53 protein-coding genes, 2 tRNA genes and 1 pseudogene (1 of these 56 running past the window's edge) are annotated in these 57,671 nt (G+C 51.6%); 37 read left to right on the top strand and 19 right to left on the bottom strand.

The annotated features are described in order from the left end of the window. Both phrB and FDX14_RS06510 read left to right on the top strand, forming a co-directional pair. Window positions 1-998, top strand: partial view of a deoxyribodipyrimidine photo-lyase gene (gene phrB, locus FDX14_RS06515; protein WP_137349224.1) — the 3' portion only. 421 nt of this gene lie to the left of the window's left edge; only the last 998 of its 1,419 coding nucleotides appear in the window; its start codon lies off the left edge, out of view; it ends in the stop codon at window positions 996-998. A 160-nt stretch (window positions 999-1,158) separates the two neighbouring features. Further along, window positions 1,159-2,061, top strand: coding sequence for an Rpn family recombination-promoting nuclease/putative transposase (locus FDX14_RS06510; RefSeq protein ID WP_137349223.1), 903 nt, complete (start codon window positions 1,159-1,161; stop codon window positions 2,059-2,061). Window positions 2,062-2,111: 50 nt separating this feature from the next. Here FDX14_RS06510 and dtpD read toward each other — a convergent pair whose 3' ends face one another. Next, window positions 2,112-3,593: a dipeptide permease DtpD gene (dtpD, locus tag FDX14_RS06505; RefSeq protein WP_137349222.1), complete on the bottom strand. Its 1,482-nt coding sequence runs from the start codon at window positions 3,591-3,593 to the stop codon at window positions 2,112-2,114. Window positions 3,594-3,882: 289 nt separating this feature from the next. Here dtpD and ybgI point away from each other — a divergent pair, with 289 nt between their 5' ends. Genes ybgI through nei form a run of 8 tightly spaced genes read left to right on the top strand, consistent with a single transcriptional unit; the run spans window position 3,883 to window position 10,179 of the window. Next, the gene (gene ybgI / locus FDX14_RS06500; protein WP_016152273.1) at window positions 3,883-4,626 is read left to right on the top strand and encodes a radiation resistance protein YbgI; all 744 of its coding nucleotides are present in this window, start codon (window positions 3,883-3,885) and stop codon (window positions 4,624-4,626) included. Between the two features lie 19 nt (window positions 4,627-4,645). Beyond that, a complete protein-coding gene (pxpB, locus tag FDX14_RS06495; RefSeq protein ID WP_061381675.1) occupies window positions 4,646-5,302 on the top strand; it encodes a 5-oxoprolinase subunit PxpB in 657 nt (218 codons plus the stop codon). Further along, window positions 5,296-6,228 carry a 5-oxoprolinase subunit PxpC gene (pxpC, locus tag FDX14_RS06490; protein WP_038638865.1) on the top strand — a complete coding sequence of 311 codons (933 nt, stop codon included), beginning with the start codon at window positions 5,296-5,298 and terminating at the stop codon, window positions 6,226-6,228. The genes pxpB and pxpC overlap by 7 nt, the downstream gene beginning before the upstream one ends. Then, on the top strand, window positions 6,218-6,952 hold the full coding sequence (gene pxpA, locus FDX14_RS06485) for a 5-oxoprolinase subunit PxpA (protein WP_042309735.1): 735 nt from the start codon (window positions 6,218-6,220) through the stop codon (window positions 6,950-6,952). The genes pxpC and pxpA overlap by 11 nt, the downstream gene beginning before the upstream one ends. 52 nt (window positions 6,953-7,004) lie before the next feature. Then, window positions 7,005-7,727 (top strand): DUF969 domain-containing protein, encoded by a 723-nt coding sequence (locus tag FDX14_RS06480; protein ID WP_061381677.1) that lies wholly within the window; start codon window positions 7,005-7,007, stop codon window positions 7,725-7,727. Further along, on the top strand, window positions 7,724-8,719 hold the full coding sequence (locus tag FDX14_RS06475) for a DUF979 domain-containing protein (RefSeq protein WP_042309733.1): 996 nt from the start codon (window positions 7,724-7,726) through the stop codon (window positions 8,717-8,719). The genes FDX14_RS06480 and FDX14_RS06475 overlap by 4 nt, the downstream gene beginning before the upstream one ends. A gap of 9 nt (window positions 8,720-8,728) precedes the next feature. Then, the gene (gene pcp, locus FDX14_RS06470; RefSeq protein WP_042309730.1) at window positions 8,729-9,373 is read left to right on the top strand and encodes a pyroglutamyl-peptidase I; all 645 of its coding nucleotides are present in this window, start codon (window positions 8,729-8,731) and stop codon (window positions 9,371-9,373) included. A 14-nt stretch (window positions 9,374-9,387) separates the two neighbouring features. Further along, on the top strand, window positions 9,388-10,179 hold the full coding sequence (nei, locus tag FDX14_RS06465) for an endonuclease VIII (RefSeq protein ID WP_061381678.1): 792 nt from the start codon (window positions 9,388-9,390) through the stop codon (window positions 10,177-10,179). 2 nt (window positions 10,180-10,181) lie between these two features. On the opposite strand, the gene FDX14_RS06460 is transcribed toward nei, so the two are convergent. Then, window positions 10,182-11,030, bottom strand: coding sequence for an AraC family transcriptional regulator (locus FDX14_RS06460; protein WP_061381679.1), 849 nt, complete (start codon window positions 11,028-11,030; stop codon window positions 10,182-10,184). A 191-nt stretch (window positions 11,031-11,221) separates the two neighbouring features. On the opposite strand from FDX14_RS06460, the gene FDX14_RS06455 reads away from it, so the two are divergent. The 4 genes from FDX14_RS06455 (at window position 11,222) to FDX14_RS06440 (ending at window position 16,374) form a co-directional block, all read left to right on the top strand. Continuing rightward, complete coding sequence (locus tag FDX14_RS06455; protein WP_170973578.1) at window positions 11,222-13,003, top strand: DUF2264 domain-containing protein; 1,782 nt, start codon at window positions 11,222-11,224, stop codon at window positions 13,001-13,003. A 24-nt stretch (window positions 13,004-13,027) separates the two neighbouring features. Continuing rightward, on the top strand, window positions 13,028-14,293 hold the full coding sequence (locus FDX14_RS06450; protein WP_137349220.1) for an oligosaccharide MFS transporter: 1,266 nt from the start codon (window positions 13,028-13,030) through the stop codon (window positions 14,291-14,293). Window positions 14,294-14,314: 21 nt separating this feature from the next. After that, the gene (locus FDX14_RS06445) at window positions 14,315-15,505 is read left to right on the top strand and encodes a glycoside hydrolase family 88 protein (RefSeq protein ID WP_061381682.1); all 1,191 of its coding nucleotides are present in this window, start codon (window positions 14,315-14,317) and stop codon (window positions 15,503-15,505) included. An 80-nt stretch (window positions 15,506-15,585) separates the two neighbouring features. Beyond that, window positions 15,586-16,374 (top strand): oligogalacturonate-specific porin KdgM family protein, encoded by a 789-nt coding sequence (locus FDX14_RS06440; protein WP_042309719.1) that lies wholly within the window; start codon window positions 15,586-15,588, stop codon window positions 16,372-16,374. Window positions 16,375-16,381: 7 nt separating this feature from the next. On the opposite strand, the gene FDX14_RS06435 is transcribed toward FDX14_RS06440, so the two are convergent. The 6 genes and pseudogenes from FDX14_RS06435 to FDX14_RS25285 all read right to left on the bottom strand — a co-directional run bounded on the left by FDX14_RS06435 (window position 16,382) and on the right by FDX14_RS25285 (window position 21,893). Beyond that, complete coding sequence (locus FDX14_RS06435) at window positions 16,382-17,431, bottom strand: AbrB family transcriptional regulator (protein ID WP_042309717.1); 1,050 nt, start codon at window positions 17,429-17,431, stop codon at window positions 16,382-16,384. Between the two features lie 131 nt (window positions 17,432-17,562). Next, window positions 17,563-17,967, bottom strand: a complete 405-nt coding sequence (locus FDX14_RS06430) for a DUF2251 domain-containing protein (RefSeq protein ID WP_137349219.1) — start codon at window positions 17,965-17,967, stop codon at window positions 17,563-17,565. Between the two features lie 76 nt (window positions 17,968-18,043). Then, window positions 18,044-18,322 (bottom strand): bacteriocin immunity protein, encoded by a 279-nt coding sequence (locus FDX14_RS06425; RefSeq protein ID WP_137349218.1) that lies wholly within the window; start codon window positions 18,320-18,322, stop codon window positions 18,044-18,046. A gap of 11 nt (window positions 18,323-18,333) precedes the next feature. Continuing rightward, window positions 18,334-20,067 (bottom strand): type VI secretion system tube protein TssD, encoded by a 1,734-nt coding sequence (tssD, locus tag FDX14_RS06420; protein WP_137349217.1) that lies wholly within the window; start codon window positions 20,065-20,067, stop codon window positions 18,334-18,336. Between the two features lie 228 nt (window positions 20,068-20,295). After that, window positions 20,296-21,579 carry a citrate synthase gene (locus FDX14_RS06415; protein ID WP_006685463.1) on the bottom strand — a complete coding sequence of 428 codons (1,284 nt, stop codon included), beginning with the start codon at window positions 21,577-21,579 and terminating at the stop codon, window positions 20,296-20,298. Between the two features lie 203 nt (window positions 21,580-21,782). After that, window positions 21,783-21,893, bottom strand: a pseudogene (locus tag FDX14_RS25285) (hypothetical protein). A 383-nt stretch (window positions 21,894-22,276) separates the two neighbouring features. On the opposite strand from FDX14_RS25285, the gene sdhC reads away from it, so the two are divergent. From sdhC to FDX14_RS06370, 9 genes are all read left to right on the top strand, one after another. Further along, window positions 22,277-22,681 carry a succinate dehydrogenase cytochrome b556 subunit gene (gene sdhC, locus FDX14_RS06410; protein ID WP_042309715.1) on the top strand — a complete coding sequence of 135 codons (405 nt, stop codon included), beginning with the start codon at window positions 22,277-22,279 and terminating at the stop codon, window positions 22,679-22,681. Next, entirely contained in the window at window positions 22,675-23,022 is a 348-nt protein-coding gene (gene sdhD, locus FDX14_RS06405) for a succinate dehydrogenase membrane anchor subunit (RefSeq protein WP_005122550.1), read from the top strand. Before sdhC ends, sdhD begins: the two co-directional genes overlap by 7 nt. Continuing rightward, a complete protein-coding gene (gene sdhA / locus FDX14_RS06400; RefSeq protein WP_038638885.1) occupies window positions 23,022-24,788 on the top strand; it encodes a succinate dehydrogenase flavoprotein subunit in 1,767 nt (588 codons plus the stop codon). Before sdhD ends, sdhA begins: the two co-directional genes overlap by 1 nt. A gap of 15 nt (window positions 24,789-24,803) precedes the next feature. After that, window positions 24,804-25,520 carry a succinate dehydrogenase iron-sulfur subunit SdhB gene (gene sdhB / locus FDX14_RS06395; protein WP_038638888.1) on the top strand — a complete coding sequence of 239 codons (717 nt, stop codon included), beginning with the start codon at window positions 24,804-24,806 and terminating at the stop codon, window positions 25,518-25,520. A gap of 260 nt (window positions 25,521-25,780) precedes the next feature. Continuing rightward, window positions 25,781-28,582, top strand: a complete 2,802-nt coding sequence (gene sucA / locus FDX14_RS06390) for a 2-oxoglutarate dehydrogenase E1 component (protein ID WP_038638891.1) — start codon at window positions 25,781-25,783, stop codon at window positions 28,580-28,582. A 14-nt stretch (window positions 28,583-28,596) separates the two neighbouring features. After that, window positions 28,597-29,820: a 2-oxoglutarate dehydrogenase complex dihydrolipoyllysine-residue succinyltransferase gene (gene odhB / locus FDX14_RS06385; RefSeq protein ID WP_137349216.1), complete on the top strand. Its 1,224-nt coding sequence runs from the start codon at window positions 28,597-28,599 to the stop codon at window positions 29,818-29,820. A gap of 91 nt (window positions 29,821-29,911) precedes the next feature. Continuing rightward, window positions 29,912-31,078, top strand: a complete 1,167-nt coding sequence (sucC, locus tag FDX14_RS06380) for an ADP-forming succinate--CoA ligase subunit beta (RefSeq protein WP_038638897.1) — start codon at window positions 29,912-29,914, stop codon at window positions 31,076-31,078. After that, complete coding sequence (gene sucD, locus FDX14_RS06375; protein WP_003022929.1) at window positions 31,078-31,947, top strand: succinate--CoA ligase subunit alpha; 870 nt, start codon at window positions 31,078-31,080, stop codon at window positions 31,945-31,947. The genes sucC and sucD overlap by 1 nt, the downstream gene beginning before the upstream one ends. Window positions 31,948-32,172: 225 nt before the next feature. Beyond that, window positions 32,173-33,063, top strand: a complete 891-nt coding sequence (locus tag FDX14_RS06370; protein WP_137349215.1) for a PocR ligand-binding domain-containing protein — start codon at window positions 32,173-32,175, stop codon at window positions 33,061-33,063. On the opposite strand, the gene cobA is transcribed toward FDX14_RS06370, so the two are convergent. Beyond that, window positions 33,042-33,830 carry a uroporphyrinogen-III C-methyltransferase gene (cobA, locus tag FDX14_RS06365; RefSeq protein ID WP_137349214.1) on the bottom strand — a complete coding sequence of 263 codons (789 nt, stop codon included), beginning with the start codon at window positions 33,828-33,830 and terminating at the stop codon, window positions 33,042-33,044. The genes FDX14_RS06370 and cobA overlap by 22 nt on opposite strands. A 405-nt stretch (window positions 33,831-34,235) precedes the next feature. Between cobA and FDX14_RS06360 the strand changes: the two genes are divergently transcribed. Then, window positions 34,236-35,138 carry a LysR family transcriptional regulator gene (locus tag FDX14_RS06360; protein ID WP_042309703.1) on the top strand — a complete coding sequence of 301 codons (903 nt, stop codon included), beginning with the start codon at window positions 34,236-34,238 and terminating at the stop codon, window positions 35,136-35,138. Between the two features lie 82 nt (window positions 35,139-35,220). Here FDX14_RS06360 and cobO read toward each other — a convergent pair whose 3' ends face one another. From cobO to glmS, 10 genes are all read right to left on the bottom strand, one after another. After that, window positions 35,221-35,823: a cob(I)yrinic acid a,c-diamide adenosyltransferase gene (gene cobO, locus FDX14_RS06355; RefSeq protein WP_137349213.1), complete on the bottom strand. Its 603-nt coding sequence runs from the start codon at window positions 35,821-35,823 to the stop codon at window positions 35,221-35,223. A gap of 9 nt (window positions 35,824-35,832) precedes the next feature. Beyond that, window positions 35,833-37,485, bottom strand: coding sequence for a class I fumarate hydratase (locus FDX14_RS06350; RefSeq protein ID WP_137349212.1), 1,653 nt, complete (start codon window positions 37,483-37,485; stop codon window positions 35,833-35,835). Between the two features lie 60 nt (window positions 37,486-37,545). After that, window positions 37,546-38,547 (bottom strand): glutaminase A, encoded by a 1,002-nt coding sequence (gene glsA / locus FDX14_RS06345; RefSeq protein WP_137349211.1) that lies wholly within the window; start codon window positions 38,545-38,547, stop codon window positions 37,546-37,548. A gap of 103 nt (window positions 38,548-38,650) precedes the next feature. Further along, complete coding sequence (locus tag FDX14_RS06340) at window positions 38,651-39,958, bottom strand: dicarboxylate/amino acid:cation symporter (RefSeq protein WP_061381690.1); 1,308 nt, start codon at window positions 39,956-39,958, stop codon at window positions 38,651-38,653. Window positions 39,959-40,127: 169 nt separating this feature from the next. Beyond that, the gene (locus tag FDX14_RS06335; protein ID WP_008320068.1) at window positions 40,128-40,445 is read right to left on the bottom strand and encodes a DUF4387 domain-containing protein; all 318 of its coding nucleotides are present in this window, start codon (window positions 40,443-40,445) and stop codon (window positions 40,128-40,130) included. Next, the gene (locus FDX14_RS06330; RefSeq protein WP_061381691.1) at window positions 40,442-41,812 is read right to left on the bottom strand and encodes an acyclic terpene utilization AtuA family protein; all 1,371 of its coding nucleotides are present in this window, start codon (window positions 41,810-41,812) and stop codon (window positions 40,442-40,444) included. The genes FDX14_RS06335 and FDX14_RS06330 overlap by 4 nt, the downstream gene beginning before the upstream one ends. Window positions 41,813-41,815: 3 nt before the next feature. Beyond that, window positions 41,816-43,057 carry a methylaspartate ammonia-lyase gene (locus FDX14_RS06325; protein ID WP_042309690.1) on the bottom strand — a complete coding sequence of 414 codons (1,242 nt, stop codon included), beginning with the start codon at window positions 43,055-43,057 and terminating at the stop codon, window positions 41,816-41,818. Then, window positions 43,057-44,502 (bottom strand): methylaspartate mutase subunit E, encoded by a 1,446-nt coding sequence (locus FDX14_RS06320; RefSeq protein WP_042309688.1) that lies wholly within the window; start codon window positions 44,500-44,502, stop codon window positions 43,057-43,059. Before FDX14_RS06320 ends, FDX14_RS06325 begins: the two co-directional genes overlap by 1 nt. 12 nt (window positions 44,503-44,514) lie before the next feature. After that, the gene (glmL, locus tag FDX14_RS06315; protein ID WP_042309686.1) at window positions 44,515-45,909 is read right to left on the bottom strand and encodes a methylaspartate mutase accessory protein GlmL; all 1,395 of its coding nucleotides are present in this window, start codon (window positions 45,907-45,909) and stop codon (window positions 44,515-44,517) included. Beyond that, window positions 45,909-46,358, bottom strand: coding sequence for a methylaspartate mutase subunit S (glmS, locus tag FDX14_RS06310; RefSeq protein WP_137349210.1), 450 nt, complete (start codon window positions 46,356-46,358; stop codon window positions 45,909-45,911). The genes glmL and glmS overlap by 1 nt, the downstream gene beginning before the upstream one ends. Before the next feature lie 1,219 nt (window positions 46,359-47,577). On the opposite strand from glmS, the gene cydA reads away from it, so the two are divergent. The 13 genes from cydA (at window position 47,578) to FDX14_RS06245 (ending at window position 57,579) form a co-directional block, all read left to right on the top strand. Further along, entirely contained in the window at window positions 47,578-49,146 is a 1,569-nt protein-coding gene (cydA, locus tag FDX14_RS06305; protein ID WP_038638936.1) for a cytochrome ubiquinol oxidase subunit I, read from the top strand. A gap of 15 nt (window positions 49,147-49,161) precedes the next feature. Further along, entirely contained in the window at window positions 49,162-50,301 is a 1,140-nt protein-coding gene (gene cydB / locus FDX14_RS06300) for a cytochrome d ubiquinol oxidase subunit II (protein WP_042309685.1), read from the top strand. A gap of 14 nt (window positions 50,302-50,315) precedes the next feature. Continuing rightward, window positions 50,316-50,429 (top strand): cytochrome bd-I oxidase subunit CydX, encoded by a 114-nt coding sequence (gene cydX, locus FDX14_RS06295; RefSeq protein ID WP_061381940.1) that lies wholly within the window; start codon window positions 50,316-50,318, stop codon window positions 50,427-50,429. Further along, window positions 50,429-50,722 carry a cyd operon protein YbgE gene (ybgE, locus tag FDX14_RS06290; RefSeq protein WP_042309684.1) on the top strand — a complete coding sequence of 98 codons (294 nt, stop codon included), beginning with the start codon at window positions 50,429-50,431 and terminating at the stop codon, window positions 50,720-50,722. Before cydX ends, ybgE begins: the two co-directional genes overlap by 1 nt. A 275-nt stretch (window positions 50,723-50,997) precedes the next feature. Continuing rightward, window positions 50,998-51,402, top strand: a complete 405-nt coding sequence (gene ybgC / locus FDX14_RS06285) for a tol-pal system-associated acyl-CoA thioesterase (protein ID WP_061381938.1) — start codon at window positions 50,998-51,000, stop codon at window positions 51,400-51,402. After that, the gene (gene tolQ, locus FDX14_RS06280; protein ID WP_003022976.1) at window positions 51,399-52,091 is read left to right on the top strand and encodes a Tol-Pal system protein TolQ; all 693 of its coding nucleotides are present in this window, start codon (window positions 51,399-51,401) and stop codon (window positions 52,089-52,091) included. The genes ybgC and tolQ overlap by 4 nt, the downstream gene beginning before the upstream one ends. Before the next feature lie 3 nt (window positions 52,092-52,094). After that, window positions 52,095-52,523, top strand: coding sequence for a colicin uptake protein TolR (gene tolR / locus FDX14_RS06275; protein ID WP_003022978.1), 429 nt, complete (start codon window positions 52,095-52,097; stop codon window positions 52,521-52,523). A gap of 64 nt (window positions 52,524-52,587) precedes the next feature. Then, window positions 52,588-53,844: a cell envelope integrity protein TolA gene (gene tolA, locus FDX14_RS06270; protein WP_042309680.1), complete on the top strand. Its 1,257-nt coding sequence runs from the start codon at window positions 52,588-52,590 to the stop codon at window positions 53,842-53,844. A 128-nt stretch (window positions 53,845-53,972) separates the two neighbouring features. Further along, on the top strand, window positions 53,973-55,265 hold the full coding sequence (gene tolB, locus FDX14_RS06265; RefSeq protein ID WP_038638949.1) for a Tol-Pal system beta propeller repeat protein TolB: 1,293 nt from the start codon (window positions 53,973-53,975) through the stop codon (window positions 55,263-55,265). A 34-nt stretch (window positions 55,266-55,299) separates the two neighbouring features. Next, on the top strand, window positions 55,300-55,818 hold the full coding sequence (pal, locus tag FDX14_RS06260; RefSeq protein ID WP_006685431.1) for a peptidoglycan-associated lipoprotein Pal: 519 nt from the start codon (window positions 55,300-55,302) through the stop codon (window positions 55,816-55,818). Between the two features lie 9 nt (window positions 55,819-55,827). Beyond that, complete coding sequence (gene cpoB / locus FDX14_RS06255; protein WP_061381936.1) at window positions 55,828-56,616, top strand: cell division protein CpoB; 789 nt, start codon at window positions 55,828-55,830, stop codon at window positions 56,614-56,616. A gap of 165 nt (window positions 56,617-56,781) precedes the next feature. Then, window positions 56,782-56,857: transfer RNA gene (locus FDX14_RS06250), tRNA-Lys, on the top strand. Between the two features lie 646 nt (window positions 56,858-57,503). Then, window positions 57,504-57,579: transfer RNA gene (locus FDX14_RS06245), tRNA-Lys, on the top strand. The last annotated feature ends 92 nt before the right edge of the window (window positions 57,580-57,671 follow it).

Here is a 57,671-nt window from a genome sequence, read left to right as displayed (position 1 = left end):
TGACCGGCAATCATGAGATGTATAAAGTGTTCACGCCGTTTAAAAATGCCTGGCTGAAGCGGATTAAAGACGGTATTCCAGAATGTGTGAGCGCGCCGAAAGTGAGAGAAAGTGGCGCTCTTGACGCACCGTTAACACCAATTAAGCTGAGCTATCCACAGCAAGATTTTGATGCGCAGAGGTTTGTGGCAGATGAAAAATTGGCCATCGCGCAATTACGCCAGTTTTGCCAGCAGGCTGCGGGAGAATACGAACAACAGCGTGATTTTCCAGCGATTGACGGGACCAGTCGATTATCCGCAAGTCTGGCGACAGGCGGGTTATCGCCGCGCCAATGCCTGAATCGACTGCTCGCGGAGCAGCCGCAGGCGCTTGAGGGCGGGTCAGGTAGCGTCTGGCTGAACGAGCTTATCTGGCGTGAGTTTTATCGCCACCTGATGACGTATCATCCGGCGCTGTGTCGGTATCACCCCTTTATCCGCTGGACCGATCGCGTGCAATGGCAGAATAACCCGGCGCATTTGCAGGCCTGGCAAATGGGTCAAACGGGTTACCCGATTGTAGACGCGGCGATGCGTCAGCTCAACGCCACGGGCTGGATGCATAATCGTTTACGCATGATTACGGCCAGTTTTTTAGTGAAAGACCTGCTGATCGACTGGCGCAAAGGCGAGCAGTATTTCATGTCGCAACTGATCGATGGCGACCTGGCGGCCAACAACGGCGGCTGGCAGTGGGCCGCGTCTACCGGGACCGATGCCGCACCGTATTTCCGCATATTTAACCCCACGACGCAGGGCGAAAAATTTGACCGTGACGGTGAGTTTATCCGCCAGTGGCTGCCGGAACTGCGCGATGTGCCGGGTAAAGCGATTCATGACCCGTGGTCGTGGGCGGAAAAAGCGCAGGTGACGCTCAACTATCCTCGCCCGATTGTCGATCATAAGCAGGCAAGACTGGCGACGCTGGCGGCATATGAGGCGGCGCGTAAAGAGTAAAGGCATGGTGGATTTTGCGTAATGCCTTCCAGCAGAATGAAAGTGTTGCGGTCTGGGGCTTTTAGCGCTGAAGCGTGCGCGCAAGGTTGTTAATGCCCTGATGCAGATGCTTTTATCTGGCAGTAAAGTTCCGTCATCTTCATTCAGGTGATGGAACTTGATGACAATGCCAACAACCTCCACACCGCATGATGCGGTGTTTAAAACGTTTTTACATCATCCCGAAACCGCGCGGGATTTTCTCGACATTCACCTGCCAGCTGAACTGCGGACGCTTTGCGATTTGAATTCGCTGAAGCTGGAGTCAGAAAGCTTTATTGAAGCGGATTTACGTTCGCGCTACTCCGACGTGCTCTGGTCTTTGCACACACGCAACGGTGACGGTTATGTCTATGTGGTGATAGAGCATCAAAGTTCAGCCGAGCCGCATATGGCTTTTCGTCTGTTGCGTTATGCGATGGCGGCGATGCAGCGCCATCTGGACGCAGGGCATAAGGAACTGCCACTAGTGATACCGATGCTCTTTTATCATGGCTGCCGAAGCCCCTATCCGTACTCATTGTGCTGGCTGGATGCCTTTGCCGACCCCGTGGCGGCAAGACAGCTTTATTCCAGCGCATTTCCGTTGGTAGACATAACGGTGGTACCCGATGATGAGATCATGGCTCACAGACGAATGGCGCTGCTGGAATTAATGCAAAAACATATCCGTCAGCGGGATTTGCTGGGGCTGGTAGAGCAACTGGCCACGCTGCTACTTACTGGATGCGCTAATGACACGCAATTACAGGCGATGTTTAATTACATCCTACAATCTGGCGACGAATCTCGTTTTAATGAATTTATGCAGGAGATAGCGCAACGGATCCCCCAACATAAGGAGAGGCTGATGACTATTGCAGAGCGGTTACGGTTAGATGGATTACAGGAAGGGTTACAGCAGGGTAAACAAGAAGCCGCATTACGTATAGCGCAAACCATGCTGGAACAAGGTATAGATCGCACAATGGTGCTACTGGTTACAGGTCTTACTGAAGAGGAACTCGCAACAATTCATGCATAATTACCTGAAAAAACAGGCCCGAATCTTATCACATCATCGGGCCTGTACACTCAGGACTCTACCGCTAACGCACGGTTTCTGAATTTCAGCGACTGGTACAGCCAAATCAGCAGCACCAGTACCACACAGGCCAGTGCGCCCCAGGTAATTTCGCTAAAGACGTCGATGTAGGCATTGATGGAATAGTTGATGGCTCCGGCAGCGTCAAACGACCCTTGCGACGTCTGGTCGGCGATCACCCCAGCCAGGTAGTTGGCGATTGCGCCGGAAAGCAGCATATAAATGCCGGTTAATACACCGGTTACACCGGGGATCTCGATGCGCGTAATTTGTGACATTGCCACCGGGTCGATAAACAGTTCGGCAAAACCCATGACCGCCAGCCCCAATACCATCAGCGGCATGGAAGAGTGGCCGTAAGCGGCGGACCAGCGGGCGCTTAAGGTCAGAATACAAAAACCGGCGCTCATTAAACCGAGACCAAGGGCGAATTTACCCCAGATGCGTACGGTGCGATTACCGCTTACGCTCTCTTTGACCACCCAGGCCAGCACGATACCGCACAGCATAACCGCAAAGGCGTTAACCGACTGGAACATCGCGGTGGGTACGGAATACCCCAGAATGTCGCGATTAACAAAGCGGTCGATATACAGGCTGATTGAGCTGCCGCCCTGTTGAGCAAAGGCCCAGAACAGCATGCTAAAGAAGGTCAGCGTTACGATAAGCCCCAGTTCTTTGCGCTGTTTCTGCGTTTGCGCCTGGCGATAAATCTTCGCCAGAACCGCCAGACCAATGACAGTGGCAACGATCAGGGCGTACACGGACCACTCTTTCCAGAACAAGACAGTAATCAGCAGTGGGGCGGCAACCAGCAGGACTAACAGCCAGGCCCAGTTTGGCAGCATATATTTTTTCGCACACAGGACGGCCTTGTTGACGCCGGTGGTATGGGCGAAATGGCGATTGCCACATAAGAAAATCACCAGCCCCGCCAGCATGCCGATAGCGGCCAGCGCAAAGCCCATCGCCCAGCTGTACTCTTCCTGCACATAGCCGCAGGCTATCGGGGCAATGATTGAACCAATATTTCCGGCAGCATAGAGCAGAGAGAACCCACCGTCGCGACGCGGATCTTCAGGCTGGTACAGCTCACCCAGCAGACAACTGACGTTGGATTTAAACAGACCGTAGCCACAGACGATAATCGCCAGCGATAAATAAAGGAATGCCGGGGCCATTTCGCTGGCGCCCAACACCAGATGCCCCACCGCCATCAAAAATGCGCCGATCATCACCGCCATCCGGTTGCCGAGCACTTTATCCGCCAGATACCCACCGAGAATGGGGGTGACATAGACCAGCGAGCAGTAGGCGCTGAACAGTTCATAGGCGTGATTATCGTCGTACTTAAGCTGGCTAGTGAGATACAGAATCAGCAGCGCACGCATACCGTAAAAACTGAAATATTCCCAAATTTGTAGCGCGACAACGTAATAAATCGCCCGCGGTTGAGATGCTTGTTTATTCATTGTTTTCTCGAAGTAAATGTCTCACAACAGGCTGGATGTGCTGTGCGAGCGTGTTTCCTTAAAGTTGTAACTTTGATACAGATCTGATTATTTTTGCAATATGCTGTCTGATTGCATAAATATACATGAATTAGATCGCGTGGTGGTATGCAAATTGCGTTCTACAGCGGTGTGATTGTTTCTTAATGTGTCAGTGAAATGACTATCGACGAACGCAGGCGAGGACGCTATTTTAACCTAAGCTGTGTTGCTGATTGGGCAGGCAGAATTTATGACAACGAGGACGATGATGAAAAACACCGAACTGGAACAACTGATCAATGACAAACTGAACAGCGCCGCCATTAGCGACTATGCGCCGAACGGTTTGCAGGTTGAGGGCAAAGAGACGGTGCATAAAATCGTGACAGGCGTGACCGCAAGCCAGGCGCTGCTGGACGAGGCGGTGCGCCTGCAGGCGGATGCGGTCATCGTTCATCACGGTTATTTCTGGAAAGGCGAATCTCCGGTGATTCGCGGCATGAAGCGCCATCGTCTGAAAACGCTGTTGGAAAATGATATCAACCTGTATGGCTGGCATCTGCCGCTGGATGCCCACCCGGAACTAGGTAATAACGCGCAGCTTGCCGCGCTGTTGGGTATTACCGTGATGGGGGAAATTGAGCCGCTGGTGCCGTGGGGTGAACTCTCTATGCCGGTTCCGGGGCTGGAGCTGGCGTCGTGGATTGAGGCGCGTCTGGGCCGTAAACCTTTATGGTGCGGTGATACCGGGCCGGAAAAGGTGCAACGCGTCGCGTGGTGTACGGGGGGCGGTCAAAGCTTCATTGATAGCGCAGCCCGGTTTGGCGTCGATGCCTTTATTACCGGGGAAGTCTCAGAGCAAACCATTCACTCAGCCCGCGAACAAGGGCTGCATTTTTATGCTGCCGGTCACCATGCAACCGAACGCGGCGGGATTCGCGCATTAAGTGAATGGCTGAATGAAAACACCGATCTGGATGTCACGTTTATCGATATTCCTAACCCAGCGTAATTAATAAAGAGGGACGAAAGTGCAGCGAGCGCGTTGTTATCTGTTAGGTGAGACTGCGGTAGTGCTTGAACTGGAGCCGCCCATTACGCTGGCGTCTCAGAAACGTATCTGGCGTCTGGCCCAGCGTTTGGCTGATGCCCCGAATGTGCGTGAAGCTATTCCGGGAATGAACAATATCACGGTGATCTTGCGCGACCCGCAAACGCTGGCGCTGGATGCGATTGAACGCCTGCAGCGCTGGTGGGAAGAGAGCGAAGCGCTGGAACCGGATTCGCGTTTTATTGAAATCCCCGTCACTTATGGCGGTGAGTTTGGTCCGGATCTGGCAGCGGTCGCCCGGCACAGTGGATTAAGCGACAAGCAGGTCGTCGAACTTCATGCGTCAGTCGACTATGTGGTGTGGTTTATTGGTTTTCAGCCAGGGTTCCCCTATCTCGGGAGCTTACCTGAACAACTGCATACCCCAAGACGGGCAGAGCCGCGTCTGCTTGTTCCGGCAGGTTCTGTAGGTATCGGTGGATCGCAAACGGGGGTCTATCCGCTTGCCACGCCCGGCGGATGGCAATTGATTGGGCGTACCTCGGTGTCGCTATTTGATCCAAAACGAGAAGAGCCGATCCTGTTACGCGCTGGGGATACCGTGCGTTTTGTTCCGCAGAAGGAGGGGGTATGTTAAACATCATTCGCGCGGGCATGTATACCTCGGTCCAGGACGGCGGACGCCACAATTTTCGTCAATCCGGCATCAGTCACTGCGGTGCGCTGGATAAACCAGCGCTGAACGTTGCTAACCTGCTGGTGGGAAATGATGCGAATGCCGCTGCGCTGGAAATCACGCTGGGGCAACTGGTCGTGGAATTTGAAGCCGATGGTTGGTTTGCGCTGACCGGCGCTGGATGCGAAGCGCATCTGGATCGTGCTCCTGTGTGGAGCGGGTGGCGGCTGCCGGTGAAAGCAGGACAGCGCTTGACGCTAAAACGTCCACATCATGGTATGCGTAGTTATCTGGCTGTAGCGGGCGGATTTGATGTGCCTGAAGTGATGGGGTCGCGTAGCACCGATCTTAAAGTTGGCATTGGCGGGCTGGAAGGGCGTCTGCTGCGCGATGGCGATCGGCTGGCGATTGGAGCATCTACCCGGCAATTTAGTGGGCCGCAGGGGGTAAAACAGCTGATGTGGGGAAACCACATTCGTGCGCTGCCCGGGCCTGAGTATCAGGAATTTGACGAGGTCTCGCAGGCGTCTTTCTGGCGTTCGCCGTGGCAACTTAGTCCGCAAAGTAACCGGATGGGGTATCGCCTGCAGGGGCAGCCGTTGACGCGTATGACCGATCGCGAGTTGCTGTCGCATGGCTTACTCCCCGGCGTGGTGCAGGTTCCGCATAATGGTCAACCGATCGTGCTGATGAATGATGCCCAGACGACGGGCGGCTATCCGCGCATCGCCTGCATCATCGAGGCGGATATGTATCATCTGGCGCAGATCCCGCTCGGCCAGCCGATTCATTTTGTGCAGTGTTCGCTGGAGGAAGCGCTTAAGGCGCGCCATGATCAGCAGCGTTATCTGCAACAGTTAACATGGCGACTTAACAATGAAAATTGATCTCAACGCAGACCTCGGCGAGGGCTGTGCTAACGATGCAGCGCTGCTGCAACTGGTTTCGTCAGCTAATATCGCCTGTGGGTTTCATGCTGGTGATGCGCAAACCATGCTTTCAAGCGTGCGTGAAGCGCTAAAAAATGGTGTGGCGGTAGGTGCACATCCGAGCTTTCCGGATCGGGAGAATTTTGGCCGTAGCGCCATGACTCTGCCAGTGGAAACGGTGTATGCGCAAACGCTGTATCAAATTGGCGCGCTGGCAGCCATTACGCATGCGCAGGGTGGCGTGATGCGCCATGTGAAACCCCACGGCATGCTTTATAACCAGGCGGCAAAAGATCCACAGTTGGCGGATGCGATTGCGAAAGCGGTGCATGCCTGCGATCCCTCGCTGGTTCTGGTGGGGCTGGCGGGAAGCGAACTGATTCGCGCCGGGGAACATTATGGCCTGGTGACGCGTCAGGAGGTTTTTGCCGATCGGGGTTATCAGGCTGACGGCAGTCTGGTTCCGCGTAGCCAGCCTGGCGCATTGATAGAGGATGAAGAGCAGGCGCTGGCGCAAACGCTAGAAATGGTGCAATCCGGTAGAGTAAAAAGTCAGAGCGGAACATGGGCGAACGTGACGGCCCAGACGGTATGCATTCATGGGGATGGCGAGCACGCACTCGCTTTTGCCCGTCGCTTGCGCAGTGCATTCGAAGCATGCAATATTCAAATTAGCGCATAAATTTTTCATACAAAACAATAATATATCACACAACAACATAAGGGACTGAATTATGGGAGAGGCTGTTTCTCTCTGGCCATTGACGGGGATCGCCGTCATTGTGGTCGGATTTCTTTTACGTTTTAACCCGGTATTGGTGGTCATTATTGCCGGGATCGTCACCGGACTGGCGGCGCATATGCCAATCGCTACCATTCTGGAAAAGCTGGGTGAGGGATTTCTCAACACCCGCAACCTGCCGTTTATCCTGCTGATCCCACTGGCGGTTATTGGCCTGTTGGAGCGTCACGGACTCAAAGAGCGCGCTCAGGCGTGGATTGCCAAAATCCGCAGTGCCACCAGCGGCCGTCTGCTTATTGTCTATCTGTTTATTCGTGAGGCTACCGCGGCTTTAGGGCTGACCAGCCTGGGGGGACATCCGCAGATGGTGCGTCCGCTGCTGGCGCCAATGGCAGAAGGGGCCGCCGAGAAAAACCACGGTGAGATACCGGGGGCGGTTCGTTATCGTCTGCGCGCCATGTCTGCCGCGACCGATAACGTTGGGCTGTTTTTCGGTGAAGATATCTTTGTTGCCTTCGGTGCGATCATATTCATGCACAACTTTATGCTGGAGTCTGGCGGGATCCAGACCGAACCGCTGCATATTGCCCTGTGGGGGATCCCGACGGCAATATGCGCCTTCCTGATCCACGGCACGCGTCTGTGGCGGCTGGACAGCTATTTGCAGCGTGAAGTGGCGAAAGCGAATGCCGCAGCACAGGGAGAAGCAAAATGAATTTTCAGCAAAGCTATCTCTACTGGCTGGCAGGTGCGGTTTTACTGATTGTGGCGCTGATGTCCTGGCGGGATAAAGCTAACCCGCGTCGCTTAACCACCGGTCTGTTTTGGGGCCTGTACGGCGTTCTCTTTCTGCTTGGCGACTGGACATACTCGCTGTTTGGCGATAAACGCGCGGTGCATATTGCCGTCGGCGTCGCGGTGGTCATACTGGCCCTGATCGCCGGTTTCGGCGGCGTAAAGCTGGGAAGCTACCATCAGCGAACGCCGCAACAGCGTGAAGAAAGCGCCAGTAGGTTGGGTAACCGCTTGTTTTTCCCGGCGCTGGCGATCCCGGTGGTGACCGTTATCGGTGTACTCATGTTCAACCATATTCCGGGCTTACAGGATGCGCTGTTTGGACCGGGTAATCACGCCACATTGGTGACGCTTTTCTCTATGACCGCAGGCTCGTTGATTGGTCTGGCGATGGCGATAAAAATGACCCATGAGCGGGTGCATCAGCCGATTCAGGAAGCACGCCGACTGCTGGACTCCATCGGGTGGGCATTCATCCTGCCGCAGATTCTGGCTACTCTTGGACTGTTGTTCACTGCGGCGGGTGTCGGCAGCGGTATATCCTGGCTGACGCAAGAATACCTGGCGGTGGATAGCCGCTTTATCGCGGTGGCGGTGTACACCATTGGTATGGCCTTGTTGACGATGGTGATGGGCAATGCGTTTGCCGCTTTCCCGATTGTGACCGCTGGGATTGGTATTCCGATCCTCGTATTGCAACACGGTGGTAACCCAGCGGTGATGGCGGCGATTGGTATGTTCTCGGGGTATTGCGGAACGTTGATGACGCCAATGGCGGCGAACTTCAATATTGTGCCTGCGGCGCTGCTGGAGCTACCAGACAAAAACGCGGTGATTAAAGCGCAGGTGCCGACGGGCATACTGCTACTGTTGGTTAACGTTTTTCTGATGTATTTCCTGATGTTCCTGTAAGGAGGAAGGATGAAAACAGTACTCATCACGGGATTTGAACCCTTTGGCGGCGAGTCAGTTAACCCTTCCTGGGAAGTGGTCTCGGGCCTCGACAATGCTATCATCGATGGATGCCGCGTCGTTGCCCGCCAGTTGCCGTGCGTCTTTGGCGAGTCTCTCGCCGTACTCAATGCTGCAATTGACGCATTGTCGCCATCGCTGGTGCTGGCAGTAGGGCAAGCGGGTGGTCGATCGGATATCACCGTGGAACGCGTGGCGATCAACGTTGACGATGCGCGTATTGCGGATAATCAGGGGCAACAGCCGATTGATGTACCGATTGTGGCCGATGGCCCTGCGGCGTGGTTTAGCACATTGCCGATCAAAGCGATGGTTGTCTCCATGCGCAACGCGGGAATTCCGGCCTCGGTTTCTCAGACGGCGGGCACCTTCGTGTGTAACCACGTGATGTATGGCCTGCTGCATAAATTACGCGACGTGCCGGCAGTGAAGGGCGGTTTTATTCATATTCCTTATCTGCCACAACAGGCCGCGCAGCACCCCGGAGCGCCAAGTATGGCGGCGGAAACAGTACGTCGGGCGCTGGAGGTCGCGATTGCCACCGCATTGCAGGTGGATAGCGATATCGCCATGACGGGCGGTGCAACACATTAACAAAGGACAGTATTATGCCTGAAGGCCCGGAGATCCGCCGTGCGGCGGATACCCTGGAGGCGGCAGTCAAAGGCAAACCCCTGACGGATGTCTGGTTTGCCTTTGAGCAGTTAAAACCGTATCAATCCCAACTCATCGGGCAGAGTGTTACCCAGCTTGAAACGCGGGGTAAAGCCTTGCTGACCCATTTTTCCAATGGTCTGACGCTGTATAGCCACAATCAGCTTTACGGCGTGTGGCGAGTGGTCGATACCGGCAACATGCCGCAAACCACGCGGGTGCTGCGCGTCAGGATGCAAACCGAGGATAAAACTATCCTGCTGTATAGCGCGTCTGACATCGAAATGCTGACACCAGAGCAGCTCACCACCCATCCATTTCTGCAACGGGTGGGACCGGACGTGCTGGATTTGCGTTTAACGCCCGCAGAGGTAAAAACGCGTCTGCTGTCACCCCGTTTTCGCAATCGCCAGTTTTCCGGTCTGTTGTTAGATCAAGCGTTTTTGGCGGGATTAGGTAACTATCTGCGGGTAGAAATTCTCTGGCAGGTGGGGTTGACCGGTCAGCATAAAGCGTCACAGCTTAGCGATGAACAGTTGGATGCGCTGGCGCAAGCGCTGCTTGATATTCCTCGCCTGTCGTATAACACTCGCGGCCAGGTCGATGACAATAAGCACCACGGCGCGCTGTTTCGCTTTAAGGTCTTTCACCGGGACGGCGAAGCCTGTGAGCGCTGTGGCGGCATCATCGAGAAAACGACACTTTCCTCGAGACCCTTTTACTGGTGTCCCGGATGTCAGACGTAGATCTATACCGAAGCATATGTTTTACGATATTGCAGCGGCGTTTTGCCCATGTTTTTGCGAAAGCAGGTAATAAACCAGGCATATTCGGAGAAACCAACCTGTGCGGCAATATCGCGTACCGAGCCGTTGGTATGTAACAGCAGTTCGCAGGCCTGACGGATACGGCGCATCATCAGGTATTCCTGAATGGTACCGCCGGTCTCTTCGTGAAAACGGCGGGAGGCATGGCCCCGCGAGCAACCCATCTCGCTGGCGATATCTTCCAGCGAGCAGCGCTGGTGAAAGTGAGTTTCAATCCAGCGGATAATGCTGACCGAAAATGTATTTTGTCCCGTGGCCTGCGCCTGATGTGGCAGCAGGCTAATGAGCTGCATCACCAGAAATGCGCTGTCACTGATGCTAAAAGTCTGGTCTTTGCTTTGCTCTTCAAAACGGCTCAGCAAGGTTTCAATGACTGGCTGAACATCGCCTACGTCAAATACTCGCGCTTTCTCTCCCCTGCCGCACAGTTGGCGCAGCAGCATCTGCTGGCGAGGAAAATCCCGCAGGTACTGCTCAATCTGTGGGCCGTTAAAGTGCAGCGTAGTACGATGATAAATATTACGATCATCCTGTTCGACAAACACTTTATGCAGCTTACCCGGCGGGAAAATAAAAATACGCCCGGGTTTGACGGTGTATTGTTGGTGCTCCATAAGCGCGATGCCTACTCCCTGAGAAACCGATAATATCTCCACGCACTGGTGCCAGTGATAGTAGTTGGCTGGCATATCCTTCATCCGATTAAAGTAAATCGACTTGTCGTTGAGGCTTATGTGCTCAAGATAGCTACTGTCTTCAGTCCGCTGCATTTATGTCTCGCCTGGTAATGTGAATAAACTTAAGTTTTTATCACTGTAATCGAATTTTCTCCGCAAAATGCAGGTGAATGTTGTTCTTCATCACTAGCGTTGTGTGGAAATACGACAATTATCACATTTGTATGTCAGCCCAAATCCTTATTATGCGCCCAATACTTCATCAAATGAAACGAGGTTTCATTATGCGAGCAAGGCAAGAGTATGCAGAAAAGGCGCGGCAATGGTTGGCATCAGCCATTCCTCATCTCTACCGTGATAACACGCGTTTGGACGTGGGCGAAACGTCTGCACAATATCCAATGGATATTGCCGGCATGGAGGGGTTTGCGCGTCTATTGTGGATCCTTTCACCGTTGTTAAGTGGGGGAGATGCGAGTGAGTATCGTGAGGCTTTTATTTGCGGTATTCGTCATGGCTGTGACCCCGAACATCCAAATTATTGGGGCAATCTGGTTGATAACGATCAGCGCTGCGTGGAAATGGCCGCCTTCGGCGTTGCATTGGCTCTGCCGAATACCGGGTTATGGGACGCCTTAACAACCGATGAGCAGGACAATCTGGAGCGCTGGTTACGGCAAAGTGCTGATATCCAAATCCCGGATAATAACTGGCACTTCTTCCCGGTATTGGTGCAGGTCGGTCTTAAATGTGTCGGACGCCACTACGACATGATGGTTATTGATAAGCATCTGAATGCGATTGAACCTTTCTGGTTGGGTAATGGCTGGTACTCAGATGGTGCAGGCAAACCGCGCGATTACTATATCTCCAGCGGGTTTCATTTTTATAGTTTGCTGTATAGCCATCTTATGCAGGACGCCGACCCTGAACGGTGCCTGCGCTACCGTCAGCGGGCGCGTCAGTTTGCCAAAGATTACATCTACTACTTTACCTGTGAGGGCGATGCGATTCCGTTTGGCCGCAGTCTGACCTATCGCTTTGTTCAGGTTGCGTTCTGGAGCGCCGTCGTCTGGACGGAACTGGATGTTTTTACGATCCCTATCGTCAAAGGCGTGATTTTGCGCCACCTCGACTGGTGGTTCGCGCAGCCTTTCATTGGCCCGGATGGTTTATTTACGCTGGGATATACCTACCCGAACCTGGTGATGACCGAAGATTACAACAGTCCATGTTCGCCCTGGTGGGCATGTAAGGCGTTGCTGATTTTAGCACTGCCGGAACAGAGCGCGTTCTGGCAGGCCGAGTCGGCCCCGTTGCCTGAACCTGAGCCGATTCATCCGATAAAGGAAGCGGGACAATTTATCGTTCATGATGATGAAAACCGACACGCCTGGATGCTGATGTCGGGCCAGTATGACCGCAATAACTTTGTCAATTTCGATGCCAAATACGGCAAATTTGCTTACTCCAGCCACTTTGGTTTTACCCTGGAGCGCGGTCATTATGGTCTGAACCATGCTGCCTGTGATTCGATGCTGATGTTCAGCGAACAGGATAACTACTGGCGTGGACGCCGTGAGTGCGATTCTGTTGAAATGACGGATGCGTTGATCCGAAGCCGATGGCTCCCGTGGTCAAACGTCGTCGTCACGACCTGGCTCGTCCCGTTTCAACAGGGACATATTCGCATCCATCGCGTTGAAACCACGCGCCTGCTTGACTGTGTCGAGGGGGGATTCGCGCTTAACCGCCATCAACTCATCGATACCCAAACTGCATCGCATGGGGTCACGCTTCGTGCCAGCTCCGGCATATGCCAGATAACCGATCTGTTGGCTGAGCGTCAACCGGAGGTCGTCACAACGCCACCCAACAGCAACATTCTGTATGCCTCACCGGGGGAGATCCCCTGTCTTCGTAGCACGCTTACGCCGGGTACACACTGGCTGGCCTGCGCTGTCAACGCCACATCGCTTTTATCGCTGCCGTTTGCGGCGGCAATGGCGTTCGACCGTGAAAATCAGGTGCTGACGCTGGGTGTGAAAACGCTGGAAATCATATAACTGACGCATGTGCGGAGAAAAATAATGACTAACCCTGTTCAGTCGACGCGCTCGGCTTACATCAAACTGAGCCTGTTCGTATTCCTGTTTACCTTTACCTGGGCGGCCAGTTTTGGCCTGTACGCTATCTGGCTGGGAGATAAAGCCGGGTTGGATGGTGTGGAGATCGGCACGGTGTTTGCCGTAAACGGTGTTTTTGCGGTAGTTATCAAACCTGTTTACGGTTACATCATGGATAAAATGGGCATGAAAAAACATTTGCTCTATTTTGTCTGTCTTGTTTCGGCCCTGATGGCGCCATTTTTTATCTGGTGTTATTTGCCGCTATTACAAACGCATTTTATCAGCGGGATGATCGTCGGTGCGCTATTTTTCAGCCTTGGCTGGTATGCGGGCGTGGCGGCGGAAGAGTCCTATGTTGACCGTTTCAGTCGTCTGTACGCGATGGAATTTGGCCGGATCCGCATGTGGGCGGCGCTGGGGTGGGCAACGGCGTCTTCATTCTCTGGGTATCTCTACAATATCTCGCCCAAAATCAACTTTGTTATCAGTAGCGTTTCCGCGCTGTGCATGTTTGCGGTTCTGCTGACGCTGAAAGTTGATCACTTTGGCCTGGAAGAGAATGACGTTCTGTCGAAAGAGAAGATTGTCATTGGCGATGTTTTCGAGCTGCTGCGCAATAAAAAATTCTGGACCTTTGCGCTGTATATCGCCGGAGTGGCATGGATGATGTTTATTGCCGAACAGCAGTTCTCTCGCTATTTCGTCACCTTCTTTAGCACGAAAGAAGAAGGCAACGCCATGTTTGGCTACATGAGTACCGCGCAGTCAGCCGCAGAGTTTTTCGGCATGATGCTGGTACCCGCCATTATTAACCGCATTGGCGCTAAGCAGGGGATGATCCTGACCGGTCTTGTGATTAGCCTGCGTTTGATTATCTCCGGATTAACTAACGATCCGTTGATTATCTGTCTGGTGAAGCCGTTGTATGGGATTGAAATCGCCCTGATTCTGGTGTCGGTCTTCAAATACATTGCCGAGCATTTCGATAAACGCGTTAACGCCACGATGTACCTACTGGGCTATCAGGCCATGATTTATGTCGGTTCTATTGTCGTGGCACCACCTGCCGGCTACGCCTACCAAAAAATTGGTTTTGAGCATACCTATCTGATTATGGGCGTGATAGCTCTGGTATTTACCGGGATCTCCGCCATCACGCTTTCTACTTGCTATCAACACAAAAAAACCATTACAGCCCCTGTCCATGGGCAAGAAGCCACCCATTAAAATGAAGAAAACGAGAGAATTATGTCTGTAACTATCCGTAAAGAACCGATCGTTCCTGTTGTCCTGCGAAGCGGCGAACGCGCTGCTATTGCGCAGAAGATTCGCCGCGCTTTACCGGTAATTTTATCTGCTGTCGATCGTAACCGCGATTATTTTGACCTGCGTTATCCCGATGCGGCATGTGAAAACGGTCGCTACCCAATTATTGATAATCAGGAATGGACTACCAGTTTCTGGACTGGTCAGCTGTGGCTGGCATGGGAATGGACGCGTAATGATGCGTATCGCACGTTGGCTGAACAACATGTCCGTTCTTTTGGTGAGCGTATTGCCCGACGGGACCATACCAATCACCACGATCTGGGTTTTCTGTACAGCCTATCCTGTATAGCGGCTAATAAACTGACCGGCAATCGCGAGGCGATTTATATCGCGCAGCAGGCGGCAGAAGTGCTGATGGAGCGCTATCACGAGAAATGCGGCATTATTCAGGCGTGGGGCGAACTGGATAATCCGGAGCAGCAGGGCAGGATGATTATAGACTGCAATATGAATTTGCCGTTGTTGTATCAGGCAAGCGCCAGCACTGGCGATCCTCGTTATGCAGAGGCGGCGAAAAATCATATTGAGCAGGCGCGACGTTATATTGTGCGCGAGGACGGTTCGACGTTCCATACATATTATATGGATGTTCACACCGGTGAACCGCGGTTTGGCAATACGCATCAGGGTTTTTCCGATGACTCCTGCTGGTCGCGAGGGCAGGCATGGGGTGTTTATGGCTTTTTGCTGAATTATCTCTATACCGGAGATGAGCGACTACTGGAACTGAGCCAGACGCTGGCAAACTACTTTATTAATCGTCTGCCGGAAGATCTTGTCTGCTATTGGGATCTTGCGCTTACCGATCCCAATAGTAAAAGGGATAGTTCCGCCAGCGCGATTCTCGCCTGCGCGTTGCTGGAGCTGGTAAAACAGTTACCGGCAACCCACCCGGATCGTGAAAGCTATGAAGTGCTGGCATTACGGATGATTGCGCGAATGCTTGATGATTATCTGAATACGTCGCATAAAGCCGGCGAAGGATTATTAAAACACTCTGTTTATTATTTTAAAGGTAACGTCGGTGTGGATGAGTGCTGCACGTGGGGGGATTATTTCCTGATGGAGGCGATGACCCGCGCAATATCCTGCTGGAATAGTTACTGGTAATATTCTGCTCCCCCAGTTAAATAATCAGGCTATTGATTTAGCAGGGGGGGACTTTATCTCTGTACGGCGAGGAAAATATAATGAAAAGTAATAATATTAATACAGCCATATTAATGGCTACACTGGTCATGCCTGCAACTGGCGTTATGGCCGCGGAAAATAATGCAACTCCTGTCTCTCTGGTAAAATCAACGCCATTTACTACTGTATATTTTGCGCCACGTACGCAGTATCGAACTGCCAGCAAAGGCTTTTTACAGCGATTGATGTTAACCGGTGTAGTACAGGATTCAGACAGTATTTTTAAAAGTATGTACTGGAGTTTTGAAACTGATGCCGATCTTGGTAAAAATATGGATCAGTGGAAAAGTAGCTATCAGGAAGCTGAATTTAACAAGCCTTTTGTATTGGGCGATAGTGACTTCTGGCTTGAACCCGGCGTAGTCTTTCACTGGGAGTCCGCGGGCTCACGCGTCGATCCTTATATAGGCATTGGCTATCATTTTGACCCAACGCTGGGCGCCGTATTACGCTACCGTTATAACCATCAAAATCATGACAGCGAAACACTGCAAGGTGACTGGGATGACTCTTCAGAACATCGCGTCGATATTTATTTAACCAAGTATTTTACGCCAAACTTCTGGGTTCAATATAATCCAACGTATTATAGCAAAACGCATGGCGACAAGTTTGAATATGCCAATGGCAAGAATCATACCCTGCAGCATAACTTTGTCTTTAACTTTCATACTACGCCGCGGTTTTATCCATTTTTTGAATTAGGTTATCTTGATAAATATCAAGATGGCGATGATACAAAAAATGAATATCAAATAAGGGTAGGGTTTAAATATAATTTAAACTAATCCCGGCTTACGATGATGAGTTTTTTGGCGCATGCGCTGAAATAAAACGCGCCACCGCCGGACCGGTCAATAAAATACTGAACAGCCGCAGGGTTTGCATCGCCATGATCAGCGCCATATCGGCGTGGCTGCCTGCGGCAATTACCGCGACGGAATCCACTCCGCCAGGGCTGGTCGCCAGATAGGCGGTGAGAAAGTCGATTTGCATGTAATGCGCCAGACCCCAGGCCATAGCGGCACAAATCGCCATCAGTGAAAAAATGGACATCAATATTTGCGGCAGGGGGCGCAGCGCCATAAAAAAGATCTGTTTGTCAAAGCCAAGACCGATTTGCCAGCCAATCGCCATATACGCTATCGCCAGTAACCATTCCGGTAGTTCAATGACCATCATGCCGCCCGCGTTCAGCAATGCACCCGCCAGCATGGGCAGCAACATCACGCCAGAGGGGATACGCAGTAAGCGCCCGGCTGTACCGGCAACAGCGGCCAGCAGTATGGTGCTCAACAGATTAACACTCAGCGGCGGAAACCAGACGATTTGCTGATTGACCGTTTGCGCCTGATCGCCCATTACAAGTCGGGTCACTAAAGCGGCAGCGCCAACTACCAGCAGTACGCGCAAGTACTGCATAAACGCTACCAGGCGGATATCAGCGCCATAATCCTGCGCCATAGCAACCATCGCGGCTGCCCCTCCCGGTGATGAGCCCCACGCGCCTGTGTTACCCGGTAGATTGCTGTAGCGAACCAGTAACCAGCCGATTACCGCGCTGCTAATAAGGGTTGTCAGCAGGATGACAATCACCATCGGCCAGTGTGCCGCAAGTGTCGTTAAAATGGATCCTGTGAGGTTTTGTGCAATCATGCAGCCGAGAATGGCCTGAGCGGCAAGAAATGTGCAGCGGGGAGGGTGCAGAGAGATCCCGCGCATACTGAAAATGATACCGACAATCATCGAGCCGAGCAGCAATGCGCCTGGAAGATGGATCAACAGAAAGAACAGGGAAAGAAGGAGTGATAGCAGAAATAGCAGGCTCCACTGCAAAACAGGCATCCCATGCTCCTGAGTTATATGCTGCGTTTAACGTATTGATACAGCATAGAGAAAAAGTCCGCTGAAAAAAATATCAGGTATCAATAAAAACGGGCTAAACCGGTGTTCCAGTAAATAACGCTTTATGCCTGTTATCTGAAAAAATCGTCGACAGCATCATTCCAGGCATGTCCGAAGACAGACCATTCCTTACTGATTGTAGGTGGAAAACCGCTCCGGCAGTATCCATTTTTAGATTCAAAATCAAAGACACCGTGTGGGTAACCATTTATCAGCAACACACATTTCTTATTGTCTTCTGACCAACCGATCTTCACATCCGATGGGATATGTCCATCTGACACGTCTTCTGCGTTGTAAATGTGTAGTACATCTTTGATAGGATTTCCGTCAGTAGATTCATCAAGTGCATAGAAATATCCGGTTTGACCATCATCTTCAAATACAGCCATGTATGAACCTTCTGGGGCCAAACTTTCTATTACCTGCGCTTCACCGACAATAAGTCGAGCTTGAACCGTAACCGTGATCGTCATTTTAATTTTCCGCATGTATAAACATTCGTTGTTATATGAATTACACTGATAATTCGAGTGTTTGATTTGAAAATTTTTAGGTTGATTCTTTAAATGATGGACGTCCCTGGGACTTACGCCATCTTTTGATTTCATCAATGACGCCTTGTGGGCTGTCTTCCCTGTCATCCGGGGGATAAAAAATCAATCCATTGCCTTCTGGATGGTCCACGATTTTATCGAAATGATCGACTAATGAGTCGATGTAAGATTCACGATCCATTTTTCCCTGGTAGCGCGGGTTTGCAGAGAATTCATTTAGGAAGTCTAAGAATTCGGATTCGGTGTAGTCTTCAAGACGTTGTTTTAGTTGCATGTGTAACCTCTTTACTTATTAGAGTGATTTTTAATATGATTTTTCACAGTATTAATTCTCATGTTATCCATATCAAAGACTTCGCCACCATTAATGATAAAATCAAGATGGTGAATTTCGAATCTTTTTCTCCTTCCAACATGTTCAGTAGGAATGCTAAATGGAGCATTTCCGAGACGAATTTCTATTTGATTTCGTTCTTTAAACTGTGAGATTAGCTCAGGGCATTCTGCCACCGCAAGCCAGAATTCTTCTCTGAAATGGTCAAAGTTGCGAAACGTTCTTCCTCGCAGCTTATCTGCGACCTGTGCCGGTATCGGCGCTCCCAGCCCCGAACTGGCGGCCTCAAGCCAACGATTATTTCCGGATAAAATTTCACCGTGGCCGGTTGCTGTACCGGGTTCGTCTCGGGCTGTTTTCAGGTATACATATATCGGCTGAATACCTGAATCGGCCGGAAAGACCAGAATATAATCGTTAAAATCGGCGACATCCGGCACAAGGAACGGTGGCGTGGTGTACTCATTTTTGCCATCCGGGATGGGTGTTACCAGAATGGTTGGCTGATCCAGCGGTGGAACATCGCTTCCAGTATGTTTAGGGACATCACCCGTCGCAGGATTTTCTGGCGTCCATGTGATTAACGGTCCGTCTACATCGTGGGCAGGCGTAAATTCATAGCGATGGTGTTCATCATTCCATAGCATATTCGCGACGCGCACGTTTTCATACGGAGTACCTTCGCCGGTATGCACGCCGTAGACTTGCGACTTACCGTGAATGTCGGTTCCCCAGAAAAAACGAACCCGGGTTGTGGCTGTGCCACCTACCAGCGCCTTTTTCCGCAGTTCTTCCTCATACCAGAACTCATCACGTCCGGGAACGCGTGCGCTGCCCGTACCCGCAGACGGAATATACAGCGCGGAAGCCAACGCTCCGATATAAGGAACGCCGCGTGCGGCGCTGAGCATGCCACCGAGTGACCACTCGCCCCACACCTGCGTCAGCCCACCTAAGATCGGCAGTGCGGCCGAGGCTTCTGCGGGTTGTGTATATCCGCAACAATCATCAACGGAAGATTGTGCGAAAACCGCCATCTGACCGAAGTTTTCAGCCGATTCTTCACGGCTCCCGGCGTCTGTACAGCCTTTCTCTTTCAGACAAGATTTGGCATAGACCGGTGTGACTGCAGGAATGAGTGGTGCTGGGGGGGAAGGGCGGTTCGCAACGGGTATTATCGAACTAACCGGCTGATTGCGGGGTGGTATAAACAAACGATTGTACTCGGCAGGTAACGCCAGGTAGTCAAACTCCGTATTGGCAATCAGATGCTTGCAAAGAATATAGTCATACGACACCGCAATTTCTTCGGTATCCAGCGCGTTTAGGGCCACATAGGTTTGTATGCTTTTTACCGAAGCATTTCTTAATTGAATATAATAGTAGCGTTCCCATCTGCCGAATCTGTTTATTCGCCATAAATCAATTTCAATAAACAGATGTTCATTATTATTGATGGCGTTAATAAATAGTGGTGTGCTTTTATCAATTAATTTTTCAAATCTTAGTGTCCGGGTATTAATACCAGAACCCGTATTAACTAATCCGTTAGAGAGAGAAAAAGCAAAAATCTCATCAGGATGGTTTTCCTGCCGGCGATTTCCTGTCGATGCGTCTGTACCACAACCAGAAGAGATATTGCCTTGTCGCTCACCTGTTATCTTCAGATAAATAAGGTCGCCCATACCATTTAATCCAGCGCTGTGTTTTATGACGCTGGATTAAATAGTTAATGAGTTTAAAAATCAAATAATGTATTGGCAATTAATGCTGTATTAAATAGGGTAGAGATTACGCTCGATTAAATATATTAAAGGGCGAGTAAGCGAGAGAAAGTAATATTGAAGAGGTGAATGCAATGAACAGGACGGGAACTGAAAAAAGCCACCGGAATTGCCCGGTGGCCTGAACAATTAACGCTTAATATCAGACTTAAAATCGCGCTTGTCGTAGCCGGTATACAGCTGACGAGGACGGGCGATTTTCATGCCGTCAGTGTGCATTTCATTCCAGTGTGCAATCCAGCCAACGGTACGCGCCATGGCGAAGATCACGGTGAACATGGAGGACGGAATGCCCATCGCTTTCAGAATGATGCCAGAGTAGAAGTCTACGTTCGGGTAGAGTTTCTTCTCGATGAAGTACGGGTCGTTGAGCGCAATGTGCTCAAGCTCCATTGCCACTTCCAGCAGATCATCTTTGGTGCCCAGCTCTTTCAGCACTTCATGGCAGGTTTCACGCATCACGGTGGCGCGCGGGTCATAGTTTTTGTAAACACGGTGACCAAAGCCCATCAGGCGGAAAGAATCATTCTTGTCTTTCGCGCGGCGAACAAATTCCGGAATGTGTTTAACCGAGCTGATTTCTTCCAGCATTTTCAGCGCAGCTTCGTTGGCGCCGCCGTGTGCCGGTCCCCACAGGGAAGCAATACCTGCCGCGATGCAGGCAAACGGGTTAGCACCTGAAGAGCCTGCGGTACGCACGGTAGAAGTTGAGGCGTTCTGTTCGTGGTCAGCGTGCAGGATCAGGATACGGTCCATGGCGCGTTCCAGGATTGGATTGACTTCGTATTTTTCGCACGGCGTGGAGAACATCATGTTCAGGAAGTTACCGGCGTAGGAGAGATCATTGCGCGGGTAAACGAACGGCTGGCCGATGGAGTATTTGTAGCACATCGCTGCCATGGTCGGCATTTTGGACAGCAGGCGGAAGGCGGCGATTTCACGGTGACGCGCATTATTTACGTCCAGAGAATCGTGATAGAACGCAGCCAGCGCCCCGGTGACACCGCACATAACGGCCATCGGGTGAGAGTCGCGGCGGAAACCGTGGAACAGACGCGTGATCTGCTCGTGAATCATGGTATGGCGAGTGACCGTGGTTTTGAACTCGTCGTACTCCTCCTGCGTCGGTTTTTCGCCGTACAGCAGGATATAACACACTTCCAGATAGTTGGACTCGGTCGCCAACTGGTCAATCGGGAAGCCGCGATGCAGCAAAATGCCTTCATCACCATCGATGAACGTAATTTTGGATTCGCAGGATGCGGTAGAGGTGAAACCTGGGTCAAAAGTAAACATCCCCTTTGAGCCAAGGCTACGAATATCAATAACATCTTGACCGAGCGTACCTTTCAGCACATCCAGTTCAATAGCAGCGTCACCATTTAGAGTGATTTTTGCTTTAGTATCAGCCATTTACGGTCTCCTTAGCGCCTTATTACTTAAGACTGCGGAAGTCAGACTTGTTTTCGATACATCAATCAACCGTTACCAGTTTTTTATTCGGCTCGCCGCTCTGCGATAGAGGCGAAAACCAGGGTACAGAGCAATGGGCGCTTGCAGGTAAATCAGTTAACTCATGGTGAAATAGTAACAAATCAACAACTTAGCAATCCGAATTATTTAACCTGTCTATCACTAATAACTGTCCTGAAGGTATTGGTCAATACTTCCACACTGTTACATAACTAAATCTCCGGTGAAAGAGTGACCCCATAACTTTTACGCATTATATGCTTTTTCTGGTGTCGTTTGTAACAACTTTGTTTAATGATTGTCAAATCAGATGATTAAAAATTAAAATAATGTTGTTATCGTGACCTATGTCACTGTTCGGGATAAAACCCGACAAACTATATGTAGGTTAATTGTAATGATTTTGTGAACGTCCTATACTGCCGCCAGGTCTCCGGAATACCCTGCAATCCCGAGCCAACCAGCGTTGTAACGTGTCGTTTTAGCAACTGGAAGCAGTGTTTTATATGACGCGTAGTTATAGTAAGGACGCTGTCTGACCCGCAAGCAGACCGGAGGAAGGAAATCCCGGCGTCTTTCAGACTACAGAAGTCTGCATCTTCTGTGCCCGAAGTCCAAAGGGAATAATAAGAACAGCATGTGGGCGTTATTCATGATAAGAAATGTGAAAAAACAAAGACCTGTCAATCTGGATCTGCAAACGATCCGGTTCCCAATCACGGCGATAGCGTCCATTCTCCATCGCGTATCCGGAGTGATCACCTTCGTGGCGGTCGGGATTCTGTTGTGGTTATTGGGTACCAGCCTCTCCTCCCCTGAAGGTTTCCTCACGGCGTCATCCATTATGAATAACTTCTTCGTGGAGTTAATCATGTGGGGGATCCTGATTGCGCTGGCCTATCACGCCGTAATGGGCATTCGCCATCTGTTGATGGATTTTGGCTATATCGAAGAAACCCTCGAAGCAGGGACACGCTCCGCCAAAATTTGTTTCGTTATCATTGTCGTGCTTTCACTTCTCGCAGGAGTCCTCGTATGGTAAGCAACGCCTCCGCATTAGGACGCAACGGCGTACATGACTTCATTCTGGTCCGTGCTACCGCTATCGTTCTGACGTTATACATCATCTATATGGTCGGCTTCTTCGCCACCAGCGGCGAGTTGACCTTTGAAGTCTGGACCGGTTTTTTCTCATCGGCATTCACCAAAGTCTTCACTCTGCTGGCACTTTTTTCCATCTTGATTCATGCCTGGATTGGCATGTGGCAGGTGTTGACCGACTACGTTAAACCTCTGGCTGTACGCCTGATTCTGCAACTGGCTATCGTCGTTGCGCTGGTGGTTTACGTCATTTATGGATTTGTTGTGGTGTGGGGTGTGTAATGAAACTGCCAGTCAGAGAATTTGATGCTGTTGTGATTGGTGCCGGTGGCGCAGGTATGCGCGCGGCGCTGCAAATTTCCCAGAGCGGACAGACCTGTGCGCTGCTCTCCAAAGTGTTTCCAACCCGTTCCCATACCGTATCTGCGCAGGGTGGCATCACCGTGGCGCTCGGTAATACCCATGAAGATAACTGGGAATGGCACATGTACGACACCGTCAAAGGGTCGGACTACATTGGTGACCAGGACGCAATTGAATATATGTGTAAAACTGGCCCGGAAGCGATTCTGGAGCTGGACCATATGGGCCTGCCGTTCTCTCGTCTCGATAATGGCACCATTTATCAACGTCCGTTTGGCGGTCAGTCGAAGAACTTCGGCGGCGAGCAGGCGGCACGTACCGCAGCAGCGGCAGACCGTACCGGCCACGCGCTACTGCACACCCTGTATCAGCAGAACCTGAAAAACCACACCACCATCTTCTCTGAGTGGTATGCACTGGACCTGGTGAAGAATGCTGATGGCGCGATTGTCGGTTGTACCGCACTGTGTATTGAAACCGGTGAAGTCGTTTACTTTAAAGCTCGTGCCACCGTACTGGCGACGGGTGGCGCAGGTCGTATTTATCAATCAACCACTAACGCCCACATCAACACCGGTGACGGTGTAGGTATGGCTATCCGCGCTGGCGTGCCGGTGCAGGATATGGAAATGTGGCAGTTCCACCCGACCGGTATCGCTGGCGCGGGCGTGCTGGTCACAGAAGGTTGTCGTGGTGAAGGCGGCTACCTGCTGAACAAACACGGCGAGCGCTTCATGGAGCGTTATGCCCCGAATGCTAAAGACCTGGCGGGTCGTGACGTGGTGGCGCGTTCCATCATGATCGAAATCCGTGAAGGCCGCGGCTGCGACGGCCCATGGGGTCCGCACGCCAAGCTGAAACTCGATCATCTGGGTAAAGAAGTGCTGGAGTCCCGGCTGCCGGGTATTCTCGAACTGTCTCGTACCTTTGCCCACGTTGACCCGGTGAAAGAGCCGATCCCGGTAATTCCTACCTGTCACTATATGATGGGCGGTATCCCGACCAAAGTAACCGGCCAGGCGTTGACCGTGAACGAGCAGGGCGAAGATGTGGTGATTCCGGGGCTGTTTGCGGTAGGCGAAATCGCCTGCGTATCGGTTCACGGCGCCAACCGTCTGGGCGGCAACTCGCTGCTGGATCTGGTGGTCTTTGGTCGTGCGGTGGGTCTGCATCTGCAGGAATCTATCGCGGAACAGGGCGACCTGCTGGATGCGACGGAAGACGAGATCGATGCTTCTCTGGCTCGTCTGAATCGCTGGAACGGCAACCGTAACGGCGAAGATCCGGTAGCCATTCGCAAAGCGCTGCAGGAATGTATGCAGCATAACTTCTCGGTCTTCCGCGAAGGCGATGCGATGGCGAAAGGACTGGAAGAGCTGAAAGCGATTCGCGAGCGTCTGAAAAACGCCCGTCTGGATGATACCTCCAGTGAATTTAACACCCAGCGCGTTGAGTGTCTGGAGCTGGATAACCTGATGGAAACCGCTTACGCCACCGCAGTCTCTGCAAACTTCCGTACCGAAAGCCGTGGCGCGCATAGCCGCTTCGACTTCCCGGAACGTGATGATGAAAACTGGCTGTGCCATTCCCTGTACCTGCCAGAGTCGGAAACCATGACGCGACGTCAAGTCAATATGGAACCGAAGCTGCGCCCGGCATTCCCGCCGAAGATTCGTACTTATTAATGCGGAGACAGGACAATGAAACTCGAGTTTTCAGTTTATCGCTATAACCCGGACGTTGACGATGCTCCGCGCATGCAGGATTACACCCTGGAAGCGGAAGAAGGGCGCGACATGATGCTGCTGGATGCATTGATGCAGCTGAAAGAAAAAGATCCGTCGCTATCGTTTCGTCGCTCCTGCCGTGAAGGGGTCTGCGGCTCTGACGGTCTGAACATGAACGGCAAAAATGGACTGGCCTGTATCACACCTGTTTCTGCGCTGAATCAGCCGGGCAAGAAAATTGTCATTCGCCCGCTGCCGGGTTTACCGGTTGTGCGCGATTTGGTGGTAGACATGGGACAATTCTACGCACAGTATGAGAAGATTAAGCCTTACTTATTGAATAATGGGAAAAATCCACCGGCTCGCGAGCATTTACAAATGCCAGAGCAGCGTGAGAAGCTCGATGGGTTGTATGAATGTATTTTGTGTGCATGCTGCTCAACGTCCTGCCCATCATTCTGGTGGAACCCGGACAAGTTCATCGGTCCGGCTGGTCTGCTGGCCGCGTATCGCTTCCTGATTGACAGCCGCGATACCGAGACCGACAGCCGCCTGGAAGGTTTAAGTGACGCTTTCAGCGTATTCCGCTGTCACAGCATCATGAACTGCGTCAGCGTATGTCCTAAGGGGCTGAACCCGACGCGCGCCATCGGCCATATTAAGTCGATGCTGCTCAAGCGTAGTGCGTAAGTTGTTGTAGTGGTTGCCGGATGGCGACGTAAACGTCTTATCCGGCCTACAGGTACAATCCCGTAGGCCGGATAAGTGAAGCGCCATCAGGCAAATTGTTAATGTAGGAAACCTCTAAAAACTGCCACATGATTAGACAGTTTTTAAAGGTTCCTTCGCGAGCCAAACAAAAAGAGCTCGCAAGTGAACCCCGGCACGCACATCGGTGTGCGTGGTAGTATCCACGGCGAAGTAAGCATACAAATGCTTAAGGGATCACGATGCAGAACAGCGCTTTGAAAGCCTGGTTGGACTCTTCTTACCTCTCTGGCTCGAACCAGAGCTGGATAGAACAGCTCTATGAAGACTTCTTAACCGACCCTGACTCGGTAGATGCTAACTGGCGTTCGACGTTCCAGCAGTTACCTGGCACCGGAGTCAAACCGGATCAACTCCACTCAAAAACACGTGATTATTTCCGTCGGCAGGCGTTGATTACCCCACGTTACTCTTCTTCTATTTCCGACCCTGATGCCAATGTGAAGCAGGTTAAAGTCCTGCAGCTCATTAACGCCTACCGTTTCCGCGGTCATCAACATGCGAATCTCGATCCGCTGGGACTGTGGCAGCAAGAGAAAGTGGCCGATCTGGATCCGTCTTTCCACGATCTGACCGATGCGGATTTCCAGGAAAGCTTTAACGTAGGTTCTTTTGCCGGCGGCAAAGACACCATGAAGCTGAGCGACCTGGTTGTTGCGCTGAAACAAACCTACTGCGGCCCGATTGGCGCCGAGTATATGCACATCACCAGCACCGAAGAAAAACGCTGGCTTCAGCAGCGCATCGAGTCTGGCCGCGCCGCGTTTAGTAGTGAAGAGAAAAAACGCTTCCTCAGCGAACTGACCGCAGCGGAAGGTCTGGAACGTTACCTGGGCGCGAAGTTCCCGGGTGCAAAACGCTTCTCGCTGGAAGGCGGTGATGCGTTAATTCCGATGCTGAAAGAGATGATCCGCCACGCGGGTAACAGTGGTACGCGTGAAGTGGTGCTGGGCATGGCGCACCGTGGTCGTCTGAACGTACTGGTCAACGTGCTGGGTAAAAAGCCGCAGGATCTGTTCGACGAATTCGCGGGCAAACATAAAGAACATCTCGGCACTGGCGACGTGAAGTACCACATGGGCTTCTCGTCAGATATCGAAACCGAAGGCGGTCTGGTACACCTGGCGCTGGCGTTTAACCCGTCACACCTGGAAATTGTTAGCCCGGTGGTAATCGGTTCCGTCCGTGCGCGTCTGGATCGTCTGGATGAGCCGAGCAGCAATAAAGTCCTGCCTATCACCATTCATGGTGATGCGGCGGTGACCGGGCAGGGCGTGGTGCAGGAAACCCTGAACATGTCGAAAGCGCGTGGTTACGAAGTGGGCGGTACCGTTCGCATCGTTATCAACAACCAGGTGGGCTTCACTACCTCTAACCCGTTGGATGCGCGTTCTACCCCATATTGTACCGACATCGGTAAGATGGTTCAGGCGCCGATTTTCCACGTCAATGCGGATGACCCGGAAGCAGTCGCTTTCGTCACGCGTCTGGCGCTGGACTTCCGTAATACCTTCAAACGCGATGTCTTCATCGATCTGGTGTGCTACCGCCGTCACGGCCATAACGAAGCCGATGAGCCGAGCGCAACCCAGCCGCTGATGTATCAGAAAATCAAAAAGCATCCGACCCCGCGCAAAATCTACGCCGACAAGCTGGAAGCGGACAAAGTCGCCACGCTGGAAGATGCGACCGAAATGGTCAACCTGTATCGCGATGCGCTGGATGCTGGCGAGTGCGTAGTGAAAGAGTGGCGTCCGATGAACATGCACTCCTTCACCTGGTCGCCATATCTCAACCACGAATGGGATGAAAGCTACCCGAACAAAGTTGAGATGAAGCGTCTGCAGGAGCTGGCTAAACGCATCAGCACTGTACCTGAAGCGGTTGAAATGCAGTCGCGCGTTGCCAAAATTTACGGCGATCGTCAGGCCATGGCCGCAGGCGAGAAGCTGTTCGACTGGGGGGGCGCAGAGAATCTGGCTTACGCCACACTGGTTGACGAAGGCATTCCGGTTCGTCTGTCGGGTGAAGATTCCGGTCGCGGAACCTTCTTCCACCGCCACGCGGTTATTCATAACCAGGCGAACGGTTCAACCTACACGCCGCTGCAGCATGTGCATAACGGCCAGGGCACGTTCCGCGTATGGGACTCCGTACTGTCTGAAGAAGCGGTGCTGGCGTTTGAATACGGTTACGCCACGGCAGAACCGCGCACTCTGACTATCTGGGAAGCCCAGTTCGGTGACTTCGCCAACGGTGCTCAGGTCGTTATCGACCAGTTCATCTCTTCCGGCGAACAAAAATGGGGTCGTATGTGCGGTCTGGTTATGCTGCTGCCGCACGGCTACGAAGGTCAGGGCCCGGAGCACTCCTCCGCGCGTCTGGAACGTTATCTGCAACTTTGCGCTGAGCAAAACATGCAGGTTTGCGTCCCGTCCACCCCGGCACAGGTGTACCACATGCTGCGTCGTCAGGCGCTGCGCGGTATGCGTCGTCCGCTGGTGGTGATGTCACCGAAGTCGCTGCTGCGTCACCCGCTGGCGGTGTCTACGCTGGACGAACTGGCAAATGGCACCTTCCTGCCGGCTATTGGCGAAGTCGATGAACTTGATCCGAAAGGCGTGAAGCGTGTTGTGATGTGTTCTGGTAAGGTTTATTACGACCTGCTGGAGCAACGCCGCAAGAATGACCAAAAAGATGTTGCCATTGTGCGCATCGAACAGCTCTATCCGTTCCCGCATAAAGCGGTGCAGGAAGCGCTGAAACCGTTTGCTCACGTACATGATTTTGTCTGGTGCCAGGAAGAGCCGCTCAACCAGGGCGCATGGTACTGCAGTCAGCATCATTTCCGTGAAGTGATTCCATTTGGGTCCGCTCTGCGTTATGCAGGTCGCCCGGCCTCTGCCTCTCCGGCAGTAGGGTATATGTCCGTTCACCAGAAACAGCAACAAGATCTGGTTAATGACGCGCTGAACGTCGATTAAATAAAGGATAAATAATGAGTAGCGTAGATATTCTTGTTCCCGACCTGCCTGAATCCGTAGCGGATGCAACGGTTGCAACCTGGCACAAAAAACCGGGCGATGCAGTACGTCGTGATGAAGTACTGGTAGAAATCGAAACTGACAAAGTGGTACTGGAAGTACCGGCATCAGCGGACGGTATCCTTGATGCGGTTCTGGAAGATGAAGGGACAACCGTCACCTCCCGCCAGATCCTCGGTCGCTTGCGTGAAGGCAATAGCACTGGTAAAGAAACCAGTGCCAAGTCTGAAGAGAAAGATTCTACTCCGGCACAGCGCCAGCAGGCGTCGCTTGCAGAGCAGAACAACGATGCCCTGAGCCCGGCGATCCGTCGCCTGCTCGGTGAACATAACCTCGAAGCCAGCGCCATCAAAGGCACTGGCGTCGGTGGCCGCATCACCCGCGAAGATGTGGAAAAGCATCTGGCCAAAGCGCCGGCAGCAAAAGACGAAGCCAAAGCGCCAGCAGCCGCGCCAGCGCCACAGCCTCAACTGGGTGCGCGTGGCGAAAAACGTGTACCGATGACCCGTCTGCGCAAACGCGTAGCCGAACGTCTGCTGGAAGCGAAAAACTCCACCGCCATGCTGACCACGTTCAACGAAGTCAACATGAAGCCAATCATGGATCTGCGTAAGCAGTACGGCGACGCGTTCGAGAAACGCCACGGTATCCGTCTGGGCTTTATGTCTTTCTACGTGAAAGCGGTGGTTGAAGCGCTGAAACGCTATCCGGAAGTCAACGCGTCCATCGATGGCGATGACGTGGTGTACCACAACTACTTTGATGTCAGCATGGCGGTCTCCACGCCGCGCGGCTTGGTAACGCCGGTCCTGCGTGATGTGGATCTGCTGGGTATGGCTGACATTGAGAAGAACATTAAAGAACTGGCAGTAAAAGGTCGCGACGGCAAGTTGACGGTTGAAGATCTGACGGGCGGTAACTTCACCATCACTAACGGTGGCGTGTTCGGTTCCCTGATGTCTACGCCGATCATCAACCCACCGCAGAGCGCCATCCTGGGTATGCATGCCATCAAAGATCGTCCGATGGCGGTAGACGGCAAGGTTGAAATTCTGCCGATGATGTATCTGGCGCTGTCTTATGACCACCGTCTGATCGATGGTCGTGAGTCAGTAGGCTTCCTGGTAACCATTAAAGAGTTGCTGGAAGATCCAACGCGTCTGCTGCTGGACGTGTAACGAAAAAGAGTATCACCTGCCCCGTAGGTCTGGACGCCTTATCAGACCTACGGGTAAAAGATAACGATTACCTGAAGGATGGACAGAACACATGAACTTACATGAATATCAGGCAAAACAACTTTTTGCCCGCTATGGCTTACCGGCACCGGTGGGTTATGCCTGTAATACTCCGCGTGAAGCTGAAGAAGCCGCATCTAAAATCGGCGCAGGCCCGTGGGTAGTGAAATGTCAGGTTCACGCTGGTGGCCGTGGTAAAGCGGGCGGTGTGAAGGTTGTTAACAGCAAAGAAGACATTCGCGCTTTTGCTGAGCACTGGCTGGGGAAACGTCTGGTGACTTACCAGACAGACGCTAATGGTCAACCGGTAAATCAGATTCTGGTTGAAGCGGCGACCGACATCGGTAAAGAACTTTACCTCGGCGCAGTGGTTGACCGTAGTTCCCGTCGCGTGGTCTTTATGGCTTCGACTGAAGGCGGCGTGGAAATCGAAAAAGTAGCGGAAGAAACCCCGCACCTGATCCACAAAGTGGCGCTGGATCCGCTGGCAGGACCGATGCCTTACCAGGGGCGTGAGCTGGCGTTCAAACTGGGTCTGGAAGGTAAACAGGTTCAGCAATTCACCAAAATCTTCATGGGGCTGGCGACTATTTTCCTGGAGCGCGACCTGGCGCTGATCGAAATCAACCCGCTGGTAGTAACCAAACAGGGCGATCTGATCTGCCTCGACGGCAAACTGGGCGCTGACGGCAACGCGCTGTTCCGCCAGGCTGACCTGCGTGAAATGCGCGACCAGTCTCAGGAAGATCCGCGTGAAGCGCAGGCGGCACAGTGGGAACTGAACTACGTTGCGCTGGACGGCAACATCGGCTGTATGGTTAACGGCGCGGGCCTGGCAATGGGCACCATGGATATCGTTAAACTGCACGGCGGCGAACCGGCTAACTTCCTCGACGTGGGCGGCGGCGCGACCAAAGAGCGCGTGACCGAAGCGTTCAAAATCATCCTCTCCGATGACAATGTAAAAGCCGTACTGGTTAACATCTTCGGCGGTATCGTACGCTGTGACCTGATCGCTGACGGTATCATCGGCGCGGTAGCGGAAGTGGGCGTTAACGTTCCGGTTGTCGTTCGTCTGGAAGGCAACAACGCCGAACTCGGCGCGAAAAAACTGGCTGATAGCGGCCTGAATATTATTGCAGCGAAAAGTCTGACGGATGCAGCTCAGCAGGTTGTTGCCGCAGTGGAGGGGAAATAATGTCAGTTTTAATTAATAAAGATACCAAGGTTATCTGCCAGGGCTTCACCGGTAGCCAGGGGACATTCCACTCTGAACAAGCGATTGCTTACGGTACACAAATGGTCGGCGGTGTTACGCCTGGCAAAGGCGGCACCACGCACCTGGGGCTGCCGGTGTTCAACACCGTACGTGAAGCGGTAGAAGCGACCGGCGCAACCGCCACCGTTATCTACGTTCCGGCACCGTTCTGCAAAGACTCCATTCTGGAAGCGATTGATGCAGGCATCAAACTGATTATCACCATCACCGAAGGTATCCCGACGCTGGATATGCTGACCGTGAAGGTGAAGCTGGATGAAGCTGGCGTGCGCATGATCGGCCCGAACTGCCCAGGCGTGATCACCCCGGGCGAATGCAAAATCGGCATCATGCCGGGTCACATTCACAAGCCGGGTAAAGTGGGTATCGTTTCCCGTTCCGGTACGCTGACCTATGAAGCGGTTAAGCAGACCACCGACTACGGTTTCGGCCAGTCCACCTGTGTCGGTATCGGCGGCGACCCGATTCCGGGCTCTAACTTCATCGACATTCTGAAGCTGTTCCAGGAAGATCCGCAGACTGAAGCGATCGTGATGATCGGCGAGATCGGCGGTAGCGCGGAAGAAGAAGCGGCGGCGTACATTAAAGATCACGTCACCAAGCCGGTTGTCGGTTACATCGCGGGCGTCACCGCGCCGAAAGGCAAACGTATGGGCCACGCCGGTGCGATCATCGCTGGTGGTAAGGGTACCGCTGACGAGAAATTCGCGGCTCTGGAAGCTGCTGGCGTGAAAACCGTTCGCAGCCTGGCCGATATCGGCGAAGCGCTGAAAACCGTTATTAAGTAAGAAGTAAAAAAACAGCCCTGACTATCTGCATGGTCAAGGGCTGGTCCCGTTTCGACATGGTTGGCCATCTGATGATGGCCTTTTTTTTGTCCTTAAATATTTTTCTTGCCAATTGATCATAATCATCTGCACAAATGAGATTATTTTTTGCGGTCAACATCATTCTTTCTCTTGGTTAAATTCTGCATATTATCGGTTTTAATATTATGAGTGCTGGAGGAGAGCGTGCTGCTGAAAATTCAGAATGATTATTTACACGGTTTTTTCTCGATAGCCGAAATATTCTCCCGTGCGACCGGGTTAGCCACGGTTGTTATTGATATTAATGGTAAGCCACTCTCAGATTGTCATAATTTTAATTCTTTCTGCAGATTAATGCGGGCGGATGAGCGCTATCGTGTGGACTGCCAAAAATGCGATAAGCAGTGTGCTTTTGAGGGGTTAAAACAGCTTAAGCCCAGAATACTCACCTGTCATGCCGGGTTAAGTCTGTTCTCGATGCCATTAATTGATGAAGGGCATCTTTATGGTTTTATTGTCTGCGGACAGGTCCGGCCAAAGTATCAGGAATATAAAACTATTGTTATTGGTAATAAATTCTCATGGATGGATGACCCCAAAATAAAAGCTGAATGGGGTCAGGTTGCGGTAGTGGATAATAATACGCTGGTAGCGTCGGCTAATTTGTTAAGTTTTATTGTTGATAATTATGCGGAAGAACAACAATCCGCTCAAGTTTCAGTTTCACCGATCCGTTACATTCGTCATTATGTTACTGAACCTTCCCGTCATGAGAAAAAACTTCTGGCGGCGCTGCGTTATATTGATGAGAATTTATATGGTGAATTATCCCTGGAATCCGTCGCGGCGCATGTGTGCTTAAGCGCGAATTATTTCAGCCGATTTTTTAAGAAACGGCTGGGCGTTAATTTTAAAACCTGGGTGAGTCAGAAAAAAATGCAGAAAGCGGGGGAGTTGTTGCACGACCCTGAGCATTCAATAGACAGTATTGCCAGGAAACTTCAATACGCGCAAACCAGCTACTTTTGCCGCGTTTTCAGGGCGGCGCATCAAACGTCGCCCCAGTCTTTTCGTCATGCCAGGCTTTCGCAGTAAAGATCTTCTGGCAAGGTGATGGCGTCGGGTATAAAAGAGAGCCGATCGCTCAGGGTCACCACCTCACCAATAACAATCAGCGCAGGTGGAGCAATGTTAGCCTCCTGCGCTTTGCTCAGTAATGAACCGAGCGTACAGGTTAGTCGGCGTTGATTCTCCCGGGTGGCGGACATAATTAGCGCAGCGGGTGTATCTGCTGATTTACCGCCCATCAACAGCTCTTCGCAGATAAACGCCAGATTGGCGATACCCATGACGATAACCAGCGTGCCATTTAGCTTCGCCAGTTGACGCCAGTCCTGCTGCTGGTTGCCTTCCCGCGTATGGCCTGTCACCACGTGAAAACCGGAGGCGAAATCGCGATGCGTCACCGGAATTCCGGCATAGGTCAGGCCGCCGATGGTAGAACTGATACCCGGCACAACTTCAAATGGGATACCCGTTTCAACAAGATCCTCAACTTCTTCGGCCCCACGACCAAACACATAAGGATCGCCCCCTTTCAGGCGTACGATGTTGCTATGTGTTTGGGCATACTGGACCAGTAATGTGTTAATTTCATCCTGAGGAACACAATGATAGCCTGGATTTTTGCCGACATTGATAAGCAGGCAATCAGGTAATGCCCATTCCAAAATTTTAGGATTGACCAGCCGATCGTAAATAATGACATCAGCCTGTTTAATGCACATCATCGCTTTGAGGGTGAGCAATGAAATATCACCAGGACCTGCTCCAACGAGCCAGACCTTTCCGAAAGTTTTCACATTGTGTCCTTTATCACGTCTAACAAAAAAAGGCAGAAACTACATCAAGGAATGATTAAAAGCAGTCGTTTGCCCGTAAGTTATAACGTGAAATTATCTAAAATTATGGCATGGATAATATTGATTAATCTCGCAAAGTTTTTTCTGCAATAAACAAGTTAACTTGAAAAATTATTAAGAACTTATTGGCACTATTTGCATAGGTTTAACCTTATTTAAATTGTGTTTATTGTTGTGCTTGAGTATTATTGGTTAATATTTATCCGCCATCAGTATGAGTAAATCATGGATTGGATCAATGACATCAATGGATGAAATAAAATATAACTCTCGATGCTTATCTGGGTGTCTTGAATTATTTTTTATAAATTAAACTATTTTTGTACGCTGCATATGGAAGAGGTTATGAGAGGAAAAATACCGAAGACGGAGTTGCTGGTAACTTTTGAAGTTGTTGCGCGTCACGAAAGTTATACCCGGGCTGCTGAAGAGCTGGCTTTAACACAAAGTGCTGTTTTCCGCCAGGTGAATGCGCTGGAGGATTTTCTGAATACCTCGCTATTTAATCATGCCAAGAAACGCATTTTTTTAAATGCGGCGGGCAAACATTATTTAAGTATCGTTAAAGAAACGTTAAATAAACTCGAGCGAGATACGACGACGATAATGACCTGGCAGCCGACGGTGCAGGTTATTGAGCTGGCAGTGAATCCGACCTTCAGCACGCATTGGCTGATTCCGAACCTGCGCGAGTTCAATAAACTCAATCCTGATATTATCGTCAATATCCATTCGCTGGCGAATATTGGTGATTTTCTCAATCGGGAGTATGACGCGGCAATCATGCGTGAAGATTTCTACTCGCCATGGTCGGGCGTTGAGTACCTGTTTGAAGAGGAAATCCTGCCGGTATGTAGCCGCTGCTTGCTGGCCGAACCGGATCGGAAACTGGCAGTCGAGGAGTTACTGAACGAATTCCCGCTTTTGCACCAAAGCACGCGTATCAAGGGTTGGCAGGAATGGTTTGCGCTGTCCGATGTCAGCAGTCCACTGGTCAATAAAGGTCCAAGGTTTGATCTGTTGTCGATGCTGATTGCGGCGGTTCGCTCTAATCTTGGCGTGGCGTTGCTTCCTCGTTTTGCCATTCAGCACGATCTGGACAGCGGTGATATGGTCATTCCTTGCGATGTCCCGATGCGCACCGGGAACCGTTTCATCATGACGTGGCGTGAAGAGAAAGCGGAATCTGTGCATTTACAGATCTTCCGGGACTGGCTGTTGAATAAATCTGTGGTATCGCCTGCCTGATAGTACCGTGTGCCTTGTCAGGCCTGCAAAGAACGGTAGGCCGGATAAGACGCCAGCGCGTCGTTATCCGGCAAAAGAATAGTTACCAGTCGATTCCCACCTGCGCCTGAATACCGCTGTCAAACGCGTGCTTGACCGGGCGAATTTCGCTGACCGTATCGGCCAGTTCCAGCAACAGTGCGTGGCATCCGCGTCCGGTGACGATAACACTTTGTCCGACAGGGCGATTTTCGATGGCGCTGAGAACCTCCTGGGTATCCAGATAGTGGTAAGCCAACATGTAAGTCAGTTCATCCAGTACCACCAGATCGTAATGCGCATCAGCCAGCATGCGCTTACTTTCTTGCCAGACTACCATTGCCGCCTCGATATCCGCTTGCCGGTTTTGGGTTTCCCAGGTAAACCCGGTGCCCATAATATGGAATTCAACGCCGAGCGGTTGCAGGGTGTTGTACTCGCCATTATCCCACTGACCTTTGATAAACTGCGCGATGCCAACGGTTTTTCCGTGACCAACCGCGCGCGTTGCCGTGCCAAAGGCTGCGGTGGATTTCCCTTTACCGTTGCCGGTGAAGACAATCAGGATCCCTTTCTTCTCCGTTGCCGCCGCCACGCGGGTATCAACCTGTTCTTTCAGTTTCTGCTGACGCTGGCGGTGTCTGTCATTATTGGCTCGCGCTTCCATTGATGCTCCTTAATGTCCTGCCGGACAGGTTGCGCAGCGATGCTGCTGCTCAAACTGACTAAAGAAGTTATTACCTTTGTCGTCGACTAACACGAAGGCCGGCATATTTTTAACTTCCATCATCCAGACCGCTTCCATTCCCAGTTCGGGATATTCCAGGCAGTGCAGGCTTTTCACGTACTGTTGTGCAAGCAGGGCCGCGGCGCCGCCGATGCTGCCGAGGCTAAACCCACCGTGTTTATGGCAGGCATCAGTGACCTGTTGGCTGCGGTTACCCTTGGTGAGCATAATGAGACTGCCGCCTTGTGCCTGGAAAGCATCGACATACCCATCCATGCGCCCGCCGGTGGTGGGACCCATTGAACCACAGGCCTGATTCTCCGGCGTTTTGGCGGGACCAGCGTAATAAACAATATGCTTTTTCATGTATTCCGGCATCGGTTCGCCGTTATCCAGGCGCGCTTTGATGTTAGCGTGGGCAATATCACGGGCGACAACAATTGGGCCACTTAACGACAAACGAGTACCGATAGGCAGAGCGGACAGGTCGTGCAGAATCTCGCGTAGCGGGCGGTTGAGATCCAACTGTACGGTTTGGGCACCATTTTCTACCCGTTGGGAATCAGGTATGAACTTGCCCGGGTTATGCTCCAGTTTCTCCAGCCAGATACCGTGTTTGTTAATTTTAGCCTTAATGTTGCGGTCGGCTGAGCAGGAGAGGGCCATGGCGATAGGACAAGACCCCCCGTGACGCGGCAGGCGAATCACGCGGATATCGTGTGCAAAGTACTTGCCGCCAAACTGCGCGCCGATACCAAACTCGCGGCTGGCATTGAGTAACTCGGCTTCCAGGGCCGTATCGCGGAACGCCTGACCCAGTTCGTTCCCGCTGGTGGGCAGGTTATCGTAATACTTGGTTGACGCCAGCTTGGCGACTTTCAGCGTCTGGTCGGCAGACAAGCCTCCAACGACGAAAGCGATGTGATACGGCGGGCAGGCGGCTGTGCCCAGTGATTTCATTTTTTCGATCAGAAAGGCGGTGAGCTTTTCCGGCTGCAGAATGGATTTTGTTTCCTGGAACAGCGCCGCTTTGTTGGCCGAGCCGCCGCCTTTGTTGACGAACAGGAAGCGGTATTCATTACCCGGCGTGGCGCTGATATCGATTTGTGCCGGCAGGTTAGTCTGAGTATTGACCTCGGTGTACATATCCAGCGGGGCATTTTGCGAATAACGCAGGTTGTTTTCGGTGAAAGTGGTATACACGCCTTTGCTTAACGCTTCTGCGTCATCGCCGCCGGTCCAGACATGCTGACCTTTGCAGGCCACAATCGTTGCCGTTCCGGTATCCTGACAGTTAGGCAGCACGCCTTTGGCCGAAACTTCAGCGTTGCGCAGTAGCTGCAATGCAACATACTTATCGTTACCGCTGGCCTGTGGATCGTGCAGAATGCTGGCGATCTGTTTCAAATGTCCGGCGCGCAGGAAGAATGAAGCCTCATAAAATGCCTGCTGTGCTAATAAGGTTAACGCTTCTGGAGCAACCTTAATCACTTCCTCTCCGTCTAACTCAGAAACTGTAACGTGCTGATTACTCAGTAATTCATATTCGGTACTATCTTTACCCTGAACAAAGAGTTCCTGCCAGACAAATGGTTTAGACATGTTTACTTCTCACCTCTTCGTGTTGTTTGCCGGATAAGCGAAGCGCCATCCGGCATAGAGTTATTTTGCTAAAAAGACATTCGCTTCGGTCGCTTCGGCGACATATTCGATCGTTTTCTGTGCACGAACGCTGTTACCGGCTTCATCCAGCGGCGGGGAATAGACGGCTATCGCATATTCGCCTGGCACAACGGCAACCATCCCACCGCCGACGCCGCTTTTCGCCGGGATGCCTACGGTGTACAGCCACTTACCACTACCGTCGTACAATCCGGCAATGGCCATTTCAGCCAGTACCTGCGGGACATATTTTTCATTCAGCAATTGCTTACCGTTGAACGGTGATTTGCCTTTGTTGGCGAGTACCGCGCCCATTTTGGCCAGTTGCTCAACGGTGATATCGACTGAGCACTGACGGGTATAAATTTCGACAGCGTCGTCTGTGTTGCCATAGAAGCTGTTATAGGATTCCATCAGCTTCGCCAGCGCCTGGTTGTGCTGGTTGGTTTCCATCTCGGATTTGAAAACCGGCTCGTTCACGGTGAGTGTGGCATCAGCCCAGACGTTCAGGTTGTCGAGGATTTTGTTCCAGCGATCGGTTTTATCTTTGGCTTCGATCAGGCTAACGGTGCTCATCGCCCCGGCGTTTACCAGCGGGTTTTCCGGCGCGCCTTTAGTCAGTTCTACCGCTAAACCTGAATTGAACGGCATGCCGGTGGCATTGGCCCCAAGTTTCTCCAGGACTACCTGTGGGCCATGCTGTTCCATGGCGAGCGCCAGGGTGAAGACTTTACTCAGGGATTCCATTGGGAAGGGCTTGTTAACATCGCCCACCTGATAGATCTTGCCGTCCACCGTGGCAATGGTGATGGCAAAATTTTTCGGGCTGTAGGTCGCCAGGGCAGGGATGTAGTCGGCGACTTTGCCATCGTTGTTACTTTTATATTTCTGATGTGCCTGGTCGATAATCTTTGCGTAATCCGGCGTGGTTTGCGCGAGAGTCGTTGCGCTAAACAAAACGCTGAAGGAAAAAATACTCACGCCGAGAAGAGTTTTATTCATGGTGTAATCCTGTTGGTGTGTTCATCATCGTGCTGGATGGCGGTGTTCCACCTTATCCGGCCTACGGATAATTGACCGTTTTGTAGGCCGGATAAGCGCGCTATCAGGACATCGCAACTTCTGACTGTTCGGTCACCGGACGTTCTTGTTCCGGTGTCTTCACTGGCGCAGTTCCGCGACAACCCTGGCCGAAGTGTTCGCCTTCCCAACGACCCACAATGGCAGCGCCCATGGCGTTACTCATGACGTTGGTAGCAGAACGCCCCATATCGAGGAATGGATCCACACCCATCAGTAGGATCAGACCGGCTTCCGGAATGTTGAACTGGTTCAGGGTGGCGGCGATTACCACCATTGATGCACGCGGTACGCCCGCCATCCCTTTTGAGGTCAGCATCAGAATCAACAGCATGGTGATTTGCTCACCCATGCTCAATTCGATGTTGCACGCCTGGGCAATAAATACGGTGGCAAAGGAGCAGTACGCCATCGAGCCGACCAGGTTAAAGGAGTAACCGATAGGCAGAACGAAGCTGGCGATTTTTGAGGAAACACCGAATTTTTCCAGCTTGTCCAGCGTGCCCGGGAAAGCGGCTTCAGAGCTGGAGGTGGTGAAGGCCAACAGTGCAGGTTCGAGGATTGATTTCGTTAAACGCGCGATGCAAGGCCCGACGATCATGGTGGACAGGCCGATCAGGATCGCCCACAGCATACCCAGCGTCAGGTAGAATTCACCCATAAAGATCCCGGCGCTGACCATCACACCCAGACCACGTTCGGCAATCAGACCCGAAATAGCGGCAAAAACGGTCAGTGGCGCAAACAGCATGACGTAACCCGTCAGCTTCAGCATTACGTGTACCAGTGAATCCAGAACCTTCACGATAGGCTCGGCTTTCTCACCAATTGCGGCAAGGCTGCAACCGAGGAAAATTGAGAAGACGACGATCTGCAGAATTTCGTTGCGTGCCATCGCATCAACAATACTGGTTGGTACTGCGTGCGAGATGAATACTTTCAGCGTGAATGGCTCAGACTTAACGGCGGCAACGGCTCCGGCGTCATGTGGAACAAAGTTGATGCCAGCGCCTGGCTGGAAAATATTAACGATAACCAGTCCCAGCGCGATTGACAGCAGTGAGGCGCAAATAAACAGGAAGAAGGTTTTCGAAAATATACGTCCCAGCGTTTTGGCATCGCCCATTTTGGCAATACCCACAACCAAAGTTGAAATAACCAATGGGGCGATAATCATTTTCACCATGCGTAAGAATATGGTGGTGAAAATGGAAATATCTGCTGCATAAGATTTTGCCGTTTCAGCCGCGACCATATTATTTATGGCCACCCCGGCAATCATGCCGAGTATCAGGCCTAATATGATCATCTTCGTTAAACTTATTTTCTTCATGTGTACTCCATCGGATAAAGGTTGGTAATTGGAATTGTGTAGGGCGGCGCGCGCCTGAACCCGGACAGCAGTTCAGACGCACGCCTGTTGTGACCAACCGCATGAATAATTCGAAGCACTGTGATACAGCTGAATTCTGTGCTCCAATGGTTGTTATTGTGTTTTTTTACTACAGGTCGAACTCAATACTTAATAATGGCGCGTGTTGCTGCGCACCATAAACATCATTGTCACCAACATTGCCGGAGATAATATCGCGCGGCATGACAATTTTTACGGCATTCGCCGGGTCAAACCAGACAATATTATGAATAAAATCAGGTTTGACATTATATAAACCAGCAATAAGCTGTGGCGTTAATTGTTCTGAACGCTTCACTCGCTGATAATCTTCACGGGTTTTAAATAAAATATCTAAAACCAGTTCGTACGGCCCGGCGTTTTTGGAACGAATGACCTGCGCCAGTGAACAAATTGAGTGTTTCATGCCTGAACTCCTTCTGGCGTCACCTGTTCAATGTGGAAATCAAAACGCAGCGCATCGCTCGCTTCAATCAGGTGATAGATCGAGAACTCATACACCGGTCCACTCTGAATATCGGATGGCGAGAACGGGAAGGCGAGGTTGCCCGCGGTCGCAATGCGATTTTCATAACCGTAGTGCAGCAGGGTAGAGCGCACCAGCGAGCAAACGCTGTTGGCGATATCCTGCGTCGGTGCGACGACGTCCAGTAAAATCCCTAGCTCATGACCGGCGGTTTTCATCGGTTCATGGTCGCCCATCACACCGTTCTTACCGTACAGGTGGAAGGTCATACGGATACTGTCGTCAGTCAGCGAGAGGTTACGCTTAACGCTGGCCTGTACCTCTTCGAGAATGGTGTCAATTCCGGCAATCATGATCGGGTCACGCGTTCCGGCGATAGTCAGGCAGCGGAAGCCAACCTGACGTGCGCCTTCCAGTTTCAACGCATACGGCGTTTCTTCATGACGTGAACCGCTGACATACACTTCACCCTCGTTAACCTGAGTGAAGGTGCACGCTTTCAGGTTCAGTACGCCGCCTGGCCCCGGCAGGAAGTACGGATCGGACTTCTCATACAGGGTGTGCGCCGCCGCGGAAGTTTCAGTGAACTTACGCTTGGGATTGAACGCTTTCAGCGTAAAGCCGTTGTCGTCAATGATCCCCATCGCACAATCTGAGCCAGAGCCAGGGGTGGCGGCAATGGCGGCACACTCAAGGATCTTACCGCAATGAAGCGCCAGACCTTCATCAAAGCCCTGCATAATCGGCAGCGCGGCGAAGCAGGCCGGATCGTAAGCACGTCCGCCCAGTACCACCTGCGCACCGGCTTTCAGCGCACGCTGGAAAGGCTCGACGCCCATCTGCGCGACAATGTAGGTGCTGTCTTCAATTGCCTCGTGAGTCAGTTCAGGCACAAAATCGAGCGCGGTGATTTTGCCGTTATCCAGCGCCTGATGAACGATCTCTTTGTCGACATCAGACGGGATCAGCGCCATGGAGAAGGACAGGTTTTCTTCCTGAGCAATCTCATGGATTATCTGGCGACACCACTCCAGATGCGGAGCGGCGCCTGAACCACCGGCCGTGCCAATCACTACCGGGATGTTGTTCTTAACGCCTGCCACGATCATATAGCGCAGATCGCGTTTCACACCGGCCCTGTCGGTAAACGGTTTACCTGCCCCCAGGTAGTGGGGGCCTGGATCGGAGGAACCTGCGTCAACAGCAATAAGATCCGGTGACTCTTCCATGGCTTTACGAAAACTTTCTTCCGGGAAGCCATAACCCAGGATAGCCGTAGGCGATAAGATCTTAAATGTGCGTGCCATCTCTTAATCCTTAGTTTGCAACAACGCGATGGTGCGGTTCATTTCGTTAAACACGATGTTGAGACCTTCATCGAAACCCATACCTGGTTTGACCAGCATGCGCATAGGACGCGCGGCCAGCGCGACGTGTACGCAGGTGCGAGCACTGATTTCCGTTTCGTTACAGGTACCGCCCTGATAGGCTTCCATTGCGTGTTTGTTACAATACAGCACCGCATCAACGATGTTATGAATACCGCCCAGATCCGGGGTTTTGATCTGCACCATGTGGCAACTGCCCGCGTCGGTGAAGTCCACGATGTCCTGATAGGTGTTACACCACTCATCCGCAACGATTTTCACGCCGGAACCCAGACGGGTCAGCTCTTTGGTAATAGCGGTTAACATGCGGATCTGATCCGGCTTGTTACCGGCATCCACCGGACCTTCAATGTACAGCGGCAGGCCCTGGGCTTCCGCTTCCAGGCTGGCGATATATTCAGCGCAGCGCACCGGATCCATATCGAAGATCAGACCGATAGTGCCATAGACATCAATGTGCAGCGTCGGGTGATAACGCTCGCTGGTGCGCAGGCTTAAGATGCGATTAGACAACCAGCGCACATACTCACGCAGTTTTTCACCTTTAAAGCCCAGCTTCTCTTCCACGTTGTTGATCAGCGCGTGCGGCAGAACGTCCACGCCTTTGAGGATCATCTTGTCGACGGCGATATAACGGTCATCACCGCTCTGACCAAATAATGGAATGGCTTCCGGGACGCATGGCAGTTGCCACTCGTCGCACACCACTTCAGTTTTCAGGCGGCCGGTCGCCAGTGCGGCCGCGTCGAGCAGTGCTTGAGACAGACCATAACGGACCGCGGTATGCAGCAGATGACCATCGATACGCAACTGATCAAAGAAGCGGGCGTTTGGCAGGAAAGCATCCACGTCACGGCCTTCCAGCAACGGCTTGATGTGATCGTTGAGGAAAGGGATAAAGTTTTCAGCCAGGAACAGCGGGTCGCGACCGCCTGCGCCTGAATATTGCACCGCAGCACAATCACCTACCGCCACTGCGCCGTTTTCCAGAACCAACTGCACAGAAACGCATTCACCCGCCTGGCGAACAGAGGTAAAGCCAGGCGTTACCGGGGAGCCGGTATAGATAAACCCGTCATGACCGGCGCCGTTTTTGATGGCCTGCTGATCGTCAAAATAAAATGAGGAGTAGCCAGCGGTGAAAAGGGCCTGTTTAATTTTCATTATGGTCTTCCTATTAATTTACTGTGGGATACGGCGTTGATGTCATCAATGACCATCTGGAAAGAAGGTTTACGGCCTTCGAAATGCGCGCGCTCTGCGACGTAGTCGTGGTGCAGGGCAAGAACGTCTTTCGGCAGCGGAACGGCACCGGCTTCGAGAATACGGATGGCTCCTGTGTTATCGCGCACCGGCAGGATCTTCCCGGCGTTACAGGCGGCAGGGGCGAAAGGCACATCCAGCACGCCTGCTTCAAAGGCCAGCACCGTACCGCGCGCAATGTCGCCATTGCCGAGTTCAAAGACTTTTTTCAGCACCGCGCGGACTTCGCTCTTGATCAGCTCGACTTCCTGTTCCACGGCAGCACACTGCGGGAATTTCTGGTCACTGACCATGTTGAGCATCTGGCGTGAGGCTTTAAGTCCCTGGGCGTTCGCTGCCGCAGTTGGGATACCGAACGCTTCGTGCGGGCTTTTGGTGATCACTTTTGTTGCGCCCGACATACCGGCAACCGCTGCGCCCCAGGCGATAACGGAGAAGGCTTTCGCTTCATCTTCCGGGAATCCGCCCATCCACTGGTGGAAAACGGTGCTCAGTTCATAATCGTCGAAGCCGTGGTTATGGAAATATTCGTGGGACAGCTCACGCAGCGCCTGAATAGCGGCAATATCCTGCGTCAGGCTACCGACCTGACCGTAGCCGACGGTGATTGACTTCACGCCCTGTTCCAGCGCCAGCAGACCTTCAATAATCGCTACCGAGTGGGACATAAACGGCGGGATCAGGGTGCCGGTCAGCGGACCAAACGGTTCGCGGTTGATGCGAATGCCGTTCTCTTCGTACAGACCCATCAGGCGATCGCAGTACTGCCAGTCGCGGATGGATTTTTCCAGGGTGACGCGTTTGGCGTAAGGGATGTTGTAAGAGATACCGCCGCCTTCGTAGCTGGTAAAGCCACTGGCCATGGCGATTTCTGCCAGCAGACGCGCATCCGGCGTCCCGTGGCGAACCTGGATCGGTTTTTCCAGCGACTCAGTCATACGGCGGCAGGCAGCAACCCCGTGATTGACGACCGGTAAACCATTCAGCTTGGAAGTCCCCGCTTCGATGGATTTCTGGATCCCGACAGCGGCTTCTTCATAGCGGTTCAGACGGGTATAGGCATCAATAGTACTTGGCAGAAGATCGCACTCTTCCTGCAACGTTTTGAGCAGTGCAATATGCTCGTCCATTAATGCCACGCCTGCGCGCGGCTGACTCAGGGTTTTACCTTCCTGATCGGCCTTCAGCAGAGCGAGGGAAAAGCGCTTCTTGTCTGGAATTGATTGCTGGTATTTCACGCCATCTTCGAAGTTCTCAACGTCTTTGCCGGTTTCCCAGGTTTGCAACACCTGATGCCTTTCGGTCATGAATTCGTCATGGGTCAATTTTTTATTTCGAAGTTCCATTCGTAGCTGCCTTTAGTTTTGTAGGGTTAAACACTGAATGCTGGTGCGAGCAGCGGCTTGCGGGTACAGCCTGGCGACGTTTGCCAGTAGAGGGAGCAGGCCATTTGAATCGCGGTAATACTCAAACTGATTCGGTAACAGAATTCTTTTACCCTGGTCGTCCAGCTCTCGGTATTTGAGCCAGTTATGGATATCGAACTGGCTGGCGCGAGAGAGCCATCCACCTGAACCGACGACTTTGCGTACGGTGGTGAGATCGCGACCCATCTGTAAATCCACGTTACCCACGCAGGTGCAAACCTGCTTTTTAGTGCCCGCGTGGCGCTCAGCGGCATAGCCCACGCATAAACCTGCCAGCAGAGTGTCGAAATATTTCTCCTCCTCGCTGAGTGGCAGGTAATCCGGCTGCCCAACCAAATGACGCAGGTAGCGGTAAAATGCTTCCTCGCGCTGCGGCTGTTGGGCGAAGATGACTTTCACCATATCCTGCGTGCTTTCTCCCACCACGACGGCGGAAACGCGCATCCCCAGGTCGCCTTCAACAGTACGTTTGACGAAAGGCTCTGGAACACCATGCAGGACGGTATCGGGGGAGAGGGTATTCGCGCTGGCCGAATAGACATCCGTGGTGGCTCCGCCCATATCAATCAGCATGAATTCCTTCCATGCGCTGTCGTAATCGCTAATGGCTTTGACTAACTCATATACCGTCCATGGCGTCGGCATTGGCTCTTCGCCTGTTTCACCGACAATGACGTCCAGACCTTTGCCTTTCACAATGCGCGACAAAAACACATCACAAATCGCCTGGCGCGCGGCAAACGGATTCGGGTGATCGAGATCAGGCAGAATGTTGTCTACCGTGGTCAGATCCTTGTGCCCGAGAATCGTTTGTATTTCGTCCTGAATGTCCCGGTTTCCTGCGTAGATAATGGCGCAATCCAGCTTCGAGTCTGCCAATGCACGCGCATTCGCCAGACCATAGCTTTCTTCTCCACCGTCTGTACCGCCGGTAAATAACAGGATGTCCGGTGGTGATGATTCCAGCTCCTGTATGTCATGACGGTTCAGCTTGTACGAATAATATTGCGCGATTTTCGCTCCTGCCGAATGGGCGGTAACTTTTGCTGATTCCAGCGTAATGGAAGGCACCAGCCCCATCGCTGCAACGGCGAGTCCACCCTTGGCCGAGGAGGAGTACTTCAACTGCACTTCACCACTTTTCAGTAACGGGCGAGCATCGGCAACATTCAGCACCTGATTCAGGCTGGCAAAAAAACCGTCTGCCAGATGATGTGTGGTGGTTGGGGTCAGGACATGGTTTACCAGGGTTAACTCCTCGCCTTCATGGGCGAAGAGGGCTGCCTTGGTCCAGGTCGAGCCGATATCGACAGAAACTGTTTGCATCAGATAGCCTCTTCCAGGCAACGCTGTTTGAGGCCATTGTGTTGGTGAATATCATTGGCGATAAGCGCGCAGACATCCTCCAGATCGTGGCTGGGGGCGAAGACGCGGTTAAATCCCATCTCTTTAAACTTCACTTCCACATCGGCGAAGTCATGTTTGCCTACAACCAGGTTGCCGCCGACGTACAGCAGAATGTCACCGAGTCCGCGTTCGATGCAGCGTTCACGTAACCCGAGGCAGTCAATGTCACCATGACCGTAGATGGAGGACACCACGATGGCATCGGCGCCTGTTTCAATCGCGGCATCAATATATTCATCCTGGCTCACCATCACCCCGAGGTTGATTACGTGAAAATCATGCGCAGTAAAAACGCGATCCAGAACTTTATTGCCTACTGCATGGCAGTCAGCACCGATGACGCCAATAACAAGTGTAGATTTTTTCATGGGTAATCCTCTGTAGGGCTGATGGTCAATAAGTGAAAATACTTTTCTAATATTCAGAGCTTGTATTGTGACAACCTTTTAATAGGGTTGGAGTTTCTGTGGAAGCGAAAAATGAAGCAATTGATCTATTTTCAAAATATCCTGATAAAAATGATTGTTATATTTTTTATTTGAAAAATGTGTTTTTAATCATGTGGTTATGTTGTGTTTTCTGTGTTGGTTTTAATTTTTTAGAAAATCGCGTAATAAATGACTTGCCATGTTTGTGATCAAAATCTTATTTTGTTGTGCACGCCATTCAGGTCGCGCTTTTAATAATTTCAAAAAATCTCTTCACTAAATAACTTGTGAACCATCTAACGGTTTTTTATTTATTAATCTTATATGTCACAATTATTCCTTTGTTAAATTTAGGATAAAAATGCTAATGAATTGTTTTTGTCATATTTAATCTTTGCCACAGAAACGAAGAAGTAGCGTGAACGATAACTTACGGTGATGATAAAAGTGACAGGCGGACTTTCTGCGCCAGAACGTTTAATGCAATGCGTTGGTCAATGGGGTGCGTTTTCGCTTCCAGTTGAGATAGTTACATCTTGGTGTTAATTATAAGTAAAAATAAAATGAATAAATTGTATGAAATAACTATTACACACCTTGCCAAACAAAAAACTGTGAGCTACCCAGCAATAGTGACTCTTTATCTGCTATCAATTTTGTCTGCCTGAGCGGTTAAAAGACCGTGTAGATTTAAATAAATATTCTATCATTTGTAGTAACGACAAATACTCATTGAAAAACATGTCGTTAACATGATGTTCACTAGTCACTGTAGTGTTAAACACCATTAACAATAAATTTGGAAATTGATTTAAATCAAAGTTTAAAACTTGGAAAACAGCACAAAAAGAGGTTAAATTGCCGCAGATCAAATTGGTCTGAGAGTGATAAATTAGCTATAAATTGATCACTATCGAAAAATGCAAATTTGCCTCGATAAAAACCTGTTTATTGTAAGGATTTTACGGCGTAATATAATCGCGGGATCAATTTGAGTGTTTTATTAACATGTTTGTAACCTTTCATCATTGTCGTTTCTTCAAATGAGAAGAAGGAACAGCGGCGGAAGGAAGCAGATAAATTTGTATTGGGGCATGCGTGTGACCCTTTCTAACGGGGTTCACTCTCGGAGTCTTCATGCGATGAGCAAGGAGTCATGATGTTAGATATAGTCGAACTGTCGCGCTTACAGTTTGCCTTGACCGCGATGTACCACTTCCTGTTTGTGCCACTGACGCTCGGTATGGCGTTCTTGCTGGCCATTATGGAAACGGTCTACGTCCTTTCCGGCAAACAGATTTATAAAGATATGACCAAGTTCTGGGGCAAGTTGTTTGGTATCAACTTCGCTCTGGGTGTGGCTACCGGTCTGACCATGGAGTTCCAGTTCGGGACTAACTGGTCTTACTATTCCCACTATGTAGGGGATATTTTCGGTGCGCCGCTGGCTATCGAAGGTTTGATGGCCTTCTTCCTCGAATCCACCTTTGTAGGTCTGTTCTTCTTCGGTTGGGATCGTTTGGGTAAAGTCCAGCATATGTGCGTCACCTGGCTGGTGGCACTGGGTTCTAACCTGTCCGCACTGTGGATTCTGGTTGCGAACGGCTGGATGCAAAACCCAATCGCCGCGGATTTCAACTTCGAAACCATGCGTATGGAGATGCTGAGCTTCTCCGAACTGGTGCTCAACCCGGTTGCCCAGGTGAAATTTGTTCACACGGTGGCATCGGGGTATGTCACTGGCGCGATGTTCATTCTTGGCATCAGTGCTTATTACATGCTGAAAGGCCGTGACTTTGCGTTCGCAAAACGCTCCTTCGCGATTGCTGCCAGCTTTGGTATGGCGGCTGTGCTGTCTGTTATCGTGCTGGGTGATGAATCCGGTTACGAAATGGGCGACGTACAGAAAACTAAACTCGCCGCTATTGAAGCTGAGTGGGAAACTCAACCTGCTCCTGCTGCGTTTACCTTGTTCGGTATTCCCGACCAGGATAAACAAGAAAACAAATTTGCGATTCAAATTCCTTATGCGCTGGGCATCATTGCCACCCGCTCTGTTGATACACCGGTCATTGGTCTGAAAGACCTGATGGCGCAGCATGAAGAGCGTATCCGTAACGGGATGAAGGCGTATCAGCTGCTGGAAGAATTGCGTGCGGGGTCAACCGATCAGGCTGTTCGTGACCAGTTCAACAGCATGAAGAAAGATCTGGGTTATGGTCTGCTGCTGAAACGCTATACGGACAACGTCACCGACGCAACCGAAGCGCAAATTCAACAGGCAACGAAAGATTCTATTCCTCGCGTTGCGCCGCTGTATTTCGCTTTCCGTATCATGGTGGCGTGTGGCTTCTTGCTGCTGGCCATTATTGCGCTTTCCTTCTGGAGCGTCATTCGTAACCGCATCGGTGAGAAAAAATGGCTGCTGCGTGCCGCGCTGTACGGTATTCCACTGCCGTGGATTGCTGTAGAAGCAGGTTGGTTTGTCGCCGAATATGGCCGACAACCATGGGCAATCGGCGAAGTATTACCAACGGCGGTGGCAAACTCATCGTTGACAGTAGGCGATCTGCTGTTCTCCATGATCCTGATTTGTGGCCTGTATACCCTGTTCCTGGTGGCAGAATTGTTCTTAATGTTCAAGTTTGCGCGCCTCGGCCCGAGCAGCCTGAAAACCGGTCGCTATCACTTTGAGCAGTCCAATGTGACTTCTCAGCCGGCACGCTAAGACAGGAGTCGTCAAATGATCGATTATGAAGTATTGCGTTTTGTCTGGTGGCTGTTGGTCGGCATTCTGCTGATTGGTTTTGCGGTCACTGATGGCTTCGACATGGGGGTGGGCATGCTCACCCGTTTCCTCGGTCGTAATGATACCGAGCGTCGAATTATGATTAACTCCATCGCTCCGCACTGGGACGGTAACCAGGTTTGGCTCATCACCGCGGGTGGCGCTCTGTTCGCTGCCTGGCCGATGGTGTATGCCGCTGCGTTCTCTGGTTTCTATGTGGCGATGGTTCTGGTACTGGCGTCATTATTCTTCCGTCCGGTCGGTTTTGATTACCGTTCCAAGATTGAAGACACTCGTTGGCGTAACATGTGGGACTGGGGCATTTTCATTGGTAGCTTTGTTCCGCCGCTGGTAATTGGCGTGGCGTTCGGTAACCTGTTGCAGGGCGTACCGTTCCATATCGATGAGTACCTGCGTCTGTACTACACCGGTAACTTCTTCCAGTTGCTGAATCCGTTTGGTCTGCTGGCAGGTATCGTGAGCGTTGGGATGATCATCACCCAGGGCGCAACCTACCTGCAGATGCGTACGGTTGGTGAACTGCACCTGCGTACGCGTACCACCGCGCAGGTAGCGGCGCTGGTGACTCTGGTCTGCTTCGCGCTGGCCGGCGTGTGGGTGATTTACGGTATTGACGGTTATGTTGTGACCTCTGCAGTGGATCATCATGCCGCCTCTAACCCGCTGACCAAAGAAGTGGCGCGCGTTGCTGGTGCATGGATGGTGAACTTTAATAATGCACCTGTCCTGTGGCTGGTTCCTGCACTGGGCGTGGTTCTGCCGCTGTTGACCATCCTGACTTCTCGTATGGAGAAAGGGGCATGGGCGTTCGTCTTCTCCTCACTGACGTTAGCCTGCATCATCCTGACTGCCGGTATCGCAATGTTCCCGTTTGTGATGCCATCCAGCACCATGATGAACGCGAGTCTGACCATGTGGGATGCGACTTCCAGTCAGCTGACGCTGAACGTGATGACCTATGTGGCACTGGTGTTTGTACCGATCATTCTCATCTACACCACCTGGTGTTACTGGAAAATGTTTGGTCGCATCACCAAAGAAGATATTGAACGTAACACCCATTCTCTGTACTAAGTAAGGAGCTAAATATGTGGTATTTCGCATGGATTCTGGGAACGCTTCTTGCCTGTGCATTTGGGATAATCACAGCCCTGGCGCTTGAGCACGTTGAATCAGGCAAAGCCGGACAAGAAGAAAGCTGATGATCAACCTTATCGCGATGGTTTATGCGGTAATGGACAAGCGCCCCTTGCGGGCGCTTTCCTTTGTGCTGGCAATCGTGTTGGCTGGCTGCATATTCTGGGACCCGTCACGTTTCGCGGCCAAAACCAGTGAGCTTGAAATCTGGCATGGTTTTCTGCTGATGTGGGCTGTCTGTACTGGCATCATTCACGGCGTTGGCTTTCGTCCTCGCGCGGTGCACTGGCAGGGCATCTTCTGCCCGCTGATCGCGGATATCGTCCTCATTGTTGGTCTGATTTTCTTCTTCTTTTGAATAAGAAACATCCTTAAATATTTATGGGCTTGCATAAGCCCATAATTTTTTACTCTCCGTTTACTTTCCCCCATTCCAAAGCACCATTCCCGCGCGTATAGTAGCGAAGTTTGAAAGCACTAACCTTTTGTTGCATTACCGGGATGTACAGTGAAGACAGCGCGATATACAACGACATTCTTGATGCATCGCGGCGGCAAAAACGCGAGTCACCAGGCGCTTACCAGGGTAAGCAACGGGTGTGAGTGGACGAAGCCAACAAAGAGGCAGTAAGAATGAATAAGTATATGTTTCGATGGCCGGTTCGTGTCTACTATGAAGACACCGATGCCGGTGGGGTGGTTTACCACGCCAGCTACGTCGCTTTTTATGAAAGGGCACGCACAGAGATGCTGCGTCATCATCACTTCAGTCAGCAGGTGCTGCTGGCAGAACGCGTAGCCTTTGTGGTACGCAAGATGACTCTTGAGTATTTTGCGCCTGCGCGGCTCGACGATATGCTCGAAGTCCAAACCGAAATTACGTCAATGCGTGGCACCTCATTGGTTTTCACGCAACGCATTGTCAACGCAGAGAACGCCGTGCTGAATGAAGCCGAAGTTCTGATTGTTTGCGTTGATCCACTCAAAATGAAGCCTCGTGCGCTTCCCAAGTCTATTGTCGCGGAGTTTAAGCAGTGACTGACATGAATATCCTTGATTTGTTCCTGAAGGCAAGCCTTCTGGTTAAACTTATCATGTTGATTTTGATTGGTTTCTCAATCGCATCCTGGGCCATTATTATCCAGCGGACCCGTATTCTGAATGCCGCTTCACGTGAAGCAGAAGCATTTGAAGACAAGTTCTGGTCTGGTATTGAGTTGTCACGCCTGTATCAGGAAAGCCAGGGGCGTCGTGATAATTTGGCAGGGTCGGAACAAATTTTCTATAGCGGATTCAAAGAGTTTGCGCGTTTGCACAGGGCAAATAGCCATGCGCCGGAAGCGGTCGTTGAGGGGGCATCCCGTGCGATGCGAATTTCGATGAACCGTGAGCTGGAAACGCTGGAAACGCATATTCCATTCCTCGGCACCGTCGGCTCCATCAGTCCGTATATCGGTCTGTTCGGAACCGTTTGGGGGATCATGCACGCGTTTATCGCGCTGGGCGCGGTAAAACAGGCAACGCTGCAAATGGTCGCACCGGGTATCGCGGAAGCGCTGATTGCAACGGCTATCGGTCTGTTTGCGGCAATCCCTGCGGTTATGGCTTACAACCGACTGAATCAGCGCGTGAACAAGCTGGAACTGAATTACGACAACTTTATGGAAGAGTTCACCGCGATTCTGCACCGCCAGGCGTTTACCGTTAGCGAGAGCAACAAGGGGTAAGCCATGGCCAGAACGCGTGGACGAGGTCGTCGCGAACTTAAGTCCGAAATCAATATTGTACCGCTGCTCGACGTACTGCTGGTGCTGCTGCTGATCTTTATGGCAACCGCGCCGATCATCACCCAGAGCGTGGAAGTCGATCTGCCGGATGCGACCGAATCGCAAGCCGTCAGCAGTAACGACGAACCTCCGGTCATTATTGAAGTTTCCGGCATTGGGCAATACAGCGTGGTGGTAGAAAAAGATCGTATGGATCAACTGCCGCCGGAGCAGGTTATCGCGGAAGCGAAAAGCCGCCTGCAGACCAATCCGAAAACGGTCTTTTTAATCGGTGGTGCGAAAGACGTGCCTTATGATGAAATAATTAAAGCGCTGAACTTGTTACACAGTGCAGGCGTAAAATCGGTTGGCTTGATGACGCAGCCAATCTGATGTCTGCGTATTGCTGGCTTGAAAGATAGCGCGTAACAGGCGAACAGTTTTTTGGGAACCGAGAGTGTCAAAGGCAACCGAACAAAACGACAAGCTCAAAAGGGCGATAATTATTTCAGCGGTGCTGCATGTCATTTTATTTGCAGCGCTGATCTGGAGTTCGTTCGATGAGCACATTGATGCTTCAGCCGGCGGCGGTGGCGGTTCGTCCATCGACGCCGTTATGGTTGATCCTGGTGCCGTTGTGCAACAGTACGACAGGCAGCAGCAACAGCAGGCAAGTGCGAAACGTGCAGAAGAGCAGCGTGAAAAACAGGCGCAGCAGCAAGCTGAGGAACTTCGCGAGAAGCAGGCGGCTGAGCAAGAGCGACTGAAGCAGCTGGAAAAAGAACGTTTAGCCGCGCAGGAAAAAGTGCGCGAACAGGCGGAACAGCAGAAACAGGCTGAAGCTGCCGCCGCGAAAGCGCAAGAGCAACAGAAACAGGCTGAAGAAGCTGCGGCGAAGGCTGCTGCAGACGCGAAGGCCAAGGCGGATGCACAGGCGAAACAAGCGGCAGATGCCGCGAAGAAAGCCGCTGCGGACGCACAGAAAAAAGCTGAGGCTGAAGCCGCTAAAGCCGCCGCTGATGCGAAGAAAGTTGCCGAAGCACAAGCCGCTAAGGCTGCCGCAGACGCCGCGAAGAAAGCCCAGGCTGAAGCTGCTAAGCAAGCTGCAGCAGAAAAAGCTGCCGCCGAAAAAGCAGAAAAAGCCGCTGCCGCAAAAGCTGCTGCCGCTGAAAAAGCGGCGGCTGAAAAGAAAGCCGCTGCGGAAAAAGCCGCTGCAGACAAGAAAGCTGCCGCTGATAAAGCTGCTGCTGACAAGAAAGCTGCGGCAGATAAAGCCGCTGCTGCGAAAAAAGCGGCTGCTGAGAAGGCCGCTGCGGCCTCTGGCGTTGACGACTTGTTGGGTGACTTAAGCTCCGGTAAGAATGCGCCGAAATCAGGTGGTGGAGCGAAAGGAAGCGGTCAACCGGCGAAAGATAGTGGTACAAGTGGTGCAAATGGCGGCGCATCTGGCGCTGATATCAGTGCTTACGCCTCTCAAATTCGTAATGCGATCCAGAGCCGTCTGTATGGTGCTGATTTGTACGCGGGTAAATCTTGCGTACTACATATTAAGTTAGCACCCGATGGTCTGTTACTGGATGTGACCGAAGAGGGCGGCGATCCGGCATTGTGCCAGGCCGCGTTGACGGCTGCGAAAACAGCCAGAATTCCTAAACCGCCTAGCCAGGCTGTTTATGAAAAAGTAAAAGATGCCAAACTGGACTTTAAACTGTAATAACAACCCCTGAGAAATCGGGGGAAACAGTCTAAGGTTGAGACAGAGTTCTGGTAGTTTTGTGTATTTGAGTTTGTTAACATTCTGCTAAATTATCGTGGGCGTTCCGTCCAGATAAGGGAGATATGATGAAGCAGGCATTACGAGTAGCATTTGGTTTTCTGATGCTGTGGGCAGCAGTGCTGCATGCAGAAGTACGTATCGAGATCACCCAGGGGGTGGACTCGGCACGCCCGATTGGCGTTGTCCCATTCCAGTGGGCAGGGCCGGGTGCTGCACCTGAAGATATCGGTGGTATCGTAGGTGCTGACCTGCGTAACAGCGGTAAATTTAACCCATTAGATCGTTCTCGTCTGCCACAGCAGCCGGGTACCGCGGCGGAAGTTCAACCTGCTGCATGGTCTGCGCTGGGTATTGATGCCGTCGTGGTCGGGCAGGTAACGCCGAATCCGGATGGCTCCTACAGCGTGGCTTATCAACTGGTTGATACCGGCGGCGCGCCGGGTACCGTACTGGCGCAGAACACCTATAAAGTGAACAAGCAATGGCTGCGTTACGCGGGCCATACTGCCAGTGACGAAGTATTTGAAAAACTGACCGGTATTAAGGGCGCATTCCGTACCCGTATCGCGTATGTTGTTCAGACCAACGGTGGTCAGTTCCCGTACGAATTACGCGTGTCCGACTACGATGGTTACAACCAGTTCGTGGTTCACCGTTCTCCGCAGCCGCTGATGTCTCCGGCGTGGTCTCCGGACGGTTCAAAACTGGCTTACGTAACCTTCGAAAGCGGTCGTTCTGCGCTGGTTATTCAGACGTTGTCTAACGGCGCTGTTCGTCAGGTCGCTTCTTTCCCGCGTCACAACGGCGCACCGGCGTTTTCTCCGGATGGCAGCAAACTGGCGTTTGCCCTGTCTAAAACCGGTAGCCTGAACCTGTATGTCATGGACATTGGTTCTGGTCAAATCCGTCAGGTGACGGATGGTCGCAGCAACAACACGGAACCAACCTGGTTCCCGGACAGCCAGAATCTGGCCTTTACGTCTGACCAGGCCGGTCGTCCGCAGGTATACAAAGTTAACGTCAACGGCGGTGCTCCGCAGCGTATTACCTGGGAAGGTTCGCAAAACCAGGATGCGGATGTGAGCAGCGACGGTAAATTTATGGTAATGGTAAGCTCGGCTAACGGTCAGCAACACATTGCCAAACAAGATCTGGTAGCGGGTGGCGTACAAGTTCTGTCGTCAACGTTCCTGGACGAAACGCCAAGTCTGGCACCTAACGGCACTATGGTAATCTACAGCTCTTCTCAGGGGATGGGATCCGTGCTGAATTTGGTTTCTACAGATGGGCGTTTCAAAGCGCGTCTTCCGGCAACTGATGGTCAGGTTAAATTCCCTGCCTGGTCGCCGTATCTGTGATAATAAATAATTGATTAATAAAGGAATCATTGAAATGCAACTGAACAAAGTGCTGAAAGGGCTGATGATTGCTCTGCCTGTTATGGCTATTGCGGCGTGTTCTTCTAACAAGAACGCCAGCAATGACGGCAGCGAAGGCATGCTGGGTGCCGGCACTGGTATGGATGCAAACGGTAGCGGCAACATGTCTTCTGAAGAGCAAGCGCGTCTTCAGATGCAGCAGCTGCAGCAGAACAACATCGTTTACTTCGATCTGGACAAGTACGATATCCGTTCTGACTTCGCTGCAATGCTGGATGCGCACGCTAACTTCCTGCGTAGCAACCCGTCTTACAAAGTCACCGTAGAAGGTCATGCGGACGAACGTGGTACTCCTGAGTACAACATTTCCCTGGGGGAGCGTCGTGCAAACGCCGTTAAGATGTACCTGCAGGGTAAAGGCGTTTCTGCTGACCAGATCTCTATCGTTTCTTACGGTAAAGAAAAACCTGCAGTACTGGGTCATGACGAAGCGGCTTACTCCAAAAACCGTCGTGCCGTACTGGTTTACTAAGAGAATTGCATGAGCAGTAACTTCAGACATCATCTGTTGAGTCTGTCGTTACTGGTTGGCATAGCGGCCCCCTGGGCCGCTTTTGCACAGGCGCCAATCAGTAGTGTCGGCTCAGGCTCGGTCGAAGACCGTGTCACTCAACTCGAGCGTATTTCTAACGCTCACAGTCAGCTTTTAACCCAACTCCAGCAACAACTCTCCGATAATCAGTCCGATATTGACTCCCTGCGTGGTCAAATTCAGGAAAATCAGTATCAGCTGAATCAGGTTGTTGAACGTCAGAAACAGATATTGCTGCAGATGAATAATCTTGGCAGCGGTGGCGCACCTGCGGCGCAGTCTGCGGGTGGGGATCAGAGCGGGGCGGCGACCCCTGCGCCTGATGCGGGAGCTGCGGCAACGTCAGGGGCTCCGGCACAAACTGGCGATGCGAATACCGATTACAATGCAGCAATCGCCCTGGTACAGGATAAATCCCGTCAGGATGACGCGATTGACGCATTTCAGAACTTCATCAAAAAGTACCCGGATTCTACTTACCTGCCAAATGCCAATTATTGGCTGGGTCAGTTGAATTACAACAAGGGTAAAAAAGATGATGCCGCGTTCTATTTCGCTTCGGTAGTTAAAAACTTCCCGAAATCACCTAAGGCTGCAGACGCGATGTATAAAGTCGGCGTCATCATGCAGGACAAAGGCGACACAGCAAAAGCTAAAGCGGTTTATCAGCAGGTTATCACTAAATATCCTGGCACTGATGGCGCGAAACAAGCGCAAAAACGCCTTAACGCGATGTAATGACCACCATGCGACCAGAAATCGTGTTATTTCTGGTCGCGTCGTGTGATTCCTAAGCAGTTGAGTTATTTACCTCGAAATTTTTGTTGCGCTAAAATCTGAAATCAGTAATATATGCCGCCGTTGCCAAGGGATATCAAACAGCCTGAAAGCAGCGAAAAAAGTGGGTCGTTAGCTCAGTTGGTAGAGCAGTTGACTTTTAATCAATTGGTCGCAGGTTCGAATCCTGCACGACCCACCAATCGTTCTGGTGGAACGCGATAGTAAAACGTGAAGGATAACGTTGCGTAAGCAACGGCCCGTAGGGCGAGACGAAGTCGAGTCATCCTGCACGACCCACCAATCGTTCTGGTGGAACGCGATAGTAAAACGTGAAGGATAACGTTGCGTAAGCAACGGCCCGTAGGGCGAGACGAAGTCGAGTCATCCTGCACGACCCACCAATCGTTCTGGTGGAACGCGATAGTAAAACGTGAAGGATAACGTTGCGTAAGCAACGGCCCGTAGGGCGAGACGAAGTCGAGTCATCCTGCACGACCCACCAATCGTTCTGGTGGAACGCGATAGTAAAACGTGAAGGATAACGTTGCGTAAGCAACGGCCCGTAGGGCGAGACGAAGTCGAGTCATCCTGCACGACCCACCACTAACTCAGTTAGTAAGTAGTATCCAGCGTAGTATCGGGTGATTAGCGAAGCGCAAAAACGCCTTAACGCGATGTAATGACCACCATGCGACCAGAAATCGTGTTATTTCTGGTCGCGTCGTGTGATTCCTAAGCAGTTGAGTTATTTACCTCGAAATTTTTGTTGCGCTAAAATCTGAAATCAGTAATATATGCCGCCGTTGCCAAGGGATATCAAACAGCCTGAAAGCAGCGAAAAAAGTGGGTCGTTAGCTCAGTTGGTAGAGCAGTTGACTTTTAATCAATTGGTCGCAGGTTCGAATCCTGCACGCCCCACCAACTTTAACATCGTACTCAGATGTTAAACGTGAAGGATAACGTTGCTTTAGCAACGGCCCGTTAGGGCGAGACGAAGTCGAGTCATCCTGCAC

Source organism: Citrobacter sp. wls710, assembly GCF_005281115.1.
Classification (GTDB): Bacteria; Pseudomonadota; Gammaproteobacteria; order Enterobacterales; family Enterobacteriaceae; genus Citrobacter; species Citrobacter werkmanii.
Note: the sequence above shows the minus strand (reverse complement) of the source record. Positions and strands in the feature narration are given on the sequence as shown.

Bases quoted from the DNA above. Each gene is read 5' to 3' on its own strand.
- pxpC (WP_038638865.1), top strand. From the start codon at position 5,296: ATGTTAAACATCATTCGCGCGGGCATGTATACCTCGGTCCAGGACGGC.
- FDX14_RS06430 (WP_137349219.1), bottom strand. From the start codon at position 17,967: ATGACGATCACGGTTACGGTTCAAGCTCGACTTATTGTCGGTGAAGCG.
- FDX14_RS06450 (WP_137349220.1), top strand. From the start codon at position 13,028: ATGACTAACCCTGTTCAGTCGACGCGCTCGGCTTACATCAAACTGAGC.
- sucC (WP_038638897.1), top strand. From the start codon at position 29,912: ATGAACTTACATGAATATCAGGCAAAACAACTTTTTGCCCGCTATGGC.
- glmL (WP_042309686.1), bottom strand. From the start codon at position 45,909: ATGCAAACAGTTTCTGTCGATATCGGCTCGACCTGGACCAAGGCAGCC.
- FDX14_RS06340 (WP_061381690.1), bottom strand. From the start codon at position 39,958: ATGAAGAAAATAAGTTTAACGAAGATGATCATATTAGGCCTGATACTC.
- cobO (WP_137349213.1), bottom strand. From the start codon at position 35,823: ATGGAAGCGCGAGCCAATAATGACAGACACCGCCAGCGTCAGCAGAAA.
- sdhB (WP_038638888.1), top strand. From the start codon at position 24,804: ATGAAACTCGAGTTTTCAGTTTATCGCTATAACCCGGACGTTGACGAT.
- sucA (WP_038638891.1), top strand. From the start codon at position 25,781: ATGCAGAACAGCGCTTTGAAAGCCTGGTTGGACTCTTCTTACCTCTCT.
- nei (WP_061381678.1), top strand. From the start codon at position 9,388: ATGCCTGAAGGCCCGGAGATCCGCCGTGCGGCGGATACCCTGGAGGCG.
- FDX14_RS06335 (WP_008320068.1), bottom strand. From the start codon at position 40,445: ATGAAACACTCAATTTGTTCACTGGCGCAGGTCATTCGTTCCAAAAAC.
- glsA (WP_137349211.1), bottom strand. From the start codon at position 38,547: ATGAATAAAACTCTTCTCGGCGTGAGTATTTTTTCCTTCAGCGTTTTG.
- FDX14_RS06330 (WP_061381691.1), bottom strand. From the start codon at position 41,812: ATGGCACGCACATTTAAGATCTTATCGCCTACGGCTATCCTGGGTTAT.
- FDX14_RS06360 (WP_042309703.1), top strand. From the start codon at position 34,236: ATGAGAGGAAAAATACCGAAGACGGAGTTGCTGGTAACTTTTGAAGTT.
- sdhA (WP_038638885.1), top strand. From the start codon at position 23,022: ATGAAACTGCCAGTCAGAGAATTTGATGCTGTTGTGATTGGTGCCGGT.
- cydX (WP_061381940.1), top strand. From the start codon at position 50,316: ATGTGGTATTTCGCATGGATTCTGGGAACGCTTCTTGCCTGTGCATTT.
- sdhC (WP_042309715.1), top strand. From the start codon at position 22,277: ATGTGGGCGTTATTCATGATAAGAAATGTGAAAAAACAAAGACCTGTC.
- odhB (WP_137349216.1), top strand. From the start codon at position 28,597: ATGAGTAGCGTAGATATTCTTGTTCCCGACCTGCCTGAATCCGTAGCG.
- glmS (WP_137349210.1), bottom strand. From the start codon at position 46,358: ATGAAAAAATCTACACTTGTTATTGGCGTCATCGGTGCTGACTGCCAT.
- FDX14_RS06320 (WP_042309688.1), bottom strand. From the start codon at position 44,502: ATGGAACTTCGAAATAAAAAATTGACCCATGACGAATTCATGACCGAA.
- cydB (WP_042309685.1), top strand. From the start codon at position 49,162: ATGATCGATTATGAAGTATTGCGTTTTGTCTGGTGGCTGTTGGTCGGC.
- sucD (WP_003022929.1), top strand. From the start codon at position 31,078: ATGTCAGTTTTAATTAATAAAGATACCAAGGTTATCTGCCAGGGCTTC.
- sdhD (WP_005122550.1), top strand. From the start codon at position 22,675: ATGGTAAGCAACGCCTCCGCATTAGGACGCAACGGCGTACATGACTTC.
- FDX14_RS06415 (WP_006685463.1), bottom strand. From the start codon at position 21,579: ATGGCTGATACTAAAGCAAAAATCACTCTAAATGGTGACGCTGCTATT.
- FDX14_RS06350 (WP_137349212.1), bottom strand. From the start codon at position 37,485: ATGTCTAAACCATTTGTCTGGCAGGAACTCTTTGTTCAGGGTAAAGAT.
- FDX14_RS06435 (WP_042309717.1), bottom strand. From the start codon at position 17,431: ATGCCTGTTTTGCAGTGGAGCCTGCTATTTCTGCTATCACTCCTTCTT.
- FDX14_RS06440 (WP_042309719.1), top strand. From the start codon at position 15,586: ATGAAAAGTAATAATATTAATACAGCCATATTAATGGCTACACTGGTC.
- cpoB (WP_061381936.1), top strand. From the start codon at position 55,828: ATGAGCAGTAACTTCAGACATCATCTGTTGAGTCTGTCGTTACTGGTT.
- tolB (WP_038638949.1), top strand. From the start codon at position 53,973: ATGAAGCAGGCATTACGAGTAGCATTTGGTTTTCTGATGCTGTGGGCA.
- pxpA (WP_042309735.1), top strand. From the start codon at position 6,218: ATGAAAATTGATCTCAACGCAGACCTCGGCGAGGGCTGTGCTAACGAT.
- FDX14_RS06445 (WP_061381682.1), top strand. From the start codon at position 14,315: ATGTCTGTAACTATCCGTAAAGAACCGATCGTTCCTGTTGTCCTGCGA.
- FDX14_RS06425 (WP_137349218.1), bottom strand. From the start codon at position 18,322: ATGCAACTAAAACAACGTCTTGAAGACTACACCGAATCCGAATTCTTA.
- FDX14_RS06455 (WP_170973578.1), top strand. From the start codon at position 11,222: ATGCGAGCAAGGCAAGAGTATGCAGAAAAGGCGCGGCAATGGTTGGCA.
- cydA (WP_038638936.1), top strand. From the start codon at position 47,578: ATGTTAGATATAGTCGAACTGTCGCGCTTACAGTTTGCCTTGACCGCG.
- FDX14_RS06480 (WP_061381677.1), top strand. From the start codon at position 7,005: ATGGGAGAGGCTGTTTCTCTCTGGCCATTGACGGGGATCGCCGTCATT.
- FDX14_RS06325 (WP_042309690.1), bottom strand. From the start codon at position 43,057: ATGAAAATTAAACAGGCCCTTTTCACCGCTGGCTACTCCTCATTTTAT.
- dtpD (WP_137349222.1), bottom strand. From the start codon at position 3,593: ATGAATAAACAAGCATCTCAACCGCGGGCGATTTATTACGTTGTCGCG.
- tssD (WP_137349217.1), bottom strand. From the start codon at position 20,067: ATGGGCGACCTTATTTATCTGAAGATAACAGGTGAGCGACAAGGCAAT.
- tolR (WP_003022978.1), top strand. From the start codon at position 52,095: ATGGCCAGAACGCGTGGACGAGGTCGTCGCGAACTTAAGTCCGAAATC.
- FDX14_RS06460 (WP_061381679.1), bottom strand. From the start codon at position 11,030: ATGCAGCGGACTGAAGACAGTAGCTATCTTGAGCACATAAGCCTCAAC.
- ybgE (WP_042309684.1), top strand. From the start codon at position 50,429: ATGATCAACCTTATCGCGATGGTTTATGCGGTAATGGACAAGCGCCCC.
- ybgC (WP_061381938.1), top strand. From the start codon at position 50,998: ATGAATAAGTATATGTTTCGATGGCCGGTTCGTGTCTACTATGAAGAC.
- pcp (WP_042309730.1), top strand. From the start codon at position 8,729: ATGAAAACAGTACTCATCACGGGATTTGAACCCTTTGGCGGCGAGTCA.
- FDX14_RS06510 (WP_137349223.1), top strand. From the start codon at position 1,159: ATGACAATGCCAACAACCTCCACACCGCATGATGCGGTGTTTAAAACG.
- ybgI (WP_016152273.1), top strand. From the start codon at position 3,883: ATGAAAAACACCGAACTGGAACAACTGATCAATGACAAACTGAACAGC.
- pal (WP_006685431.1), top strand. From the start codon at position 55,300: ATGCAACTGAACAAAGTGCTGAAAGGGCTGATGATTGCTCTGCCTGTT.
- FDX14_RS06475 (WP_042309733.1), top strand. From the start codon at position 7,724: ATGAATTTTCAGCAAAGCTATCTCTACTGGCTGGCAGGTGCGGTTTTA.